The organism is Streptosporangium sp. NPDC048047 (assembly GCF_040653115.1).
In the GTDB taxonomy this organism is placed as follows: Bacteria; Actinomycetota; Actinomycetes; order Streptosporangiales; family Streptosporangiaceae; genus Streptosporangium.
On record NZ_JBEZNH010000020.1, the window covers coordinates 1 to 57,671 of the forward strand.

Consider the following 57,671-nt stretch of genomic DNA (forward strand, 5'->3'; position numbering starts at 1 on the left):
TCTCTTCGAGGCCCGACTGGGCCGGAACGTCCTTGCGCCCGGCCTGGCGAGCCGCCTCGACCCGCCCCTTCCACTTCTCGTTGCCCAGCAGCCAGTCGAACGACTCGGTCTGCAGGGCGAGAAGGTCGGGAACCTCAAGCGGTTCCTGGATGCGTGCGAACGACACACGACGGGGACCAGCGGGTACGGCGGAGGCGTTGCGCGAGGCTGCCAACAGATGTCCTTCCGAGGGCTCGCGGCGGACTGACTACACGCACGCCAGACGACCATGCATCGGAGCACCAAAAGAAGCGGGTCGTCAAAGGGCAGCGCAAAGGGGCAGTGTAGCCGAACGGCACACACCTGTCCAGTCCACTCTCGCTGCATGCTCCACGTTGGTCGCAGCATCGCCCGTCAGCGCCGAAACGTCAAGCCCGCGAGCTGACATTTCAGCCGAGGAACGGCCAAGACGCCGGGAGTTCTTCCCGTCGCGAACCACGCGTCACCATCGGCCCCAGGACGATACCCGACGACCCGCCGAGGCTAACGCTCAGTCACACGACGGCTCGAACGCTAGCCCATGCCGGGCCGACGATCGACACTACCGTGGCTCATCTACCCCGCCTGGCACCGAACTCAAACATGAATTTTGCCGACAATTGACCGACGCGCCACGCCGGTCAGGCGGGAGGAGGGGTGCCGAGCAGGGTGGACAGCTCCGCCACCAGCCAGCGCGAACCCTGCTTCACCATGCCGAACCGGGCACGGTTCTGGACGACCTGCCGCCGCGGCTCGCTCTCGCCCGACGGGGTCCTGACCGTGCCGACGTTCGTGAACAGCAGCACGTCCACCCGGCCGGCCCGCGCCGACTCCACCGCCGCGCCCGCGACCGTCACCTGCTGGACCGTGCGTTCCTGCCTGACCTGCGGGGCCAGTGACTTGGCGAGCTGACGGTAGTGCTCGGTGAGGCCGCCCGTGGTGTATCCCGCCGCCCGCGTGAAGTCCTGCTCGATCGTGCGGTAGTCGTACGAGAGCATGTCGGGGGCGGCCAGGCGCGCCGCCGCCAGCGCCTCGCGGCCGTCGGCCTCCTCCTGGCGCAGCCGGCTCAGCTCGCCGTACATGACCCAGGTCACCGCCGCGAGCACGAGCGCGACGGCGCCCAGCGTCGCGGCGACCGTCCGGGATCCACCCCTCATGAGACCTGCTCCACCTTCGACACGAGCCAGCCTCCCGAGGCCCTGGTCAGCTGCATCCGCCACCGGTAGAACTGCTCCCGGGGGGCGCTCTCGCTCCCCTCCCCCCGGACCACCGCGTCGCCGACGACCAGCGCCTCGGCCGTGTCCCCCCGCAGCGAGACGAGCCCGGAGGCGCGCAGCGCCCCGGTCCGCAGGAGCCTGTCCCCGACCGTGGTCTCCCGCAGGGCGGCGGCGTCGCGGACGTACTCCGCCCGCGCCTGCCCCGTCGAGGTGCCGAGGACGCGTCGCATGTCGGCGTCGACGTTCTGGTACCCGACCGACATCAGGGCCATGGCGTGCTCCCCCGCCGCCCTGAGCGCCGCCTCGCGGTCATCGGCCGCCGCCCGGGCCTCCCGCAGGCCCATGCCCGCCCACAGGGCGGCCCCCAGCAGCACCAGGACCAGCGCGCCCAGCACGAGGCCGACGGGCCCCGGGACGCGACGCCGGGAGGCGTCCATCGGCACCGCATCCTCCCCTCCCGGCCCGCGTGACGCGAGCCGGCGGCCGTACGGCGCGGGCCACCGGGCCGGTGAGCCCCGTCGGGCGGATCATAACCCGCCCGCGGCGACGGCCATCGGTCTTTCCCCGCTCCGGGGAGGGCGGAGAAGGCGACGGAGCGGGGGAACCGGGGGAAGCACCCGGGAGCGGAAGGCGGGACGGGCCGGGAAGGGCCGGGAAGGGCCCGGAGACACGAAAAGAGCGGGCCACCGGCACCTGGTGGACCCGCTCTTCTCGCGGTGATACTGCTTACGTGACGGTCTTACTTGACGGTCACGGTGGCGCCGGCGCCCTCAAGGGCGGCCTTGGCCTTCTCAGCCTGCTCCTTGTTGACCTTGCCGTCGAAGACGGGCTTGGGAGCGCCGTCCACGAGGTCCTTGGCCTCCTTCAGGCCCAGGCTGGTCAGGGCGCGGATCTCCTTGATGACCTGGATCTTCTTGTCGCCGGCGGCCTCGAGGATGACGTCGAACTCGTCCTGCTCCTCGGCCTCCTCGGCGGCACCGCCGGCGCCACCGGCGGCCGGGGCGGCCGCGACGGCGACCGGGGCGGCAGCCTTGACGTCGAAGGTCTCCTCGAAGAGCTTCACGAAGTCGGACAGCTCAAGGAGGGTCATCTCCTTGAAAGCGTCGAGCAGCTCGTCGGTGGTGAGCTTCGCCATGGTTTCCTCCGTATGGATCTAAGAACTTAAGAACTGGGACCGCGGTTCGTGTGCGCTAATCCCCCGGGCCGCTTGCGCGGACCTACTCGCCCGCCTCCGCGCGCTTCGCGCGCAGGGCCTCGGCCAGCTGAGCCATGTTGGTGGGCAGCGCGCTGAAGACAGCGGCCGCGTGGCCCTGCTTGGCCTTCAGAGCACCGGCCAGCTTCGCGAGGAGAACCTCACGCGACTCAAGGTCGGCAAGCTTGCTGATCTCGTCCGGCGTCATCGACTTGCCGTCGACGACACCGCCCTTGATGACCAGGAGGGGATTGGCCTTGGCGAAGTCACGCAGACTCTTGGCAGCCTCGACCACGTCGCCCTTGACGAACGCGATCGCCGACGGGCCCGCGAGCAGGCCGTCGAGCTGGTTGATCCCGGCCTCGTTGGCCGCGATCTTGGTCAGCGTGTTCTTCACCACGGCGAACTTCGCATTCTCACCGAGAGAGACGCGCAGCTCCTTGAGCTGCGCGACGGTGAGACCGCGGTACTCGGTCAGAACGGCGGCGCTCGAGCCTTCGAAGCTGCTCTTGAGCTCGGCTACGGCCGTCGCCTTCTCCGCCTTCGCCATGGGCCTCCTTCCAGATGTGCCGCCGGCAAAGGCCCGAGAAAAGAACAAGCCCCGGCGCAGGCGCACGGGGCTCACATAAGGAAGACATTTTCCCAATGGAAACTCACTAGACACCTACGCGGGCCGTCCACGACGTGGATCCTTGGGTCGCCACACCATGAGGCATGACGACGACCGGCGGTCTTCGGCACGGACAGCATACGCCCTGCCGGGGCGTGCGCCAAATCGCCGTACGAACCGTGTCCGCCCCCGGCGCCCTCCCCGGTTCTCCGGGCCCTGCCGGACGTACGGCGGCGCGCCCGGATCCGCACGGCGCCGCCGGGCCCGTACGGCGCGCACAGGCCCGCGGATCGACGCCCGCCCTCGAAGCCGTACGGCCCGTGCCCCGGACCACAGGGGTCCGGGGCACGGGCCGTACGAGAGGCCGGTCGAGCCGGGCGGGGGCGTCAGTTGCCGCCGGTGCGCCCGCGCAGCTCCTCCACCTGCTCGGCGGGGGGAGCCGCGATCTGCACGGGCTCGTTGAAGTTCTTGAAGAGCGCCGTCGCGTTGAACGTGGTGCCCTGCTCCGAGCCGCTCAGCGTGACCTTGCGGGGCAGGCTCTGAGCGTCGGCCCACAGGTCGAACTTCACGTCCTTGACCTGTGCGAGCTGGCGCTGGAGCTGCTCGCGCCTGGCCGGGTCGGCCGCCTGGGCGGCCTTGTCCACCGGGAAGGTGCCGCTGTAGTGGGTGGTCTCCACTCCGCCGACCGTCTCGGTGCCCACCGCCTTGACGTCCTCGGACGTCGTGAGCATCTTGACCGTCCCGGCCAGGTCGAACTGCTGGGCCTGGGTCATGAAGTCACGGATCTTGGCCTGCTCGCCGGATTCGAGATCGGTGAGCGAGACCTTGGCCCACGGCTTGGTCGTGTCGGCGAACTGCCGCAGGGCATCCGACTTCACGTAGACCGAGTCGCCGGTGAGGACCGCGCGCACCCCGCCGGGGACGTTCTGCCCGCCGAAGGTGATCGTGTTCAGCGTGACGTCCGCGGCGAGAGCGGGCTTGCTCTGGTACCGCACGGTGCCCTGGATCTTGCCCGCCCCGTGGTCACCGCCGGTGGTCTCGGCCACCAGATCGGCGGTGTAGGAGGTGGCCTCCTCCGCCTGCCGCGCGCTCTGCAGCACCGCGTCGGCGGCGGCCAGCTTGATGTTCCCGAGGGAGGCGGCACTCGTCCCACCGGATCCGGCGCTCTGCGCACCGCATCCCGTGATCGTGACCAGCGCGGCCGCGCCCAGTGCGACTGCGGGAGCATATCGGCGCATTAATCATCACCCCTTCGTTTCCCCCTCAACTGCCCTCGACATTACGCGGCGAACCTGTCGTCCGCGTCGTCCGGAGGAACGAAGGAAACACGAAGGGCCTCAACCGAATGGCCGATTCGGTTGAGGCCCCAGGTCCGCGTGGATCCCCGCCGCAGCGGGGATCCACGCGGGTTCGCGCGTTCGGAGAGGTGATCGCCGTCAGGCGTCGGCGTCGGCGGCCGCCACCCGCGTCACGTTCGGGTCGACGGGGATGCCGGGGCCCATGGACGTGGTGAAGGCGACCTTCTTGACGTAGCGGCCCTTGGCCGCGGACGGCTTGAGACGCAGCACCTCATCAAGGGCGGCGGCGTAGTTCTCGACGAGCTGACGCTCGGTGAACGACACCTTGCCGATGATGAAGTGCAGGTTCGAGTGCCGGTCGACCCGGAACTCGATCTTGCCGCCCTTGATGTCGGTGACGGCCTTGCCGACGGCCGGGGTGACGGTGCCGGTCTTGGGGTTCGGCATCAGGCCACGCGGGCCGAGCACGCGGCCCAGGCGGCCGACCTTGCCCATGAGGTCGGGCGTGGCGACGACCGCGTCGAAGTCGAGACGGCCCTTGGCGACCTCGTCGATCAGCTCGTCGGCGCCCACGATGTCGGCGCCCGCGGCGCGGGCCTCCTCGGCACGGTCACCGGTCGCGAAGACCAGGACCCGGGCGGTCTTACCGGTGCCGTGCGGGAGGTTGACGGTGCCGCGGACCATCTGGTCGGCCTTGCGGGGGTCGACGCCCAGCCGCAGCGCGACCTCGACGGTCGCGTCGAACTTGGAGACGCTCGTCTCCTTGGCCAGCTTGACCGCCTCGGCGGGGCTGTAGAGGTTCTCGCGGTCGATCTGGGCCGCTGCGTTGCGGTAACCCTTGCTGCGCTTCACTTGCTCACTCCTGGATCCGAGTGTCCGTGGTACGGGCCAGCGCCTGGCCCCTCCACTTGCTTCGAGATTGTGGTGCCGGCGCGACGTCGGCCGCGCCCGCCTCCGGGACTTCCGCGGGACCGCCGGACCTCCTCGGTCCGCGCCCGCTCACGCCCGGCTCGCCGTGACTAGTCGGCGATCGTGATGCCCATCGACCGGGCGGTGCCGGCGATGATCTTCTCGGCCGCCTCGATGTCGTTGGCGTTGAGGTCCTGCATCTTGGTCTGGGCGATCTCGCGCAGCTGGTCGCGGGTCAGCTTGCCGACCTTGTCCTTCTGCGGGACGGCCGAGCCCTTGGCCACACCGGCGGCCTTCTTGATCAGCTCAGGCGCCGGGGGCGTCTTCGTGACGAAGGTGAAGCTGCGGTCCTCGAAGATGGTGATCTCAACGGGGATGATGTTGCCGCGCTGGGCCTCGGTGGCAGCGTTGTACTGCTTCACGAAGTCCATGATGTTGACGCCGTGCGGACCGAGGGCGGTACCGACCGGCGGGGCGGGCGTGGCCTGGCCAGCGGGAAGCTGGACCTTGACCAGTGCCGCGATCTTCTTCTTAGGAGGCATGGTTTTCTCCGGGTCCTCTTCAGGTTGACGCGGCTCCCGCGCAGAGCGTGCGGGAGCATGTCGGCGGGCCGTGCTTCGCGGACACGGCCACCGAACGACTTAGTGTATGTGAACCGGTCAGATCTTCGAGACCTGGTTGAACGACAGCTCAACCGGGGTCTCGCGGCCGAAGATCGACACCAGCACCTTGAGCTTCTGCGACTCGACGCTGATCTCGCTGACCGTCGCGGGAAGTGTCGCGAAGGGGCCGTCCATGACCGTGACGGACTCGCCGACCTCGAAGTCGACGGTCGCGGCGGCGGCCTTGGCGGTCGTCTTCTTGGTCTCCTCGGACGGCTCGGGCGCGAGCAGCTTGGCGACCTCGTCGATGCTCAAGGGGCTCGGCTTGTTGGACAGGCCGACGAAGCCGGTCACGCCGGGGGTGTTGCGCACCGCGGACCATGACTCGTCGGTGAGCTCCATCCGGACGAGGACGTAGCCGGGCAGCACCCGCTCCTTGACGAGCTGACGCTTGCCGCTCTTGACCTCGGTCACGTGATGGGTCGGCACCTCGACCTGGAAGATGTAATCCTCCATGTTGAGGGACTGCGTGCGGGTCTCGATGTTGGACTTCACGCGGTTCTCGTAGCCGGCGTAGGAGTGGATGACGTACCACTCGCCGTACTGGCCCCGCAGCTCGCGCTTGAACTCCTCGACCGGGTCGACGTCGGGAAGGACGTCTCCGTCCTCGTCGACGGCGCCGGCCGGGGCCTCCTCGGCCTCGGTGTCGGCCTCGACGTCAGACTCGGCGGGCTCGACCGGCGAGCTCGCCTCGACGTCGACGGCCTCTTCCGGCTCGCTCACCCGCTCCTCGGGGTGCTCGCCGGCCGTCTGTGAAGACTCGGACACGGTGACTCATTCTCTTTCCGTCGATGGCTATTGACTTACCGCGGTACGACGCGGTGACGAACGCACCCGGAGGCGGATCAGGCTCCGCCGAAGATCCGCAGCACGCCCTCGGTGAGGATCGCGTCGAAACCGGCCACGATCGCGACCATGATCAGAACAAAGACCAGGACGATGACGGTGTAAGAGATGAGCTCCTTGCGCGTGGGCCAGATGACCTTGCGCAGCTCAGCGATGACCTGTCGGTAGAAAAGGGCAGGAGAAGTACGCTTGGCCTTCTTCTCACCGCTCGGCTTGTCTGCGGTTTCGCCGCGCGTGTCGATCGCCACAGTCCTCACCCGAAATCCGTCGTGTCCAACGCATGTCTGCGGCGCGCTAGACGCCCTGATGCGCGGACCGCTCCTCGCAGGGCACGAGGGACTCGAACCCCCAACCGCCGGTTTTGGAGACCGGTGCGCTACCAATTGCGCTAGTGCCCTAAGACATGAACCACCATACATCGGTTGGACCGAAGTTTGTCCGTGGCTCACGGTCTTGACCGCCGATTCACGCGGAAGGCGGTAAGACCATGCCGGAGTCTACGGGTGAATGGCCCGTACGTCGAACCGGGGGACGATCGTCCTGGTCACGCCTCCTTTCCACCCGCCGGGTCGCTCTCCGCCCCGCCCCGGGCGGAGCCGTACGATTTCAGCCCCCGCGAATCCGCCCGGTCCGGCGCGGGCCGCGTCCACATCATGGATGGGCGTCGGGAGGCGGGCCACGGTTCTGTAACCATGGAGCCATGACCCGTCCTCGCATCTCAGCGCGCATCTCCGCGATCTCCGAGTCCGCCACGCTCGCCGTGGACGCCAAGGCCAAGGCCATGAAGGCGGCGGGCCGCCCGGTCATCGGCTTCGGCGCGGGCGAGCCGGACTTCCCGACTCCCGGTTACATCGTCGAGGCGGCCGTCGAGGCGTGCCGGAACCCCCGGTTCCACAAGTACACCCCGGCCGGCGGCCTTCCCGAGCTGAAGCAGGCCGTCGCCGACAAGACGCTCCGCGACTCCGGCTACCGGGTCGAGGCGGCCCAGGTGCTGATCACGAACGGCGGCAAGCAGGCGGTCTACGAGGCGTTCGCCACGCTGCTCGACCCGGGCGACGAGGTCCTGGTCGTCGCGCCGTACTGGACGACCTACCCCGAGGCGATCAAGCTGGCGGGCGGCGTCCAGGTCGACGTCGTGACCGACGAGACCACGGGATACCTCGCGAGCGTCGAGCAGCTGGAGGCGTCCCGCACCGACCGGACCAAGGTCCTGCTGTTCGTCTCGCCGTCCAACCCGACCGGGGCCGTCCACAGCCCCGAGCAGGTCGAGGCGATCGGCCGGTGGGCCGCCGAGCACGACCTGTGGGTCGTCACCGACGAGATCTACGAGCACCTGACGTACGGCGACGCGAGCTTCGTGAGCATCGCCGCCGCCGTCCCCGAGCTCGGCGACAGGGTCGTCGTCCTGAACGGCGTCGCCAAGACCTACGCGATGACCGGCTGGCGGGTCGGCTGGCTGATCGGGCCCAAGGACGTCGTCAAGGCCGCGACAAACCTGCAGTCGCACGCCACCTCCAACGTCTCCAACGTGGCCCAGGCCGCCGCGCTGGCGGCCGTCTCCGGCGACCTGGCGGCCGTGGCGGAGATGCGCGAGGCGTTCGACCGCCGCCGCAGGACCATGGTCCGCATGCTGAACGACATCCCCGGCGTGGTCTGCCCGGAGCCCAAGGGCGCCTTCTACGCGTACCCGTCGGTCAAGGAGCTGCTGGGCCGGGACTTCGGCGGCCGGCGTCCGCAGACGTCCGCCGAGCTCGCCGAGCTGATCCTGGAGGAGGCCGAGGTCGCGCTCGTGCCCGGCGAGGCGTTCGGCACCCCGGGCTACTTCCGGCTGTCCTACGCGCTCGGCGACGACGACCTCGCCGAGGGCGTCAGCCGGATCGCCAAGTTCCTCACCCAGGCGCGCTAGCCGTACGGATCCTCGGCGGGCCGGGCCCGGCCCGCGCCGCCCCCTCACCCGGGGGCGCGCCGGCCGTACGGTGGCCGGCCCCGCCGCGGGACGCCCGGCCGGCGGCCCTGCCCGGGGCACCGGCCGTCCGGCCGCGGGGAGGCGCGTCCCCGCGGCCGGGCCGGGCTCACTCGACGGAAACGCTGACCCCCTCCTCCACGACGGCGGCGGTGTCCGGGCTCAGGACGAGGACGACATCCCCAGTGCAGTAGGGGCCGTTCCAGATGTAGGCGTAGCCGTCGCTCTGGTTGTTGACGTCGAGCGGGAAGACGTCGGAGCCGTAGCAGCCGCTGGGGTCGTAGTAGACCGCTCCGTTGACGATCAGCGCTCCCTGGGCCGCCTGGGCGGGGTGGGAGACGGTCAGCGCGAGCGCCGCGGCCGCGGCGAGGACGCCGAGTGTGGTGGTCACGCGTCTCATGGGTGCCTCCTGCGCGTGCGGGGCCGCCGTCTGCGGCCCGGCCCTCCATAACGTAAAGTAAGCATAAATAGGCGTAGAGTAACCGCATGGTGAAATCCGTCTTTCCCTGGAGCCCCAATCGTCCCTGCTGTCTCCCGTCGCGGGCCGTCCCGACGTACAGTGCGCGGGAGCGCCGCGGGTAGGGCACCATATGGAAATGGCACGTCCCCTGCGCGCACTGCCCAAGGCCCATCTCCACCTGCACTTCACCGGCTCGATGCGGCACACCACCCTGGTGGAGCTGGCCCGCGAGCAGGGCCTGCACCTGCCGGACGCGCTGGTCAGGGACTGGCCTCCGAAGCTGCGGGCGACCGACGAGCGCGGCTGGTTCCGCTTCCAGCGGCTGTACGACATCGCCCGGTCGGTCCTCCAGCGGGAGGACGACGTCTACCGGCTGCTGCGGGAGGCCGCCGAGGACGAGGCGGCGGAGGGGTCGCGCTGGCTGGAGATCCAGGTGGACCCGTCGGGATACGCCCACCGGTTCGGCGGCCTCACCCCGACCCTGGAGCTGATGCTCGACGCCGCGCGCAAGGCCGCCGGGCACGCGGGGATCGGCGTGGCCGTCGTGGTGGCCGCCAACCGCACCCGTCACCCCCTCGACGCCAAGACGCTCGCCCGGCTCGCCTCCCGTCACATGGACCAGGGCGTGGTCGGGTTCGGCCTGTCCAACGATGAGCGCCGGGGCCGGGCCCGCGACTTCGACGGGGCGTTCCGGCTCGCCAAGCGGGCCGGGCTGCTGTCCCTGCCGCACGGCGGGGAGCTGCTGGGCTCCGGCAGCGTGGCCGAGTGCGTCGACCTGCTGGGCGCCGACCGGGTCGGACACGGTGTGCGGGCGGCCGAGTCCGAGCGGCTCATGGAGCGCCTGGCGGAGCGGGGGATCACCTGCGAGGTCTGCCCGTCCTCCAACGTCGGGCTCGGCGTGGCCGAGCGGGCCGAGGACGTGCCGCTGCGGCGGCTGTTCGACGCGGGCGTGTCGATCGCGCTGGGCGCCGACGACCCCCTGCTGTTCGGCTCGCGGCTGCTGCGCCAGTACGAGCTGGCCAGGGAGGTGTACGGCTTCACCGACGCGGAGCTCGCCGAGCTGGCCCGGCAGTCCGTCAGGGCGTCGGCGGCCCCGGAGCACGTGCGCCGGGACCTCCTCGCGGAGATCGACGACTGGCTGGCGTCCCCGGCCTGAGCCGTACGGCGGGACCCGGCGGGGCGGGGCGAAGGTCCCGGGCGGGCCGCGGCGGGCCACGGCGGGCTCCGGGATCCGAGCGGATCCGGCCGGTCGGCGAGGCCCCGGGCCGGAGGGCTCGGCGGCCCCGGCGGGCTCGATGGGCTCAGTGGACCCGGCGGACCCGGCGGACCCGGCGGACCCGGCGGACTCGATGGGCTCAGCGGGCCGACCTGGCGATCTCCAGGGCCCGCCGGAGGTCCGCGACCCCCTCCAGGCGCAGGCCCGTCCGCCCCTTCTGCCAGATGAGGGTCGGGTCCGCCCGGCGGGGACGAGCGGGTGCCTCGCCGACCGCCGTGCGGGGCAGGTAGACCAGGCCGTGCGGGCCCGGGATCCACCATCCCTGCGAGGCTCCGACCGTCACCTGCTCGGGCCAGGGCGGTCCCAGTTCCTTGCGGAAGACCACCTGGAGCACCCCGTCGTACTCGTCCAGCCGGACACCCGGCCAGAGCAGCGACACCACCCGCCCGCCGTCGGCGACCCGTACGTCGGCGGGTTCCTCCAGCCCGGCGGGGACCGAGACGGGGAAGGCCGCCTGCCGCCGGGCCTCCTCCAGCGTGACCCGCCGCTCCCCCGGCAGCGGCGCGGCCACTCCGGCGGGCAGCGGACCGGGGCCGCCGACGCGCAGCTCGATCCCGGCGAACCGCAGGACCCGGGCGACCGCCGCCTGCCCCGCCGGGGTGACCCCCAGGAGGAGGGCGACGGCGACCGCGACCGCGACGGCCGCGCGCCGCCGGGTGACGCGCCCCGGCCCCCGGCCGTCGCCGCGCCGTGCCTGCGCGCGTCGCGCCCCACGGCGGGCGGGCGGCTCCGGGCGCGACCCCGCGCCGGTCGGCGCCCCGGCGGGACGGCCCTCCCCGGCGGCTTCGAGCCGGGCCCGTACGGCCGCCGCCACCTCGGCCGGGGGCGGCGCGGATGTCTCCAGGACCTCTCCCAGGGCCAGGAGCGCGGCCTCGACGCCACCGACGCCATCGGGGGCACCGGGCCTGGCGGCCCGGGAGGGACCGTCATCGGCCGGCACGCGGCCACCGGCTCCGGCGCCCTCGGGCGGGACGCCCCGCTGGGCGTCGTCAGGTGAGGTCACGGTCCACCTCCTCGCGCAGCCGGCGCAGGCCCCGGGAGGTCCGGGACTTGACGGTGCCGACCGGCAGCCCGAGCACCTGCGCGGTCTCGGCCTCGGACAGCTGCAGGAAGTACCGGCAGACGACGGCCTGACGTTCCCGTTCCGGAAGCGTGCGTACCAGGCCGAGGAGGCGGGTGCGCCGGTCGGTGGCGACGGCCGCGTCCTCGGAGCTCTGCGCCGCGCCCGGCGGGTCGAGCTCGGTGACCCGTGCGGTCAGCTCCGCGCGACGGCCCCGGGAACGGGTCAGGTCGTGGGTCTCGTTGGCCACGATCCGCAGCAGCCAGGGGCGGAACGGCGCGTCGCGCCGGAAACCGCCCAGGTGGCGGTACGCCTTGACGAACGCCTCCTGGACGACGTCCTCGGCCTCGTCGCCGGCCCCGAGCATCGCCGCCGTGCGGTGCGCGAGCGCGCTGTAGCGGGCGACCAGGACCTCGTAGGCCGCAAGGTCGCCGTCCAGGGAACGGGCGATCGCCTCGTCGTCGTCCGTCGGGGGGCTCCTTCGGGGGCGCCGCCCCGGGATCGGGGCGGGCCCCAAGATTCCACCGCATCGCGGCGTCCCCGGGAAGCCCCGGACCCGGAGAACCACCGGGACATGCGGAGTCTCCGAGTGCGGGAGAACCCCGGGTGCGGGAGAACCGGGATTCCGGCGAGCCGCTCGGAACGGACGCCGTGCCTCGAATACGGGAGAACCGGGATTCCGGCGAACGACCCGGAACGGACGCGGTGCGAACCCCCGGGCGCGTGGAAGAAGCCCGCGGGCACGCGGAGGCCCTCAGGCTCGTGGCTAATCCTCAGTGGTGAACCCTCAGCCGAGGACAGCCGAGGACATGCGCCCCGCGGACGTCCACGGGCACACGGGCACACGGGCACACGGGCACACGCCGATCGTTCCGGAGCCTCAGCCGAGGGCGTGGAGCACCGCGGAGCCGGGGTCGTCGTCGTACCCCTCGGCGAAGGCGGCGTCGTAGGCGTCGTCACCGAGGAGTTGCCGGGCCGTCCTCTCGGCGACCGTCCCGGGCTCGCACACGCTCTCCCGGCCGGATCCGCGCGCCCCGGACAGGCCGCGCATCCGCTTCTCGGCCCCCTGGAGGCGGGCCGTACGGCGGGCGTCGCCCTGGATCGAGGCGATCACCGCGAGCTGGCCCAGGGTCTCCGCCGCGCCCGCCGTGTCGCGCAGACGCCACCGGGCGGCGAGCGACCGTCCGGCCGCCCGCGCCGCCTCGTCGGCCTCGCCGAGGCCGAGCCGGGCGATGGACAGCACGTGATCGCACTGGGCGCGGGCCCAGAGCTCGCCGCGGGCCTCGCACAGCCGCCCGGCCTCCTCCAGCACGGTGACCGCCCGGGCGAACTCACCGCGCCAGGTGTCCGCGATCGCCGCGACCACCAGGGCGAGCGGCTCGCCGACGGTCATCACCCCGGCACGATGGAAATGCTCGCGGGCCCGCCGTACGGCGGGCCGTACCTCGCCGAGGGCGCCGGTGAGCAGCGCCTGGCAGGCCAGTGCCAGGCGGGCGTGCCCCGCGGCCGCGTGGTCGGACCAGTCGCGGGCGGCCGACAGCGCCGTCTCGGCCCTGCGGTGGGCGCGCTCCGAATCTCCCTGGGCGGCGGCCACGCACGCGTCGGCCCACAGGAGCCGGGGCAGGCCGGGGTCGGCCACCGGCGCGGCGGCGATCGCCCATCCCAGGTGGCGGCGGCCCTCGTTCAGCCGGCCCAGGCAGTGCCAGACGATCCACAGGGCCCCGGCGAGCTCGGCGGACAGCGGATCGGACGGTGAGCCGAGCACGCGGCGCAGGTCGGGCAGCGAGAACCGCAGGCGGGCGGCCCACTCCTCCTGCGCCGGGCCGTACCATCCGGCTTCGGCGCGACGGGCCAGGCCGAGGTGGTGGTGGCGGTGCCGCCGGACCGTGCGGTCCTCCTCCCCGAGCCGGGCCAGGCGTTCCGCGCCGTACTCCCTGACCGGTTCCGGCTGCCGGTAGCCGCCGGGGACCGGGGTGAGCAGTCCCTTGGCCGCGAGGCCGGTCAGCAGGTCCGGCACGTCGGTGAGACGTTCGTCGCCGCACACCCACCGGGCGGACTCCGGGTCGATGGGCCCGGCGAAGACAGACAGGCGGGCCCAGAGCAGCCGTTCGGCCGGGGAGCAAGACTCGTGACTCCAGTCGATCACGGCGCGCAGCCGCTGGGGTCGGAAGAAGGGCGGCTGGACGGCCGATCGGGAATCGAACCGCTCCTCCAGCCGGTCGGCGAGCCACTCCACAGGTCCCGCCGGAAGAGACGCGGTGGAAGGCGAAGCGGCCGGGCCGGTGGGAGCGGGGCCGGGAAGAGGCCGAGCGTCCGGGCCGGTGGAGCGCGGAGCCGCAGGGAGGGAGCCGGTGCGGGACGGAGTGGCCGGGCCGGTCGGACGTGGGTTCGCGGGGAGGGAGCCGATGCGAGGCGGGGCCGCCAGGAGCTGCCCGGCGGCGAGTTCCAGGGCGAGCGGGACGCCTCCGAGCAGCCGGCAGATCCGCTCGGCGGCCCCGATCTCCGCCTCGCCCGTCACCATGCCGGGCGCCACCGCCTCGGCCCGGTCGAGGAAGACCCGGAGCGCCTCGTCGGTCGCGGCCTCGGCCGGGTACGGGTCCGGGTTCCGCCGCGCCGGGGGCCACGGGTCCGAAGTCCACGGGGCGAAGGCCCACGAGGCGGGGGGTCTCGAAGCCGGGGCCCGCGGGATCGGGGGACGGAACGGTTCCACGGGAAGCACCGCCTCGTGCGGCAGTCCGAGCGGCTGCCGGGAGGTGAGCAGGAGGCGCACGCCCGGCGCCTCGGCCCGGATGCGGGCGGCGAGCCCGCGGCAGGCGGTGGCGAGCCGGTCGCAGGAGTCGAGGACCAGCAGGAGGTGTTTGCTCGCCAGGAACTCGACGAGCAGGTCGTCCTGCGGCCGGGCCGACCGCTCGGGCATGCCCATGACGGCCGCGACGGCGTGCGGGAGCAGGCCGCCGTCGCGTTCGCCTGACAGTTCCACCAGCCAGGCGCCGTCCCGGTGGAAGTCCCGGCACTCCGCCGCGGCCCTGAGGGCGATCCGCGTCTTGCCGACGCCCGCCGCGCCGGTGAGCGTGACCGATGAGGTTTCGGCCAGGAGTTTCAGCGCTTTCGTGACCTCGGCCTGGCGTCCGACGAAACCGTTCGGTTCCGCGGGCAGGTTCCCTCGCCACCATGGATGGGGTTCCACCGGTTCGCGCTCCCTCCTGCTGAACGTGCGTCGTTCAGGCATCGCATCCCGTCAGGGTCACGGACCGGGTCTCAGGCCCCTTTCCGGTGGGGGTTTCCTTCTCCTGCGGCGCAAATCTCACCGCCGCACCGAGGCCGAACTTCCCCCCACGCGTAGGGAAATTACGGAAACATCCCTTTTGCCGGACCAGGGCGACGGCCCGCCGGATCCGACGGCCCTGAACGGGGAACCCAGGGGAGGTCGGGTTCGGGGAGGCCGGCCAGGGTCGGCGAAGGTCGGCGAGGCTCGGACACGGGAAGGGTCGGGCCAGGGCCGAAAAGCACCTGGTTCGAGAGGATCGGAGCCGGGAGATCAGTCCCGGGAGGATCAGCCCCAGGAGGGTCGGCCCCGGGAGATCGGGGCCGGGAGATCAGTCCCGGAAGGATCGGAGCCGGGAGATCGGGACCGGAAGGATCGGGGCCGGGAGATCGGGACCGGAGGTCAGGCTCGGGAGGAGGCGCGTCCGGTGGGCGGGTGCACGCCGTCTCCGACCTTCCGGATCAGCGCCACGGCGGTCTCCGGGGCCGTGGCCAGCCCCCGGGCGAACGCCCGGTCGTGCGCGGCGTCCCCCGCGAGCGCCCGGGCCTTCCGCTCCGTCCGCTCCCACCCGACGGCGAAGCCTGGCGTGCCGTGGACCGGCCCGCCGTTCGCCGCGGTGCCCGAGTCCTCCCGCGCCCGCCGGGACGCCCCCAGCAGCCAGGCGGCCCGCCGCCCGTCACCGCGGCGCGCCGCCACCGCGGCGAGCTGCTCCATCGCCAGGGCGGCGCCGGTCCCGTCGCCCAGGCGCCACCTGGCGTCGAGCGCCGTCCGCGCACAGGTCTCGGCCGCGTCGGCGTCCCCCCGGCCCAGTTCGGCCAGCGAGCGCACCTGCTCGCCCTCCGCGCGCGTCCACAGCTCACCGCGCACGGCGCGGCGCGCCCGCCGGTCGAGTATCGCCACCGCCCGGTCGAACGCCCCCTGCGCGCACAGGATCCGGGCGAGCGTCACCTCGGCGAGAGCGAGACCGATGTCGTCCCGGACGTCCCGGGCGGCCCGCCCGAGCAGTTCGAACGCCGCGACCGCGAGGCGTCCGGCCTCCCCCGGGTCGCCGAGGGCGAGGGCGGCCGCCGCGGCGCACTGCAGCGCCCGCCCCGCGATGTCCGGGTCGTCCCCGGCCGTCGCGGCCTCGTACGCCTCCGCGGCTCCGGCGTGGGCGGCCGCCGCGTCGCCGGCGGTGAGGGCCGTCTGCGCCCGCGCCCACAGGGCCAGGGTCCGCGCCGGCCCCGGCCGGGTGTGACGGAGCAGCGAGCGGTCGAGGTAACGGCGGCCCGGACCGGCCAGGCCGAGGCAGCACCAGGCGAACCAGAGCGCGCCGGGCAGGTCGGGCTCGTCACCGCGGTCGAGGGCCGCCCGCAGGTTGGGCAGTTCCCTGTGGGCCCAGACGGCCCATTCCCGCTGGCGCGGGCCGTACCACTCGGCTCCGGCACGACGCGCGGCGGCGAGGTAGTGGTCGCGGTGGCGGCGGAGGAGGACGTCCTCCTCACCCAGGCGGCGCAGCCATTCCCCGCCGTAGTCGCGGGTCATGCCGAGCATCCGGTAACGGCCTCCCCTGGTCTCCAGCAGGGAGGCCTCCGCCAGCCGGGCCAGCGGCGGGTCGGCGAGCGCCTCGTCGCCGCACACCGCACGCGCGTCACCGGCGCCGAACTCTCCGGGGAACACCGACAACCGGGCCCAGAGCAGGCGCTCGATGGGGGAGCACAGTTCGTGGCTCCAGCCGACCGCGGTGCGCAGCGTCCGATGCCGCCCGAACGGCGCGGGGCCGCCGCCGGTGAGCAGCCCGAGGCGGTCGTCCAGCCGTTCGGCGACCTGCCGGGCCGACAGCGCCCGCAGCCGCCGGGCGGCGAGTTCGATGGCGAGCGGGACGCCGTCCAGCAGCCGGCAGATCCGGGTCGCCTCCGCCTCGTCGAGGGTGATGCCGGGCACCGCCGCGCGGGCCCGCTCGGTGAGCAGCCGCACCGCGTCGGAACCGGGGCCGCTCGCGTCCAGGGGCCCGACCCGCAGGACCCGCTCACCGGGCACACCGAGCGGGCGGCGACAGGTGGCGATCACCCGGACGTGCGGGGCCCGGGCCAGGACCACGTGCAGCAGCTCCGCGCAGGCGCCGGCCAGGTGGTCGCAGGTGTCCAGGACCAGCAGCATCCGCCGGTCGGCGAGGAAGTCGGCCAGCACCTCGGCCTGGGGCCGGGCCGCCTGCTCGGGCAGGCCGAGGGCCGCGGCGACCCGATGACCGACGAGTGCGCCGTTCTGCTCGGCCGACAGCTCGGCGAACCACGCCCCGCCGGGAAAGGAGCCGCCGAGCACACCGGCCGCCCTGAGCGCGAGCCTGGTCTTGCCCACCCCGGCGGCGCCGGTGAGGGTCACCAGCGGCGACCGGGCCACCAGCGCGGCGATCTCCCCGAGCTCCTCGCGCCGCCCGACGAGGCTGCTGATCTCCGCCGGGACGTTCCCCCGGCGCGTGCGCGTCTCCCCCACCGCTTCGCACCCCCCGCGTGAGGTGGCAAGCCAACCACGGAAGCGGCGGCGGAGCCGACCCGAGCCGGCGGCGACGGTTACGGATTCTTCTCCCCCAGCGCATATTCGACGGCGAAGCCCAGTTCAAAGGCCATTCCCTCGGTGAATCGGGTGTCGAATCCTGCACCGCCGAGCGCCCGGACGGCCTCCGACACGGCCCACCGGCGGATCATGGCGTCGATCGGCCGGCAGGCCGCCGGCGACTCCGGTGACTCCCGGGAGCCGCCGAGGTCGCGGACGGACCGGGCGGACCGGGCCGCTCCCAGCAGCCCGGCCGCCACGCGCCCGCCGGCGGCCTCCGCCCCCGTGTTCCCGGCCGGCACGCCCGGGTCGGCGTCTCCCGGCCGCCCGCCATCGGCGTCCGTCGCGCCCGTCGTGCCCGCCGCGTTCCCGGCCGTCCCCGGCGCTTCTCCCATCACGCCCGGCGGGGCGGTGACCGTCCAGGCGACCAGTTCGAGGCAGGCCGCCGTCAGGAGCGGGTCCCCCAGCCGCCACGCCCCGGCCAGCGCCGCCCGTGCGTGGCGCGCCGCCGTACGGCCGCGGTTCCCTGTCCGCTCGATCCAGGCCAGGGCGTACTCCGTGTGGACGCGGCCCCATTCCCCGCCGGGGTCGTCACGCGGCCGCCGGTCCCGGGCCAGGGTCTCCGCGGCCTCCGCCGTACGGCCGGCGGCCAGCAGGCTCAGGGCGGCCAGCGCGTGGCAGGCCGGTGGCCCCGGGGACATCCCGCCGGCCGCCTGCCGGTCCGCGGCCCGGCGGAACAGCCCGGCGGCACGGGTGAACTCGCGACGCGCCAGGGCGATCAGCCCCTCGGCATGGAGCGCGTGACCGGTGGCACGACCGTCGCGGTCCTCCGCGCGCAGCCGGTCGAGCAGCCGTCCGGCGGTCTCCGGTCGCCCCTGGCGCAGGGCCACCCACGCCCGGGCCCACAGGACGCGGAACCGCTCCGGGCCGGGTTCGGCGTGCGCCCGAAGCGCCGCGTCCAGGCAGTGGCGGCCCTCGTCCGGCAGGTCGCAGCAGATCCACAGGAACCACAGGGAGCCGGCCAGCGCCGCACCGGCCCGCGACCGCGCGGGATCGGCCAGGCACAGGTCGAGCGCCGCGCGGAGGTTGTGCCGCTCGGCACGCATCCGCCCGGCCCACTCGGCCTGCCCCGCGGGCCACTCCTCGGCGCAGCGCCCGGCCAGGTGAAGGTAGTGGTCACGGTGACGGCCCCCGACCTCATCGGTCTCCCCCAGCCGAAGCAGCCATTCGGCGCCGAACTCCCGGACGGTGTCCAGCATGCTCAGCCGCGTCCCGGCCGGGTGCTCCTCCCGCCGCACGAGAGACTGGTCGGCCAGCCCGGTCAGCGCGTCGAGCACCGCCCCGGCCGGGAGCGGCCCGCCCGCGCAGACCCGCTCGGCCACCTCCAGGTCGAATCCGCCTCGGAAGACGGACAGCCGAGCCCACAGCAGTCGCTCGATCGGATCGCACAGCTCGTGACTCCGGCCCACGGCCGCGTGCATCGACCGGTGCCGTACCGGGCCGTCGCCGCGGGGCGGCCCGGTGTGGCGGTCGTCCAGGGGCCGTGCGAGCAGCGCGGGCGAGAACGCGGACGACATGGCGCTCAGCCGTACGGCGGCCAGCTCGACGGCCAGCGGGATCCGGTCGAGCCGCTCGCAGAGCGCGGCCAGCCCGTCCGGGTCCGGGTCCAGGCCCGGGTTCGGGCCGGAGCGTGGGCCCGGGGCGGGACCGGTGCCGGGATCGGAGCCGGGGCCGGGAACGGGGAAGGGCGCCGGGGCGGGGCCGCCGATGGCCGCGCGGTCGCGTAGCAGGGCCACCGCGTCCTCGGTCCGCATCGGCGGGACGGGGTAGACGTGCTCGCCCGGCGGGCCCAGCGGCCGGCGGGAGGTGGCGAGCACGCGCAGGCGCGGCGCGGCCTCCAGCAGGGCGACCGCCAGGAGGGCCACCGGCTCTGCCAGGTGCTCGCAGGTGTCGAACACGAGCAGCGACCCGCGGGGGTCCAGCCGCGCGGCGAGCGCCTCCGGCCCCGGCGCGGCGAACTCGTCGGCCGGCGCGGCGGGCCCGTCGCCCGGCACGAGGCCCAAGACGGCGGCGACGGCCCGTGGCAGCTCGTACGGATAGGTCAGCGAGGACAGGTCCGCGATCCGGAAGCCGCCGGGGATCTCCGCCCCGATCAGCCCGGCCACACGGCGTGCCAGCCGGGTCTTCCCCACGCCGCCCGGCCCGGTGAGCGTGACCAGGCGGGCCCGCCGTACCAGGCGGGTCACCTGTTCCGTCTCGGCGTGACGGCCGACGAAGGTGGTTTCCGTGACTCCTCCGCTCACCGGAGGGAACGGGCTTTTCGCCTCCCTGGCCGAGGTGGACGGCGGGCAGGGCCCCCTGCCCGCCCGGGACGCAGGGAACCGTACCAGGAGCACGGTCCCGCCGCCGGGCGAACCGCGGCCGGGCCGGGTGACGAGCCGAGTGACGAGCCGGGTGACGGGCCGGGTGACGGGTGGTCGCGCGGGAACCCGGCCGGAGCCGTGCGCCCGGAGCGGGAGCCGCTCGGGGACCCGCACCCGGGGATGCGGAAGCCGGGCGGAGACGGGGGCCCGGGGATGCGGAAGCCGGGCAGGGGTGCGCGTCCGGGAGGTCGCGGCCCGTTCGCGAGGCCGCCCCGGGCGACGGCCACTAGACTCTGAGGCTGTCCATGGCCGCGTGCCCCAGACCGGTGCCGCGGCTCCTGAGTGATCGAGCTGGACGGAACCTCATGTCTGGGTATGACCGCGTAGTGCAACCCGCGGCCGGCGACGAGGCCCTGGAGAACCACCTGGGTGGGGACGAGGCCAGGAACTACCGGCAGTACGAGTTCGACATGGTCGCCCCGCACGTGGGCCGGTCCATGCTGGAGATCGGTTCCGGCCTCGGGCACTTCGCCGAGCAGTTCCTGCCCCGGCTCGACCGCCTGGTGGTCAGCGACTTCGACCCCTACTGCGTGGAGCAGCTCAAGAAGCGCTTCGCCGGCCGCGACGACATCGACGTGCTGAAGTTCGGCCTGCCGACCGACATCCCGATCGGTGAGAAGGTCGACACCGTCGTGATGATGAACGTCCTGGAGCACATCGAGGAGGACGTCGAGGCGCTCCGCTCCCTGGCCGCGGTGACCGCCCCCGGCGGGCGGATCGTCATCTGGGTCCCGGGTTACATGCAGCTCTACGGAGACTTCGACCGCAAGGTCGGCCACGTCACCCGCTACACCCCCTCCACCCTGCGCAGCACGGTCTCCCGGGCGGGCCTGGACATCGACGTGCTCAAGCCGATCAATTTCCTCGGCGGCATCGCCTGGTGGGCCGCGGTCCGCCGCGGCGGCGTGGGCTACCCCGACCCCCGGCTGGTGAAGATCTACGACCGCACGGTGGTGCCCACCACCCGCTTCATCGAGCGCTTCATCCGCCCGCCCTTCGGGCAGACGGTCTTCTGCGTCGCCCGCGTGCCGCGGTAGGACGACCCGGCCGGGCCCGCCACAGGGTGACCTGGTCTTTCTCCGCTCTGTTACCGGGGCGTAACCTCGAAGCATCCGCGTCCGAGGAGGTCAGCATGACCGATTACGCCAAGGCACGTGAGGTGGCCGAGCAGGCCCGGGAGAAGGAGTGGACCCGGCCCAGCTTCGGCAGGCAGCTCTTCCTGGGCGACTTCCGCCTCGATCTGGTCCATCCGGCGCCGGTCCCGCCGGAGGCCGAGTCCGAGAAGGGCGAGCGGTTCCTGCACGCCCTGCGGCGTTTCCTAGAGACACGGGTGGATCCGGCGCTGATCGAGCGGACCGCCCGGATACCCGACGAGGTGATCAAGGATCTCGCGCAGCTCGGCGCGTTCGGGATCACCATCGAGGAACGGTACGGCGGGCTCGGGCTGAGCCACCTCGACTACGGCCGGGCGCTGATGCTCGCCGGGTCCTGCAACCCGGCACTCGGCACGCTGCTGTCGGCGCACCAGTCGATCGGGGTGCCCAAGCCGCTCAAGCAGTTCGGCACCGAGGAGCAGAAGCGGGCCTTCCTGCCCCGCTGCGCGAAGGGCGAGGTGTCGGCGTTCCTGCTGACCGAGCCCGACGTCGGCTCCGATCCGGCGCGGCTCGCCACCACGGCCGAGCGGGACGGCGACGACTACGTGCTGGACGGCGTGAAGCTGTGGACGACCAACGGGGTCGTCGCGAGCCTGCTGGTCGTGATGGCCCGCACCGAGCGGGGGATCTCCGCGTTCGTCGTCGAGGCCGACACCCCCGGGATCACGGTCGAGCGGCGCAACGCCTTCATGGGCCTGCGAGGCATCGAGAACGGTGTGACCAGGTTCCACCGGGTACGCGTCCCGGCGGCCAACCTTATCGGCCGGGAGGGCCAGGGCCTGAAGATCGCGCTGACCACGCTCAACACCGGGCGGCTCTCCCTGCCCGCCGTCTGCGCCGGGATCGCCAAGTGGGCGGTCAAGATCTCCAGGGAGTGGAGCGAGGCGCGGGTGCAGTGGGGCCGGCCGATCGGCGGGCACGAGGCGGTCGCCACCAAGATCGGCTTCATCGCGGCCACGGCCTACGCCCTGGAGGCGGTGACGAACCTGTCGTGCCGGCTGGCCGACGACGCGCGCAACGACATCCGGATCGAGGCGGCGCTGGCCAAGCTGTACGCCTCGGAGATGGCCTGGCGGGTGGCCGACGAGCTGGTCCAGATCCGCGGCGGACGCGGCTACGAGACGGCCGAGTCGCTGGCCGCGCGGGGCGAGCGCGGCGTCCCGGCCGAGCAGCTGCTCCGCGACCTGCGGATCAACCGGATCTTCGAGGGCTCCACCGAGATCATGCACCTGCTGATCGCCCGCGAGGCGGTGGACGCCCACCTGTCGGCCGCCGGCGGGCTGATCGATCCGTCCCTGGACACGGCGGCGCGGCTCCGCGCCGCGGCGAAGGCGGGCGGGTTCTACGCGCGGTGGCTGCCGACGCTGGTCACGGGTCCGGGCAGCGTCCCCGGCTCCTACGCGGAGTTCGGGCCGCTGGCCGCGCACCTGCGCTACGTGGAGCGGACGAGCCGCCGGCTGGCCCGGTCCACCTTCTACGGCATGTCCCGCTGGCAGGGGAGGCTGGAGCACCGGCAGGGCTTCCTGGGCCGGATCGTGGACATCGGCGCCGAGCTGTTCGCGATCACCGCGACGTGCGTCCGGGCCCGGGAGGACGCCGCCGACCTGGGCGTCAGGGCCGTCGAGCTCGCCGACGCCTTCTGCCACCAGGCGCGGCTCCGCGCCGACGCGCTGTTCGACCGGCTGTGGGACAACACCGACTCCCGTGACGCGCGGCTGGCCGCGCGGGTGCTGGAGGACCGCTACACGTTCCTGGAGGAGGGGATCCTCGACCCCTCGATCGAGGGCCCGTGGATCGCGTCCGCCGAGCCGGGCCCGTCGTCCGCGGAGAACCTGCACCGGCCGATCCGCTGAAGGCCACCGGGAGCACCGGCCGCCGGGGATCACCGGGGACGTCGGACCGCGGAGGCCGGAGGAGATCAGGGGAGATCGGAGCCGTTCCCCGGACCGGCCCGGGGGACGGCGTCCCGGCCCCGGACCGGTCCCGGGCCGTCGCATCCCGGGCCGCCGCGATAAATGGATTGCACCGTACGGCGGGCCCGCCGTACGGTGGCCGTATGTGGATCAACTCCTAGAAGCCGGCGTCGACCAGCGATGACTGGTCCGCCCGCGCTCAGCTCTCTGGCCCGTTCGTCCGACGCGGCGGCTGAGTCTCCGGCACGGCCTTCGGCCGCGTCTCAATGATCTTCGAGGAGTGACACATGCGAATTCGTTTCAGCCATCAGGCCCAGGACCCCGACCGGCCCGCCGAGGACGGCGCGCCCGAGGGCTCGCCCCGCGCCTCACTGCCCGGACGAGGGCTTCCGGCCGCGCCCCGGCGCGTGTCGATGCCCCGTACGCCGGTCAGGCCCACCCGTCAGCCGCGCCGGATCCCCGGCAAGGGCGGCCGCTGACGGTCGGAAGGCCGCCCCCGGCCCGGAATGTCTGGCAGGGGCGGCCTTCCGCCTCGCACGCGCCCTCGGGAGACCCTCCGGGAGCCTCTCGCGGGTCAGACCCGCTCGATGACGGTGACGTTCGCCTGGCCGCCGCCCTCGCACATCGTCTGCAGGCCGTACCGGCCGCCGGTGCGCTCCAGCTCGTGGACCAGCTTGGTCATCAGGATCGCGCCGGTGCCGCCCAGCGGGTGGCCCAGGGCGATGGCGCCGCCGTTGGGGTTGACCTTGGCGGGGTCGGCGTCCAGCTCCCTGATCCACGCCAGCGGGACCGGGGCGAACGCCTCGTTGATCTCGGTGACGTCGATGTCGCCGATGGAGAGCCCGGACCTCTGCAGGGCCTTGCGGGTCGCCGGGATCGGCGCGGTCAGCATGTAGACCGGGTCGTCGCCGGTGAGCGCCAGCGTGACGATCCTGGCCCTGGGGACCAGGCCGTGGTCGCGGATCGCCTTCTCGGAGGCGATCAGCAGTGCGCCGGAGCCGTCGGAGATCTGTGAGGAGGTCGCCGCGGTGATCCGTCCGCCCTCGCGGAGGGTCTTGAGCGACGCCATCTTCTCCAGCGTGGTGTCCGGCCGCGGCCCCTCGTCGTCCTCGACGCCGTTGACGGGGGCGATCTGGTCCCGGAAGTGGCCGTTGGCGATGGCCTTGGCCGCCCGCTGGTGGCTCTCGTAGGCGTACCGCTCCAGCTCCTCGCGTTCGAGGCCCCACTTCTCGCACATCAGCTCGGCGCCGCGGAACTGGGAGATCTCCTGCTTGCCGTACCGCTCGACCCAGCCCTCGCCGAACGGGAAGGGCATGCCCTTCTCCAGGGCGGCGGTGATCGACGAGCCCATCGGCACGACGCTCATCGACTCCACGCCGGCGGCCACCACGAGGTCCTGGGTGCCGGAGAGCACGCCCTGGGCGGCGAAGTGGACCGCCTGCTGGGAGGAGCCACACTGGCGGTCGATGGTGACGCCCGCGACGTTTTCCGGAAGGCCCGCCGACAGCCAGGCGTTGCGCGCGATGTCCATGCTCTGCGGGCCGAACTGCATGACGCAGCCCATGATGACGTCCTCCACCGCGGCCGGGTCCACGCCGGTGCGGTCGATGAGCGCCCTGAGCGTGTGCGCGGCCAGGTCGGTGGGGTGGACGGTGGACAGCCCGCCCTTCTTCTTGCCGACCGGGGTGCGGACGGCTCCGACGATGTACGCCTCTGCCACAGTGCCTCCTGCTCATGGAACCGAGCAATGTTCGGTTACTAGCAGGTTACAGGAGAAGCCTTCCCGCTGTCGTGCTCAGGAGGGACGGTTCAGGACGATGTATCCGTCGCGGTCATAGACCTTGCGGTAGCCGTTCGCCAGGGCCTCGTCCACCCGGCGCCGCTGCGCGTCGAAGTCGCCGAACGGGTAGCTCCACCGCGCCACGTCCGCCACCACCCAGGGCGCGCCGTAGCTCTGCGGGCCCCACAGCAGTACGGTCGTCCGCGCGGTGAGCGCGGGGCCGACGTTGTTGACCGCCTCGACGACCACGCCGTCCGGGACCGCGGCGACCGCCTCGCGGGCCGCGGCGACGTGCGGCTCGCCCTCGTAGAAGGACGACTCGACGAGGTCGCCCATGGCGAACTTCGGGACGAGCGTGAGGCCGATCACGAGGATCGCGACCGCCCAGTACGGGACCGGATCCCACCGGCCCGGACGGCCCGCCGGACCGTCCGCGGACCTGTTCCCCACGGGCGTCTCTTCTGTGGGCGTGTCCTTCCCGGACGGACCGGCCTCCGTTCGCCCGGCGTCCTTTCGCCCGGTTCCGGGACGCCCGGCGGCCGTTCGCCCGGCTTCCGCCCGTTCGGCCGCCTCCTCATCGCCCCGCCCCGCCTCCTGGCCGGCCCGCCTCTCCGGACGGTCGACCCACCTCTCCGGACGGTCGGCCCGCCTCTCCGGACGGTCGGCGAACCGGCGCCGCAGCCGGTGGACGCCGTCCGCCCCGGCGCAGAACAGGATCCCGACGACGAAGGCGTTGTACTGGAAGTCCGTCCCCCACCACTGCGGCCGGTCCGACAGGAACCGCTCCACCACGAGCGGGACCGCCACCAGGGTCAGCGGCGAGGCCAGCGCGGTCAGCAGCACCGGCCACAGCAGGAAGGCCAGGGTGTCGACCTTGACCTCGGGGCTGACCATCTGCCACAGCGCCCCTGCCGGGTCGCGCGCGACGGCCAGCACGACCTCCCCCAGGCTCGCGCCCCAGGCGCCGTAGGCCCAGTGGAACCCCGACGGGGGCGACCCGGCCATCGGCATCAGCACACCGCGGATCATCACCAGCGCGCCCAGCGAGAAGAAGACGAACGCGGCTCCTTGGAGCCGCCGCCGGGTGAGGAAGAGGTACACCCCGAACCCCGCGACGAGCAGCCCCATGTCCTCCTTGACCAGCAGCAGGCCGAGGGCGGCCACCACGCCCCAGGCCGGGCGGCCGGCGTCGAACCGCTCGATCATGATCGCGCTGAGCAGCGGGACGAAGGCCACCTCGTGGAAGTCGAACCCGGCGGCCTGCGCGACCGGCCACGACACCAGGTAGGCGGCGGCCACCAGGTGCGCCGGGACCGGCCCCAGACGGCGCTCGGCGTAACGATGGATCGGGATCGCGGCCAGCGCGAGCAGCACCGCCTGGGCGACCAGGAGCGTCCGCGGGTCGTCGTACAGCCAGTACAGCGGCGCCAGGACCGCGAGGATCGGCGAGAAGTGGTCGCCGAGCTGGAGGAAGTCCATGCCCAGGCCGTAGGTCATGCCGACCGACGGCGTGGCGGGCGGCCCGAAGTGCGCGTAGCCGCGCACCGCCTGGTCGAAGATGACCAGGTCGAAGATGCTCACCTTGAAGGTGGCGAACTTGACCAGGCTCAGCACCGAGTAGGCCGTCGTCGCCAGGGCCACCAGCGCGGTCAGGATCAGCCCGTGCCGCCGCCCGCGGGCGAAGTCCGCGACGGACCCCCCGGCGGCCTTGACGGTGGCCTTCGCGTCCGCGGTCTTCGCGTCTGAGATCTTCCCGTCCACGGCCTTCGCGTCCGCGGTCCTCGCGACGGCGCCGGGCCTCGGCGCTCCGGAGGACCGGGTGAGGGCGAGCGGGTGCGGGGGCCGCCGGGCGGCCGGGGAGACGGTGCTCATTTCCGCCGCGTTCCCGTCATCGTCGCGTAGACGATGACGTTGTCCGTGTAGTGGCCGGTGGTGCGGTCGTAGGTGCCGCCGCAGGTGATCAGGTGGAGCTGGGCGTCACGTGACCGCCCGTACACCCGTTGGGTCGGGAACACCGATTTCTCCGCCTGTTCGAGCCCGCCCACGGTGAACATCGCGATCACGCCGTCCTTGCGGTGCACCTCGATGAGGTCGCCGTTGCGGATCTCGTCGAGGCGGCTGAAGACCGCGCTGCCGGACCGGGTGTCCTTGTGGCCCAGCATGATCGCCGGTCCCGCCTCCCCCGCGGTGGGCCCGGAGCGGTACCAGCCGACGAGGTTCGGCCTGCCGATCGGCGGCACCTCGATCGCGCCCTGCCCGTCCAGCCCGACGGACCTGATCGGCGCGCTGACGCCGAGCTTCGGGATGACCAGGCGGACCGGCGTCGAGGGCTGCATCGGGGGCGCGGGCGGCAGGGCCGGCGTGGGCGGCGGCGCGGTCGGGGCCGCCTGGAAGTAGGGGCCGGAGCTCGCGTTCACCTGGCTGCGCGGCGGCAGCGCGGTGCGCCGGTCGGCCAGGCCGTACTCCTCGGGTTCGGCCAGCATGAGCAGCAGGCCCACCAGCACGGTGACCACTCCGGCGATCCCCGCCAGGATGAGCACCGACCGGAGCATCCTCCCGCCGTCGTCGGGCCGCCCGCCGTACGGCGGGCCGTACCCGTCGTGCGGCGGGTACGGCGGGCCGCCCGGTCGGCCCGGGTACGGCGGCACCGGCCCGCGGGGGCGCATCGGCGGGCGGCCTGGCGGCGTCGGGAGCGTCACCGGGTCATCCGGGTCAGCCTCTGGTCGCCGTGCGGCGGCGCAGTACCAGGCCGCCCGCGGCGGCGCCCGCCACCATCAGCACGCCGCCGAGCATGACCACCCGGGCGTCCGGCCCCGCGTCGCCGCCGCCTCCGGTGGAGGCGCCGCCGCCGGGGGTCTTCTCGATCTGCCCGTCCTCGTCCCCGGCGGTACGGGTGCTGGTGACGGTGACCACCGGGTCCGCGGTCTCGGCGCCCGTGTCGGTGGGAGTCGGGGTGGGGGTGGGCGTCGGGGTGGGGGTCGCGGTGGGCGTGCCGGTGCCGGTGCTCGTCGCCTGGACGGTCACCAGGGCCGCGGCGGCGGCGGCAGCGGCCGGGTCGACGACGCAGTCGTACAGCTCGTTCTCGGCGCCGGTCCCGGTGCCCGTGCCGGTCCCGCCCGCCGGGATGTAGAGGGTGAAGGCGCCGGGGTGGACCGCGAAGACGCCGGTCGCGGTCGGCATCACCGTGAACAGCACGGTCGGGAACGACGTGATCGACCCGCCGGAGGGCACCGCCCCGGAGGTGGTCGTGGCCTCGGCCGACGGGGTCGCCACGGGGGTCGGCAGCGGTGAGCCGCTGACGACCACGTCGGCGTCGACGGCGATCCGGTCGCCCGCGCCGATCGCCGTGGGAGCGGCCAGGGCCGGTGCCGGTGAGCCGATCTTCAGGGTGATCACGGCGGCGGAGTTGGGTGTGGGCGCGGTGACCGGGCCGGCCAGCTCCACCTGGAAGGTGTGGGCGGCGCCGCCGGTCCCGCCCGCGACCGGTGTGCAGGTGTAGACGACCGCTTTCGGCGTGGCGAGCAGGGAGGCGACGGCGGGGACGGCGCCGAAGAGGACGCCCGCGCCCGCCATCGCGATCGCGGTCGTCTTGGCCGCGACGCGACGCCGCGTCCTGGACTCCAGCACGGTGCTCTCCGTTCTCTCCACGTGGCCGGTCGGCCGCCCGGGGCGGTCGTCCACGATTCCAAACCATGGTCACGGTTCGGCATAGATCCTATGAACGGTGGCCTAGAGATGCACGCAACTCCACAAAACGGGCACAAATTCCTTCCAGCCCCGTCGCGGCCACCTTCCCCTTGGCCGCGGGGAGGGCTCGGCCCCACCGTGGCACCGGGAGGAGAGCGCACCCTCCCGGTGCCGCGTTGGACCGCTCCCACGGCTCCGCCGGGCCGCCGAGCCGCTGAGCGCCGGCCCCCGGGTCAGCCGCCCGACGACGCCGCCGGACCGCCGGGCGGCTGAGCGCCGGCCGCCGGGTCAGCCGCTCCCGGCGCCGCGGGCGGCCGCTCCGGAGTCCCGCCGGCTCGCGAGGAACAGTGCCAGCAGGAGGTACGGCACGGCGGAGAGTGCGAAGATCATCCCGTGCCCGGCCACCGCCGAGGCGGCGGCGTAGACCCCGTACACCCCGAGGCAGGCCACATCCGTGGCCAGGCCGGCCACCGACGTCACGGTGGCCCGCGCCGGACCAGCGATGGTGTTCTGCAGCCGCACGTCGACCAGCACGGTCGACGTCTGGAAGACGCAGAAGGCCGCCGCTATGGCGAAGAACCCGAGCGCGTTCCCGGCGGCCGCGCCCGCGCCGAGCGCCACCGCCCCCGCGGCGAGGAGCACGGCGAGCCCCCGGAGGGTCAGACGGCTCCCGGCCGCCACGAGGAAGCCGCCGGCCGCGACCCCCGCGGAGATCAGGAGCACCAGGAGCGGCACGGTCTCCGTGGCCACCCCGACGTCGGCCGCGAGGAGCGGGACGTACTCCTCCAGCGATCCCCACAGGGCCGCCACCGCGGGCACCAGCAGCAGGGCGCGCCGTACGGCCCGGTCGCCGCGCGCCTCCCGCAGTCCCGCGCGCAGCATGCCGAGGTAGGCGCGCGGCGACGACGCCTCCGCGTCCTCACCGGGATCGTCGTCCCGGTCCTCCGTGAGGTCCCCGCCCGGACCGCCTGTCCCTCGGCGCGTACGGCGAGGACGGTGCGTGCGGTGTTCGGGGAAGGCGGCCGCGACGGCGGCGCAGACGATGCAGACCAGGACGCTGGCCACGCCGACCAGCGAATAGCCGCCCGCGGCGAACAGCGGTACGGCCAGCGCGGTGGCCGCCATCACGACGCCGGTGCCGAGCGCGCGGGCCCTGCCCATGATCCCGGCGTAGCGGCCGGCGGCGTCCTCGCGTTCCAGCTCGGTGTAGACCAGCGCCTCCAGCGATCCCGACTGCAACGCCCCCGAGGTGCCCCAGAGCACGAAGCCCACGGCGAAGGCGCCGTAGGAGGGCAGCAGGAACCACAGGGCGTAGCCGGCCCCGGCGAGCAGCGGCGCCAGGACGAGGAGCAGCCGCCGGGAGACCGTGTCGGCCCACGCCCCGGACGGGATCTCCATCACCAGGGAGGTGAGCGACCAGATGGCGAGCAGCGAGGAGATCTCGGCGGTCGACAGGCCGGTGTCGGCGAACAGCAGGGCGTAGAGCGGGTAGAGCAGGGTGAAGTCGTCGAGGAACGTGTACGCGTAAAGAGTGGCGGCCAGCCGCCGCACGCGTGCGTCCGAGGCACGCGGCAGAGTGATGCTCATGAGGTCCTTCTCACGGGGATGCTTCGCGGACGGGATGCTCGGCATCCCCGGCGGTCCGCGGCAGCGTGCCCCGCTCGGGCCTCAGGTCGTGGATCAATGTCGCCAGGTCATGCCGGGATGATATCCGCCCGTCTTCGGAGCGATCCATCCCTTTCCACCGGATCCTCGGCGGCCCGCCCGGACCGCGGGGTCCCCGCGGCCCCCGTCCCGGTGACCCCCGTCCCGATGATCCTCATCCCCATGTCCCGCGTCATGACGGTCGCGGCGGCCAGAGCGGTCCCGGCGGCCCGCGTCGCGCCGCTGCCGGCGCCGGGCGGCCCGATGGCCGCCGGGCGCGACGTCCTGGCCGGATCCAGCCCGGCGCGGGCGACCCCCGGGTCGTCGGCGAAGATCCCGTCCACCCCGAGCCGGCACAGCCGTCCCAGCCAGCCGGCCGCGTCGCCCGGCAGACTCCGGTAGCGCGGGTCCCGGCGGTCGCCCCGGCGGTACTCGGCCGGGAGCCTGCCGTTCTGCGCGCGGACCGTCGACACGTGCACCAGCAGCCCCGCGGCGTGGGCGTCCGCGACGAGCGAGGTGGGCGGCAGCGACATGCCGTGCGGCCCGCGGGGGACGACCCGCCGGGTGACCACCCCGACGCCGTCGGCGTACCGGGCGATCTCCCGCAGGCCAGCCGGGGTGACCATGTCGTCGTAGGTGCGCGGGTCCCCGGCGGCCACCAGGTCGTACGGCGCGCCGGCGTCGGCGACGAACTGGACCAGCCGCAGCCGGGTCATGGTGCGGAGTCTCCTGAGGTTGCCGGTCTCGAAGGACTGGACGAACACCGGGTCGGTCGCGTCGTCCCAGCCGTACCGGGCGAGGGTGGCCAGCAGGGGCTCCTCCAGCGGCAGCCCGATCGAGGCGAAGTAGGAAGGGATCTTGGTCTCGATGTGCAGCCCGGCGCCGCGTCGCTGCGCGAGCCGGACGATCTCGTCCAGGGTCGGGATCCGGTCGAGCCCGTCGTAGGCGGCGCTGCCGGGCCGGAGGCCGGGGCAGCGTTCCCGGGCGCGCAGGGTGCGCAGCTCGGCGAGGGTGAAGTCCTCGGTGAACCAGCCGGTCCTCGGGTGGCCGTTGATCACCTTGGTGGTCCGCCGCGCGGCGAACTCCGGGTGCCGGGCGACGTCGGTGGTCTGCGACAGCTCGTTCTCGTGCCGGGCCACCAGCACGTGGTCCCTGGTCGAGACCAGGTCGCACTCGATGTAGTCGGCGCCGGTCCCGATGGCGAGGTCGTAGGCGAGGAGGGTGTGCTCGGGCCGCAGCGCGCTGGCGCCGCGGTGCGCGATGACGATCGGCTCCCCGTCCGGGCACGCGCTCCGCCCCGGTCCCGGTACGGGCGCCGGGGCGGAGACGGGTGGCCGGTCGGCCGCCGGGAGCCCGCCGTACAGGGCCGCGAGCGCGGTTCCGCCCGCGAGCACGGCCAGCAGGCCGCCGCGCGTCCTGCTCGGCATCCGGCACCCCCACTCAACGGCGGGGGACATTGATATATCCCTATATACCCGGACTGGCCTGGCGAATAACGGACAGATCGCTCCCCGGCGGCTACACGCGCGAGAACAGGCGGTCCCGTGCGACGCGGGCGACGCCCGGATCGTCGGCGAAGACCCCGTCCACCTTGAGGCCGTACAGCCGGTCCAGCCAGCCCGCCACGTCGCCGGCGGCGCCCCGGTATCCCCTGACGGCGGGGTCTCCCCGGCGGTAGTCGGCGGGGAGCCTGCCGTTCTGCGCGCGGACCGTCGACACGTGCACCAGCAGCCCGGCGGCGTGGGCGTCGTCGACGAGCGAGGTCGGCGGTCCCAGCCTCCCGTCGGGGCCGCGCGGCACGATCCGCCGGGTGTTCACGCCGATGCCGTCGGCGTACCGGGCGATCTCCCGCAGGCCCTCCGGGGTGACCATGTCGTCGTAGGTGCGCGTGTCACCGGCCGCCACCAGGTCGAACGGCGCCCTTCTGCCGCCGATGAACTGGATCAGCCGCAGATGCGTCATGGTGCTGAGCTTCTTCAGGTTGCCGGTCTCGAAGGACTCGACGAACACCGGGTCGGTCGCGTCGTCCCAGCCGTACCGGCTGAAGGTGGCCAGCATCGGCTCCTCCAGCGGCAACCCGATCGAGGCGAAGTAACTCGGGAACTTGGTCTCGGCGTAGACGCCGACGCCGCGCCGCTGCGCGAGCCGGACGATCTCGTCCAGGGTCGGGATCGTCGCCCTGTCTCCGTAACCGGCGTCGCCGCGCCGCCCGGGGTGCCGGTCCCGGGCACGCAGGGTGCGCAGCTCAGCGAGGGTGAAGTCCTCGGTGAACCAGCCGGTACGGCGGACACCGTTGATCACCTTGGTGGTCCGCCGGGCGGCGAACTCCGGGTGCCGGGCGACGTCGGTGGTCTGCGACAGCTCGTTCTCGTGCCGGGCCACCAGCACGTGGTCCTTGGTCGAGACCAGATCCGGCTCTATGTAGTCGGCCCCCGAGCGGACGGCGAGGTTGTAGGCGAGGAGGGTGTGCTCGGGCCGCAGCGCGCTGGCGCCACGGTGCGCGATGACGATCGGCATCGTGCCGTGACGCCCGGTCTGAGCGGTCGCGCCGTCCTGCCGCCCGGCCAGGACGGCCGCGCCGCCGTGGCTCCCGGCCAGGACCGCCGCGCCGCCGTCGCGTCCGGTCCGGTGCACAGCGTCGCCCCGGCGGTCGGCCCGGTACGCCACCGGGCTCATGGTCCGGCCGTCCAGCGGGCCCAGGCGCGGGTCCCCGGCGGAGCTCACCCGGTGCTCGCTCGTCGACCTCGTGCTGCTCTCGCCGCCCGAGTCCCGGTACTCGTCGGCGTCGGAGTCCTGGTACGTCGCGGGACGGCCCACGCCCGGCCGGGTGTGGCGGCCGGCCTCCTGCGCCCGCCGTACGGTCCCCTGCCGCGGGTGCCAGCCCGTCCTCGACCTCGTGCGCCAGCCGCCCGGTGACTTGCCGTGCCTGTCGAACAGCGATCTCACGTGGTGCCGGTCGTCACCCGGCCTGCCGTGCCGTCCACCCGCGTTCTGGTGGTTCAGTGCTCCGATCGCCGCCATCGCGATGAGAAGGGCCGCCGCTCCGGCCCGGACAGTGCTCACAGCGTCACTCCCGCCGCTCGTTCTCACGGGGGGAGACTGATGTCGATCTACCCGTTCCGGCCGGACCGCTAACGGACCCGCACCGGCGCCGCGCCGCTACATCAGGGGGCTGCGGCCGGGGCGGAGGCGGTCGACCAGGCCCCGCGCGTAGAAGGTCTCCCAGGGCTCCGACGGGTCGGCCGTCGCGTACTCCGCGTCCAGTCTGACCAGCTCGTAGACGAGCCGGCTGCGGAGCGGCTTGGTGCCCAGCGCCTCCGGCAGCTCCGAGAGGTTGACCAGCCAGTCGGCGTACCAGTACGGCCAGTCGTCGTCGACGCCGTCGGTGATCCGGTAGACCCGGTGATGCGTCTCGGCCGCCTCGTGCAGGATCCCGCGGACCTGTTCCACCCGCCCGTCCATGCGCGACACCCCCTTCGGCCCCGCCGCGGCCCTCGGCCCCGGCTCCCCGCCCGCGGCACGCGCCGCGGGCGGATACCGCCCCGTTCCCTCCAGGGTAGCGATCGGCCCCCTGACCAGCGGAGACGCCGTACGGCACCGCCGCGCCGCCACCGCCGTACGGCACCGCCGCATCGCGCCGCGACCGCCGTACGACGGCACCGCCGTACGGCGTGCGGACGGCGCGGACCGCGACCCGGACGCTTGCGGGGGCCGTACAGGGCCCCCGCAGGGCTCGTGCGGAGCCCGTCAGGTCACGAGGCTGATCCCGGGCATGGGGCAGAGCATCTTGTCCTCGGCGTCGAACTTCTTCTTGGCGCTCCAGGGGACCGTCTTGCCGGCGGGCACCTTCACCCGGGTCCGGGCGTAGTCCAGGGTCGTCGCCTTGGTGGTGGTGAAGTACACGACGATCCGGTAGGTGACCGGTTTCTTCTCCGGGTTCGTCGCCGTTCCCGCGGCGCCCCAGCCGCCCGGTACGGCCGCGCACTTCGTCTGGACGATGTTGCTGCGGACATTCGGATCGTTGTGGATCTTCTTTGGAAGCGGGTTCGCCCCGACGGGCCCCGCGACCGGCGTCGCGGCGGGCGCCGCGGCCGGCGCCTTCTTCGTGGCCGCCGAGGCGTCGCCCGTGGCGGTCTCCCCCGAGGCGCATCCGGCGGCCAGCACGGCGGCCAGCATCACCAGCGCAGGGACTTTCACCGCCGAGGGCGGCGCATTTCTCGTATTCATTGAACGACTCCCGCAGTGTCGGTTCGTCTCCGCCGATATCCGTTTTCCCGGCCGGTGCGGCGTCGCCGTCGCGATTCGGGGCGTCCGCCGGAAGCGCCGGGTGTCCGTGGCATATCCGCACGTCACGCTTGAGCCTCACGCATCGGAGGGCCACCGGGATATTCGGTTCACGATTTCCATGAGGCGATGGATGTCATATCGCTCACGATTCTATGACCGCCCTGCGGGGGCGACATTCCGCATTGTCCGCCGCTGACCCTGATTTGAGGGGATGTTATCACTCACCGATTACACATCTCCCTATATTCCTTGTATGACGGATAGGGGTGGCCTTTCGGCCACCCCTATCCTTTATCGCCATCTATCCTTTGTCGTCATCCGCCGTGCCGGTGCGACTTCCCGTGGAGACGGCGGGCGGGCATCGTGCCCTGGCGGCGGTGGTGCCGCCGGTGCGGCGGGTCCGCGATCCGCCCTCCGGAGTCCGGGTGGAAGAGGTGGCCGTCGTGGCGCCGGTCGTGAGCCCGGCACCGCCGCGACGCGTGACTCCGTCCGGAGCAGCCGTCCATATCACCGATGACCTTGGTCCTGTTCCGGCTCACCGAGGTGATGTCCTGGGTGTCGCGGGCGTAGCCGGCCTCCTCGCCGGAGGACGACCTGTCGTGCGCCCGCGAACGCACCAGCTCGGGCCGCGGCCGGGGCCTCGGGGCGACGGCGATGACCGTCACGGTAGAGCTGTTGGATGTGACGGCCGGGCCCGACGGCGGGGTGCCCGAGGCGGTCGCCGTGTTCGTGATCGAACCGGCGATGAGGTCCGCCGCGGTCACCCGGTAGGTGCCGGTGCAGGTCAACGACGCCCCCGGCGCCAGCGGCGTCGCCGGACAGGTGATCACCGGAGGCGTCCCCGACCCGGAGAACGCCGTGTCCGTCGCGCTCACCCTCCGCAGTGTGACGTTTCCGGTGTTGGTCACCAGGTAGGAGTACGTCACCGTCTGACCCGCTGCCGTCACCCTCGTCGGCGAGGCCGACTTGGCGAGCGTCAGCGCGGCGTTCGCCGTGGCCGTCACCGTCGCGTTCGACGGTTCCGACGTCACCGCCGGGCCCTCCGGCGGGGTGCCCGAGGCGGTCGCCGTGTTGGTGATCGTCCCGGCGTCGATGTCGGCCTGCGTCGTCACGTACGTGCCCGTACAGGTCGCCGACGCCCCCGGCGCCAGCGGCGTCGCCGGACAGGTGATCACCGGAGGCGTCCCCGTACCGGAGAACGCCGTGTCCGTCGCGCTCAGCCTTCGCAATGTGACGTTGCCGGTGTTGGTCACCAGATACGAGTACGTCACCGTCTGGTTCGCCGCCGTCACCGTCGCCGGCGACGCCGACTTGGCGAGTGCCAGCGACGCGGTGGGCGTGGCCGTCACCGTCGCCGTCGAGGGGTTGGAGAGGGTGACCCCGCCCAGCGGCTGGGTGCCCGAGGCGGTCCCCGTGTTCCTGATCGACCCGGCGTCGATGTCGGCCTGCGTCGTCACGTACGTGCCCGTACAGGTCGCCGACGCCCCCGGCGCCAGCGGCGTGTCCGGACAGGTGATCACCGGAGGCGTCCCCGTACCGGAGAACGCCGTGTCCGAGGCGCTCAGGTTGCGGAGCTCGACGTTGCCGGTGTTGGTCACCAGGAAGGAGTACGTCACCGTCTGGTTCGCCGCCGTCACCGTCGTCGGCGATGCCGACTTGACGAGTACCAGCGACGAGTCGACCGCCGCCGTGACCGTCGCGTTCGACGGTTCGGAGAAGACCGGCGCGCCCTCCGGCGGGACGGCCCTGGCCACCGCCGTGTTCGTGATCGATCCGGCGTCGAGGTCGGCCTGGGTCACCGCGTACGTGCCCGTGCAGGTCGCCGACACCGTCGGCGCCAGCCTCACGTCCGGGCAGGTGATCACCGGAGGCGTCCCCGAGCCCGAGAACGCGGTGTCCTCCACGCTGATGTTCCGCAGCGTGAGGTTACCGGTGTTGGTGACCAGGAAGGAGTAGGTCACCGTTTGGTCCGGCGCCGACACCGTCGCCGGCGAGGCCGACTTCAGCAGCGATACCGCCGGCATCTCGTCGTCGGGCACCACCAGGGTCGACGGCTCCGACGTCACCGGCGGGCCCGTCGGCGGGGTGCCCGTGGCGACCGCCGTGTCGGTGATCGAGCCCGTGTCGATGTCGTCCTGCGTCGTCACGTACGTGCCGGTGCAGGTCGTGGAGGCTCCCGGCTCCAGGGTCGTCACCGGGCAGGTGATGACCGGCGGCGTTCCGGTGCCCGTGAACACGATGTCCTCCACGCTCACGTCCGTCAGCGTCCGGTTGCCGATGTTGGTGACCAGGTAGGAGTAGGTCAGCGTCTCACCCGCCCTGAGCACGAACGTCGGCGAGGACGACTTCAGCACCGACAGGCCGGGCGCCGACTCGGCGGTCACCGTCGCGGTCGACGGGCCCGAGGTGATCGGCTCGCCCTCCGGCGGGGTGCCCGTGGCGACCGCCGTGTTCACGACCGACCCCGCGTTCAGGTCCGCCTGCGTCACCGCGTACGTCCCCGTGCAGGTCGTCGTCGCGCCGGGAGCCAGCGTCGTCACCGGACACGTGATCACCGGCGGCGTCCCCGAACCGGAGAACGCCGTGTCCCGCGCGCTCACGTTCGTCAGCGTCCGGTTGCTGTCGTTGACGAGCGCGTAGGAGTACGTGACCGTCTGGCCGGCCGTCGTCACCACGCTCGGCGTCGCCGACTTCAGCAGCGACAGGCCCAGGACCGGCGGGATGGTCACCGTCGCCGTCGACGGGTCCGACACCACCCGCGGGCCCTCCGGCGGGGCGCCCGACGCGGTCGCCGTGTTCACGATCGAACCGGCGTCCACGTCCGCCTGCGTCGTCACGTACGTGCCCGTGCAGATCGTGGACGCACCCGGAGCCAGCGTCGTCACCGGACACGTGATCACCGGCGGCGTCCCGGTGCCCGAGAACGCCGTGTCGGTCGCGCTGACGTCCGTCAGCGGCACGTTCCCGGTGTTGACGACGTCGTACGAGTAGGCGACCGTCACCCCGGCCGCCAGCACCGTGCTCGGGAAGGCCGTCTTATCCAGCGACAGCCCGGGGCGCGACGGAATCGTCACCGTCGCGGTGGACGGGCCGGACGTCACCGCCGGACCGGTGGGCGGCGTGCCGGAGGCGACCGCGGTGTTCACGATCGACCCCGCGTTGACGTCGGCCTGCGTCGTCACGTACGTCCCCGTGCAGGTCGTGGACGCGCCCGGCGCCAGCGTCGTCACCGGACACGTGATCACCGGAGGCGGGCCCGAACCCGAGAACGCCGTGTCGGTCGCGTTCACGTCCGTCAGCGTCGCGTTGCCGGTGTTGGTGATCGCGTACGAGTAGCTCACCGTCAGCCCGGCGGCCAGCACCGTGCTCGGGAAGGCCGTCTTCTGCAGCGACAGCCTGGGCAGCGACGCGACGGTCACCCCCGCGGTCGACGGGCCGGAGGTGATCGGCTCGCCCCCCGGCGGGGTGCCCGAGGCGGTCGCCGTGTTGATGATCGACCCGGCGTCGATGTCCGCCTGCGTCACCGTGTACGTGCCCGTACAGGTCACGGCCGCACCCGGCGGCAGCGTCGTCACCGGACACGTGATCACCGGAGGCGTCCCCGTGCCCGAGAACGCGATGTCCTCCGCCTTCACATCGGTCAGCGTCCGGTTGCCGGGATTGACGATCCCGTAGAAGTACGTGACCGTCTGGCCCGCCGCCGACACCGTGACCGGCGCCGCCGTCTTCAGCAGCACGATGCCCGGGGCCGACTGGACGATGACCGTCGCCGACGACGGACCGGAGACGACCGGCGGGCCCTCCGGCGGGGTGCCCGAGGCCACCGCCGTGTTCACGATCGACCCCGCGTCGATGTCCGCCTGCGTCACCGTGTACGTGCCCGTGCACGTCACGGCCGCACCCGGCGGCAGCGTCGTCACCGGACACGTGATCACCGGAGGCGTCCCCGTGCCCGAGAACACGATGTCCTCCGCCTTCACGTCGGTCAGCGTCCGGTTGCCGTCGTTGACGATCGCGTACGAGTAGGTGACCGTACGGCCCGCCACCCCCACCGAGGTCGGGAAGACCGTCTTCAGCAGCCTCAGGTTCGAGATCGGCGGAATGGTCACCGTCGCCGTGGACGGGCCGGACGTCACCGCCGGACCGGTGGGCGGGGTGCCCGAGGCGGCCGCCGTGTTCACGATCGACCCCGCGTTCACGTCCGCCTGCGTCGTCACGTACGTGCCCGTACAGGTGGTCGATTCCTGCGGCGCCAGGGTCGTCACCGGGCAGGTGATCACCGGTGGCGTCCCCGTCCCGGAGAACGCCGTGTCCTGCGCGCTCACGTCCGTCAGCGTCGTGTTCCCGGTGTTGGTGATCGCGTACGAGTAGCTCACCGTCAGCCCGGCAGCCAGCACCGTGCTCGGGAAGGCCGTCTTCTGCAGCGACAGGGTGGACCGCGACTGGGCGGTCACCGTCGCGGTCGACGGGCCGGAGGTGACCGGCTCGCCCGTGGGCGGGGTGCCCGACGCGGTCGCCGTGTTCACGATCGACCCCGCGTCGATGTCCGCCTGCGTCACCGTGTACGGGCCGACGCAGGTCGTTGAGGCTCCCGGAGCCAGCGTCGTCACCGGGCACGTGATCACCGGAGGCGTCCCCGTACCCGAGAACGCCGTGTCCTGCGCGGTCACACCCGTCAGCGTCCGGTTGCCGGTGTTGGTGACCGTGTACAGGTACGTCACCGTCTGGCCCGCCGCCGACACCGTGCCCGGGGAGGCCGACTTCTGCAGCGCGATGTCGGGAGCCGACCGGACGTCGACCGTCACCGTCGACGGATCCGAGGTGATCGGCTCGCCCTCCGGCGGGGTGCCCGACGCCACCGCGGTGTTCACGATCGAACCGGCGTCGATGTCGGCCTGCGTCACCGTGTACGTGCCGACGCAGGTCGTGGACGCGCCCGGCGTCAGCGTCACCAGCGGGCAGATGATCACCGGCGGCGTCCCCGACCCGGAGAACGCGATGTCCTCCGCCTTCACGTCGGTCAGTGTCCGGTTCCCGGTGTTGACGATCACGTACGAGTAGGTGACCGTACGGCCCGCGGTCCCCACCGAGGTCGGGGAGGCCGACTTCGACAGCTCCAGGTTGAGGACCGGCGGGATGTTCACCGTCGCGGTCGACGGGTCGGACGTGACCGGCCCGCCCACGGGCGGGGTGCCCGAGGCGAGGGCGGTGTTCACGATCACCCCGGCGTCCACGTCCGCCTGCGTCGTCACGTATGTGCCGGTGCAGGTGGTGGACTCGTTCGGCGCGAGCGTCGTCACCGGGCAGGTGATCACCGGAGGCGTCCCCGTACCGGAGAACGCCGTATCGACCGCGTTCACGTCCGTCAGCGTCGTGTTACCGGTGTTGGTGACCGCGTACGAGTACGTCACCGTCACCCCGGCCGCCAGCACCGTGCTCGGGAAGGCCGTCTTCAGCAGCGCCAGGCGCGCCAGCGACTCGACCGTGACCGGTGCGCTCGACGGGTCGGAGACGATCGGCGGGCCCTCCGGCGGAGTGCCCGACGCGAGCGCCGTGTTCGTGATCGTCCCGGCGTCGATGTCCGCCTGCGTCACCGTGTAGGTGCCGGTGCAGGTGGTGGTCGCGCCCGGCGCGAGCGTCGTCACCGGACAGGTGATCACCGGCGGCGTCCCGGTGCCCGAGAACGCGGTGTCCTGCGCGCCCACGCTCGTCAGCGTCGTGTTACCGGTGTTGGTGATCGCAAACGAGTACGTCACCGTCTGGCCGGCCTCCGACACGATCGACGGGGACACCGTCTTCAGCAGCGCGATGTCCGGGGCCGACCGGACATCGACCGTCACCGTCGACGGATCCGAGGTGATCGCCGGACCCGTCGGCGGGGTGCCCGACGCCACCGCGGTGTCGGTGATCGACCCGGCGTCGATGTCGGCCTGGGTCACCGTGTAGGTGCCGGTGCAGGTCGTGGACTCACTCGGCGCGAGCGTCGTCACCGGACAGGTGATCATCGGAGGCGTCCCCGTACCGGAGAACGCCGTGTCGACCGCGTTCACATCGGTCAGCGTCACGTTTCCGGTGTTGACGACCTGATACGAGTAGGTGACCGTACGGCCTGCCTGTCCCACCGAGGTCGGGAAGGCCGTCTTCAGCAGTTCGATGTGCGGGCCCGGCTGCCCGGTGACCGTCGCGGTCGACGGGTCGGACGTGATCGTGCCGCCCCCGGGCGGCGTGCCCGACGCGGTCGCCGTGTTCACGATCGAACCGGCGTCGATGTCCGCCTGTGTCACCGTGTAGGGACCCGTGCAGGTGGTGGACGCGCCCGGCGCGAGCGTCGTCACCGGACACGTGATCACCGGCGGCGTACCGGTGCCCGAGAACGCGATGTCCTCGGCGGTCACACCCGTCAGCGTCCGGTTGCCGATGTTGGTCACCCGGTAGGAGTACGTCACGATCGAGCCCGCCTCCGTCACGGCCGACGGGAAGGCGGTCTTCAGCAGCGCCAGTTCCGGGGCGAACGGGATCGTCAGCGTCGCCGTCGACGGGTCGGACGTCACCGCGGGACCCGTCGGCGGGGTGCCCGACGCGGTCGCCGTGTTCACCACCGACCCCGCGTCCACGTCCGCCGGCGTCACCGTGTACGTGCCCGTACAGGTGGTCGACGCCTGCGGCGCGAGCGTCGTCACCGGACAGGTGATCACCGGCGGCGTCCCCGTCCCGGAGAACACCGTGTCCTCCGCGCCGATGCTCGTCAGCGTCGTGTTACCGGTGTTGGTGATCGCGTACGAGTAGGTCACCGTACGGCCCGCTCCGCCGACCGTGTCCGGGGACACCGTCTTCAGCAGCGCCAGCCGCGCGATCGACTCGACGGTCACCGTCGCGGTCGACGGGCCGGAGGTCACCGGCGGACCCGACGGCGGGGTGCCCGTCGCGAGTCCCGTGTTCACGATCGAGCCGGCGTCGATGTCGGCCTGCGTCACCGTGTAGGGGCCCGTGCAGGTGGTGGACGCGCCCGGCGCGAGCGTCGTCACCGGACAGGTGATCACCGGAGGCGTCCCCGTCCCGGAGAACGACGTGTCGGTCGCGGTCACACCCGTCAGCGTCCGGTTACCGGTGTTGGTCACCGCGAACGAGTACGTCACCGTCTGGCCCGCCGCCGACACCGTGCCCGGGGTCGCCGTCTTCAGCAGCTCCAGTTCCGGCACCGACGGGAAGGTCACCGTCGCGGTCGAAGGGTTGGAGGTGATCGGCGGGCCCGTCGGCGGGGTGCCCGCCGCCACCGCCGTGTTCACCACCGCTCCCGAGTCCACATCCGTCTGCGTCGTCACGTACGTTCCAGTGCAGGTGGTGGACGTGTTCGGTGCGAGCGTCGTCACCGGACAGGTGATCACCGGCGGCGGACCCGACCCCGAGAACGACGTGTCGGCCGCGGTCACGCCCGTCAGCGTCCGGTTACCGGTGTTGGTCACCGCGAACGAGTACGTGATCGTCCGGCCCGCCACCGTCACCGACGACGGGAACGCGGTCTTCAGCAGCGACAGGGACGGGGAGGACGGGATCGTCAGCGTCGCGGTCGACGGGTTGGACGTCACCGGGGGACCCGCCGGCGGGGTGCCCGAGGCGACCGCCGTGTCGACCACCGACCCCGCGTTCGCGTCCGCCTGCGTCGTCACGTACGTTCCAGTGCAGGTCGTGGACGCACCCGGAGCGAGCGTCGTCACCGGACACGTGATCACCGGAGGCGTCCCCGACCCGGAGAACGCCGTGTCGGTCACACCCACACCCGTCAGCGTCCGGTTACCGGTGTTGGTCACCGCGAACGAGTACGTCACCGACACCGTGCCCGGGGAGGCGGTCTTCAGCAGGGACAGGGACGGCGCCGACGGGATGGTCACCGTCGCGGTCGAAGGGTTGGAGTTGATCGGCGGACCCGACGGCGGGGTGCCCGAGGCGAGCCCGGTGTTCACGATCGCCCCGGCGTTGACGTCGGCCTGCGTCGTCACGTACGTGCCCGTGCACGTCGTGGACGCGCCCGGCGCCAAGGTCGTCACCGGACACGTGATCACCGGCGGCGGACCCGACCCCGAGAACGACGTGTCGACCGCGTTCACGCCCGTCAGCGTCCGGTTACCGGTGTTGGTCACCGCGAACGAGTACGTGATCGTCCGGCCTGCCACCGTCACCGACGACGGGAACGCGGTCTTCAGCAGCGACAGGGACGGGGCGAACGGGAAGGTCAGCGTCGCGGTCGACGGGTTGGACGTCACCGGGGGACCCGTCGGCGGGGTGCCCGAGGCGACCGCCGTGTTCACCACCGACCCCGCGTCCGCGTCCGCCTGCGTCGTCACATACGTCCCCGTGCAGGTCGTGGACGCCCCCGGAGCCAGCGTCGTCACCGGACATGTGATCACCGGCCGCGGACCCGAACCCGAGAACGCCGTGTCGGTCGCGCCCACGCCCGTCAGCGTCCGGTTACCGGTGTTGGTGATCGCATACGAGTACGTCACCGTACGGCCGGCCCCGCCGGCCGTGTTCGGGGACACCGTCTTCTGCAGCGACAGGCCGGTCAGCGACTGGACGTTGACGGTCGCGGTCGACGGGTTGGAGGTGACCACCGGGCCCGTCGGCGGAGTGCCCGACGCGGTCGCCGTGTTGATGATCGAACCGGCGTCGATGTCGGCCTGCGTCACCGTGTAGGTGCCCGTGCAGGTGGTGGACGCGCCCGGTGCGAGCGTCGTCACCGGACAGGTGATCACCGGCGGCGGTCCCGAACCCGAGAACGCCGTGTCCCGGGCGCTCACGCCCGTCAGCGTCCGGTTACCGGTGTTGGTCACCGCGAACGAGTACGTCACCGTCTGGCCCGCCGCCGACACCGTGCCCGGGGAGGCGGTCTTCAGCAGGGACAGGGACGGCGTCGACGGGATGGTCACCGTCGCGGTCGAAGGAGCGGAGGTGACCCGCGGACCCGTCGGCGGAGTGCCCGACGCGGTCGCCGTGTTCACGATCGCCCCTGCGTCCACGTCCGCCTGCGTCGTCACGTACGTGCCCGTACAGGTGGTCGACGCGCCCGGAGCCAGCGTCGTCACCGGACACGTGATCACCGGCGGCGGTCCCGAACCCGAGAACGACGTGTCGGTCGCGGTCACACCCGTCAGCGTCCGGTTGCCGGTGTTGGTCACCTGGTAGGAGTACGTGATCGTCCGCCCGGCGATCGTCACCGAACTCGGCGAGGCCGTCTTCAGCAGCGCGATGCTCGGCGCCGACGGGATGGTCACCGTCGCGGTCGAAGGAGCGGAGGTGACCTGCGGACCCGTCGGCGGAGTGCCCGACGCGGTCGCCGTGTTCACGATCGCCCCTGCGTCCACGTCCGCCTGCGTCGTCACATAGGTACCCGTACAGGTCGTGGACGCGCCCGGAGCCAGCGTCGTCACCGGACACGTGATCACCGGCGGCGGTCCCGAACCCGAGAACGACGTGTCCTGAGCGGTCACGCCCGTCAGCGTGGTGTCGCCGGTGTTGGTGACCAGGAAGGAGTAGGTGATCGTCCGCCCGGCCACCGTCACCGAGCTCGGCGAGGCCGTCTTCAGCAGCGACAGCGACGAGATCTGCACGGGGACCACCACCGAGGCGCTCGCGTCGGCCTCCCCCTGCTGGGTGGGCGTGTCGGAGCTGGCGTAGGTGACGGTCGCGGTGTCGGTGACCGTCGTGCCGGGCGAGTCGGGACCGAGCGTGACCCGGAACGTCACCGAGGTGGACTGCCCGGGGGCCAGCGTGCCGCCCGCGAAGGGCGTCGCGCCGGTTCCCAGCTGGACCTGGACCTGGTTGCCGACGAACTCGCACTGGTCGTCGCCCACGGCGTCCGTCTTCGGCCCGGCGTTCGGGCCCGAGGCGATGACGATGGTCTCCGGATCGTAGGTGGTGTTGCCCGGGATCGGGTCGGTCAGCACCACGTTGATCGCGTTGTCGTCCCCCGTGTTGGTCGCGGTGATGGTGTACTCGATGACGGAGCCGGGTGCGGGCTCCCCGCCGCCCACGACCGTGGCGGTCTTGCTCAGCCGGATGTTCGCCTGGCGGAGGTCGGTCTGCGTGAAGAACACCTGCGGCCAGTAGGCGTCTCCCACGGTGCTGAAGGTGAACTGGGCCGAGGTGTCGTTGTTCCGGAACGCCGAGGACGCGTCGACGATGTTGGAGTCGTACCCGAGCGTGTTGGTGTAGGTCGGGTTCCGGTCGGTCACCTGGTTGCCGAGCGTGGCGATGGTGGAGTTGAAGAAGTTGTTCGCCGGATGGAGGGCGTCGCTGAGCACGGTCAGCGGCCCGTTGGTGGTCTTGACGCTCAGGGAGTCGCCGACGATCGCGTTGTCACCGTCGAGGGCGACCTGCCCGAGGTTGACGTGCACCGCTCCGAGGGTCGGGGTCTGGAATCCGGACAGGGTGATCGTGGTGTCCGGAGCGCCGTTCTGCTGGAACAGGAAACCGTCGAACAGCGAGATGTTCCGCAGCGGCAGGGTCGGGTCCCGGTAGGCGACCACCAGCGTCCAGCCGCCGAACGCGCCGAGACCGTCGGAGCCCCGGGCGGCCTGCACGTTCCCCACCGCGTAGGTGCCGGCGCCGGCCGCCGTCACCAGGGCGGTGACGTCGGCGGACGCGCCGTAGACGATTCCGGCGGCGGTGACGTTGTCGGGGGTGTCGCCGATCGTGCTGTCGGTGGTGACCGTCCGGTAGGCGGAGTCACCCGGCGCCTTGATCAGCACCTGGCCGCGCTGGGCGATGGCGGGAGCGAAGCGGTTGCCGGCCGGCAGGCCCGGCGTGTCGGTCGTGGTCTGGCTCCGCCCGCCCCAGTACAGCCGCGCGTACGCCACCTGCGCACCGGGCGACACTGTGAGGTCCGCGGTGCTGGAGTTGAACGTCGAGGCGTCGCTGTCCACGTCGATGAAGGTGGCGGCGACGTTGTTGTTGCCCGTGCCGTTCCGGCGGGTGACGCAGTCCGCCACCGCGGGCGGGTAGCAGGTCACGACCGCGTTGGCCGCCCGGGTGATCGCACCGCGGAAGTTGTCGCCGTAACGCAGGGAGAAGGGGATCGGCGCCCGGCGCGCCGCCACTCGGGCGTCGCCCTTCGCGCCGGGCTTCGCCCGCGCCCCCGCGCGCTTCCCGGCCTTCGCCTTCGCGCGCTTCCCGGCCTTCGTCTTGGCGCGGCCTCCGGCTTTCGCTCTCGCGCGGTTCTCCGCGTTCGCCTCGGCGCCGCCGTTTCTCCCGCTCGCCCCGGCCTCGGCGCCGGCCTCGGTGTTTCGAGCCGTACCGGTCTTCGCGTCCGGCAGCGCCGGCCCGGCAGCGGCGTCCGGCGTCTTCCCGTCACCGGTCGCGGCGGCGTCCGACGCCTTCCCGTCACCGGCCGGCGTGGCGGCCGTATCGCCCGCGTCCTCCTCCGTCGCCGTCACCGGGGAGGCGGCGCCGGACGACCGCGCCTGCTCCCCGGCCTGCGCGGTGTCCCCGGAGGAGGTCGTCGTGCCCCGGCAGGTCCGCCCCGCGTCCCCGTCCACCGTGGAGATGGACATCCGCCCGGCGGACGCCGGAACCGGTACGGCGTAGCTGATCGTGGCGCTGTCACCGGCGGCCAGGTCGCCCGTCCACCTGAGCCTGGGCTTGGCATAGGCCAGCTTTCCCGTGGTGGCCCGTGCGTCGACCACGGCCCGGTCGCCGGGGATCCCCGAGAGGTCCTCGGCGAAGCCCGCCCCCTTCGCCGCGACCCGGCCGGTGTTGGTGACGCGCAGTGTGACGGCCGCGCGGCCGCCCTCGGCCCGCACCTCCCGCGTCAACCGCAACGCCGGCCCGGTACGGCCCGGCCCGGCCCACAGTCGATCACGAACGGCCGGACGCCTCTACCGTCCGGAGACGCGGTGGAGGAGGCGGGCGCCGTCGATCCCATGCCGACCGCGCACGCCAGAAATCCCGACAGGGCGCTGCCGAGGAATCCCCGGCGCGTGTGGACCCAGAACAACAGAACCGACCTCCCGCAGGCGAGACGGCGAATGACGCCGAATCATCGAACGGGGGGACGTGCCTTCTGCCGCGCCAGAATCCTGGTCGTGACCCTGGAAGAGTAACCCATCGATAGCCGAAACATCGGTCTAACACGGCGTTGAAGGCCCCGCGTGCCATATGGCGCTCGGCAGAGCATTTCTGGCTGCAAATCGGTTTTACCGGACGCCGAAAACGGCGTTTCCCCGCGAATCATCCGTGACGCCGACTGCGTGCCGATGATTTTCCCTAGGGATAGAGAGCTTTATCAGCTTCACGCCATCTTTATCGGGCTAAAGACCGGTTTACCCCAAGATCCAGGGTCCAGGAGACGATCCGCGCGATGGCAGGCCCCCGCGTGGGGGACCCGTGAACTCCATCGGCGAGCGCGGACCGTTCGCACCGGGAACCACCGGCGCGGGGACACGGACGGCACCCGGGTGCCGGTACCCGGAGGACCCGGGGCAGCGGACCCGGGGCAGCGGACCCGGATCAGCGGCGGACGACCTTGGAGAGGGTGGCGTAGACGATGATGTTGTCGGTGTAGTGACCGATCCTGGGGTTGTAGACGCCGCCGCAGGTGATCAGGCGCAGGGTGGCCTCGCCCGTGTTGCCGTAGACCCGCTTGGACGGGAACGCCTTCTTACTGACCTGCTCCACACCGTCGACGGTGAACTCCACCACGGCCTTGTCCGACCGCGACACCCTGATCGTGTCGCCGCGCTTGATCTCCTTCAGGCGGCTGAACACGGCGGGACCGCTCTTGGTGTTCACGTGGCCGAGGATCACCGAGGGACCCTGCTGGCCGGGGACGGGCCCGTACCTGTACCAGCCCGCCAGCTTCGGCTTGCTCAGCGGCGGGGTCTGGACCTCCTTCTTGGCGTCCACCCCGACCTGCGTCAGGGGCGCCAGCAGCCCGATCTTCCCGACGGAGAGCTTGTTCGGCCGCACACCGGCGACGGTCTTGAGCGGCTCCGGCGGCTGGACCACGGGCAACGGCGGCGGCGCCGTCGGGGCCGCCGCCGTCAGCGGCCCGTCCAGCCCGCCCGGCCCGACGGCCGCCGAGAGCGTCAGCGCGGGGTTCTCCTCCCCCACCGGCGGTGGCGGCGGATTCTGCGCCCCCGTACCGGTCGCCGACTGCGACTCCGCGGCCCGGTAGTACTCCTCCTCGCCACCCGGGGACAGGTAGGTGAGCAGCCCTACCATGATCGCCCCGACCCCGCCGAGGGACCCGGCCACGAGCAGCGCGGGCAGCAGCAGCCTCCGCGCGCTCCTGGGCGGGCGGCCCGCGCCGTACGGGTCACGGGGATCGTGTCCGTAGGGTCCGGGGCCGCCGTGCGAGGGCCCTGAGTACATCCGGCGCCTCCTTACCTAGCTCCGGCCGCGGAAGTGCGCCGCGCGCCGCCGTACGAGCACCACGCCGCCCATCCCGCTGCCGGCGAGCATGGCGCCGCCGGCGCCGACCAGCATGAGGGCCGAGGTGCCGCCCTCCTGCTCGGGCGCCTCACCGGTCTGGGCGCCGCCCGTGGGAGTGATCACCACCTGCGGGGTGGTGGGGGCGGTCCTGGTCGGGGTGACGGTCGCCGTCACGGTCAGCGTCGGCTTCGGGGTCGACGTGTTGCCGTTGGCGCTGTTGCTCTGGGTGGGCGTGGGGGGCGGCGTGGTCTGCGGGGGGGTCGTCGTCGGCGAGCACGAGACGGTGGGGGTCGGTGTGGGGGTCGGCGTGGCCGTCGAGGTGGGCGTGGGGGTGATGGTCACGCACGGCGACGGGGAACCCGAATTCGAGTTCGTGGGGGTGTGCGAGGGAGTCGTCGGGGGGGTGCTCGGCGAGCACGTCGGGGTCGGCGTCGCCGGCGGCGTCGTCGTCGGGGCGATCGGCATCCGCTCCGTCGGCGACTCGGTCGGCGCGGGCGTCTCCGGCGGGGTGGGGGTCCTCGCGGCCTTGTCGAAGCCCTCCGGGGCCACGTTCGGATCGTCCGTGTCAGCGGGGTCGTTCTCCGTGAGGTCCGGAGTCGCCGTGAGGTCCGGGGTCGCCGTCGGCGTGCCCGTCGGGGTGACGGTGGGGGCGGGCGTAGGCGGGCCGGTGGGAGCGAGCGCCGGGGGCGGGGTCGTCGGGAGGCACGTCGGCGTGTTGGTCGGGTCTTCCGTCGGACCCGGAGAGGTCGGCGGGGTGGTGTTCGGCGGCGGGGTGGTCGACGAGGGGTCCGAGATGACGACGTTCACCGACACCGGGTTGCTGACGAGGGTACAGGTGGCCCGGTGCGCCTTCGGCGGGGCGGACAGCTCCTTGGTGATCACCCGGAACGCGTCGAGCTGCCCCCACTTGCCCTGCTCGTCGTTGACGACCTTGATGGTGTGCTTGCCGTAGTTCAGTCCGCGGAAGCGCCACAGGGTCAGCCCGCCCTTGCCGGCGTCGGTGGACGGGGTGCCGTCGGCCTTCTTGGAGGCGTCGACATAGGCGGGGGTGGCGACCTGATCGTCGATGTAGAAGCGGACCCTCCCGGCCCGATAGTCGCGCTGGGCGACGTACTCGATGCCGGTGCCGGTGAACGTGAAGGAGGCGTAATCCTCCTTCTCCACGGTGCGGTGCAGGTCGCGCTGGTAGTCGTTGTGCTCGACCGGCTGGTTGTTCCGGTCCTTCCAGCCACCTCCGAAGTACTTCACCCGAGAGTAGTCGTCGTCGTTGACCATGACCTCGCCGGCCGGGGGCGCGAAGTCCACCACGATGTTCCGCGGCGTGACCTTGAGCGTTCCGGCCTTGTCGGTGTGCGCGAAGTCGGAGATCGTCTCGGGGAGCTTCAGGACGGTGCCCGGCTGGAGTTGCCGGGGCTGCTCCACCGCGCCCACCGGCTTCAGCGCACCGCTCCAGACACCCGACAACGCCACCGTGCCGGTGGCGGTGACCGTGGCGCCGGGCGCGAAGTAACCGGGCGAGCCGAACCTGGCGATGTCGAGGTAGCCGAGCTTCCAGCCGATGTTGAGCGGCTCGCCCACGGTCAGCGTCGTCGGGACCGACACATGGGTCCGCAGGCGTACCGGGCCGCTCCGCACGATGCTGTCCGGTCCCCCGGTGCACTGGTAGTCGACCACCAGCTCGGCGGCGTTGGCGCTCGCCTGCCCCGAGGGGAGCACGACCAGTGCCCCTCCCAGCAGACCCAGCATCGAGACCGCGACAGGCTTACTCAGCCTGGATCGCCACCGAACCACCACAACACTCCGATCGCCGGGGCCGCCGACTCGGCGCCACCTATAGCAAACCAAGGGTAGATCGTACGGTTTTCGACCTCTTTGGCGCAGCGGGATCAGGGAATCCACAGGGGACCGTGGCGCAGTTGTGACCCGCTGTCCCCCGGGGATCACCCGGCGGGAGCGGCCCGTTCCCGCCGGTCGGGGCCCGGACGGGGGCCGTGCGGGCGTCGCCGGCCGTACTGTACCGAGACGGCAACAGAATCGTATTCTGTTGCGCGGGACCGTAGGGACCGTAGAACCACCCCGGGAGGATCCGCCGATGCAGCGAGACCTGTTCGAGGAGGAGCACCTGCTCTTCCGGGAGACCGTACGCGAGTTCCTGGCCCGCGAGGTCGTCCCGCACCACGCCCGGTGGGAGAAGGACGGCATCGTCCCCCGCGAGGTGTGGAAGAAGGCCGGCGAGGTCGGCATGTTCGGCTTCGCGGTGCCCGAGGAGTACGGCGGAGCCGGCATCACCGACTTCCGCTACAACGCCGTGATCGTCGAGGAGGTCGTCGCGGCCGGCGCGTCCGGCCTGGGCTTCTCCCTGCACAACGACGTGATGGCCCCCTACCTCCTGAACCTGACGGACGACGGGCAGAAGGCCCGCTGGCTGCCCGGCTTCGTCAGCGGCGAGCTGATCACCGCCATCGCGATGACCGAGCCCGGCGCGGGCAGCGACCTGCAGGGCGTACGGACGACCGCCGTGCGGGAGGACGACCACTACGTCGTCAACGGCTCCAAGACCTTCATCACCAACGGCATCAACGCCGACCTCGTCGTCGTGGTCGCCAGGACCGACCCGGACGCGGGCGCCCGGGGCATCTCGCTGCTCGTCGCCGAGCGGGGCATGGAGGGCTTCACCCGGGGCCGCAACCTGGAGAAGATCGGCATGCACGCCCAGGACACGGCGGAGCTGTCCTTCGACGACGTGCGGGTCCCCGCCGCAAACCTGCTGGGCGGACAGGAGGGACAGGGCTTCTACCAGCTCATGGCCAACCTCCCGCAGGAGCGGCTGTCGATCGCGGTGGCCGCGGTGGCCGCCGCCGAGACCGTTCTGCGGACGACCATCGAGTACTGCAGGAACCGCACGGCCTTCGGCCGCAACATCGGCAGTTTCCAGAACACCCGGTTCGTGCTGGCCGAGCTGGACACCGAGGTCGACATCGCCCGCCACTACGTGGACAGGTGCGTCCGGGCCCTCAACGCCGGGGAACTGAGCGTCGTGGACGCGGCCAAGGCCAAGTGGTGGACCACCGAGCTGCAGAACCGGGTCATCGACCGCTGCCTCCAGCTCCACGGCGGCTACGGCTACATGCTGGAGTACCCGGTCGCCAGAGCCTGGATCGACAGCCGCGTGCAGACCATCTACGGCGGCACCACCGAGATCATGAAGGAGATCATCGGCCGGTCCTTCGGCTTCTGAGCGGCCGGCGCCCCGCCGGGCCGCCGATCCCCGGCTCCCGATCGCCCGTCCCGGCGGGCGCCGCTCCGGGATGAACGGGCCCTCCCCGGCGCCCCGCCGGTCACTCCGGGACGATCTCCTCGATCCGCATGGCGAAGCCGTCCTTGACGGTGACCTTGGCGTAGAGGGACGTCCCCGCCTTGAGCGCCTTGCGGAGCTGGTCGGTGGTGCACCGATGCGGGAGCGATCCCTTCGTGCAGATGCCGCCCTGCACGTCGAGCACCTCGGTGAACGGCATGAGCTTGGCCCGCCGCGCGGCCTCGCCCTCGGGAGCCACCGTGATCGCGCCGCTTCCATCGAGCTGCACGTCCCCCACCAGGTCCTCGTCCAGACCCCGCATGCCGGAGACGCTCGGCGTCGCGGCGGGCGAGGCGGTGAGCGTGGCCGTGACGGTGGGCACGGAGGAGGTGGGCGGGGCGGTCACGGGCGGCTCCGAGGCCGTCCCGGTCGCCGCGGACGTCTCGGTCACCGTGACGGTGGGTGCCGGCGCGGCTGAGTTGCCGTCACCGTCGCCGGAGCAGGCGGTCAGGCCCGCCGCGAGACCCGCGGTGAGGACGACGGCCGTCAGGACGCGCGATGTCTTCGGGGAAGCGTTCATGAGGCGCAACGATCTCATGTGAGCGCGTCCGGCCGTTACCCACCGCGTGATCGGCTCCGCCGACGCATACTGGTCTGCGTGGACTCCCTGAGGCGGTGGCGATGGACAGCGGGCTGATTCTGCTGATCTTCCTGGCGTTCCTGTTCGCCTGGGGTCTCAACCGGGTACGGCGGGCGCTGCGGCTCGGTCCCGTCGGCTACGCCGGCATCGTGATCGTGTTCGTCCTGGTGGCCCTCGCCCTGTGGGCGCAGACGTTCCGCTGACCCCGCCCGGACGCTCCAGGCGGGTGGCCGGCCGTGTCCTTCCGTACCTGGTCAGCGGGTGTTTCCGATGCCCCGTCGCGCCGCCGGGGCGGACGGGCCACATGCCACGGATCACGCCGGCGGCCGGCCCCGCGCCGAATGGGCGGGCCCGTCGGGGGAAGTGAGCCCGTGGGAAGGGCCATCGCGGCACGCGGGAACCCGGCCGGCCGAGACACGGTGCGTCTCACCGGGCCGCTCGCGGTGGGGTGCGGGGACATGGGAGACGGCATTCGGCAGGGCGTGGCATGGCAGGCGCTGACGGCGGGGGCGGTCGTGACCGGCCTGACGCTGGGAGCCACCGGGGACTACGGCGACGCGGAACGGTCGCCGTCGGCGATCGTCCCTCCCAGCCGTGCCTTCGGCATCTGGGGGCCGATCTACGCGGGTTCGCTGGCCTACGCCGTCTACCAGGCGATGCCGCGGCGGCGCGGTGACCACGTCCTCGGCCGCCTCGCCCTGCCCGCCGCGCTGGGCTACCTCGGCGCGGGCCTGCAGAGCCGCGCGCAGGGCACCCGGGCGTTCCTGCCCCTGGTGGGCGTCACCTGGGTGTCGGCGGTGACGGCCTACGCCCTCACCGGCCGGGACACCCCCGAGGACGGTTCCCACAGGGATCACGGAAACCACGAGGACCGCGGGCGGGACGGGTGGCGCTGGGCGGTGCGCGAGCCGCTGGCCGGGTTCGCGGGCTGGCTCACCCTGGCGTCGGCCATCTCGGTGCTCGACGGCGCCGTCGACGGCCCCGCGGCGGCCGACCCGCAGCGCCCCTGGGCGGTTCCGGCGCTGGCCGTGACCGGGGCCGTAGCCACGGCCGTGATCGCCGCCGGTCCCCGCTCGATCTCCTACCCCGCCACGCTGGTCTGGGGCCTGGCCGGCACCGCCGTGCAGCAGCGCCGCCACACCGCGACGGCGGTGACGGCGGGCGCGCTGGCCGCCGTGGTCGCGGGGGTGGCGGCGCTGCGCAACCGCCGCCGCACCCGGTAGCGCGGGAAGGCTCCGGCATCCGGGCCGGCCGGGCGGTAACGCCCGGCCGCGCCGTACACTGGGCAGGCGTCACACCGGACAGGCGTCACACCGGACAGACATCGCGAGCCCGGCCGCTTGCCGTACGCCCCGGCGCGGGTTCAGCGGGAGGAGCCCTCCAGGAGGACGCGGGCGACCAGGCCGGGGTCGTCGCTCATCGGCAGGTGCCCGCATCCCCGCAGCAGCCGTACCCGCTGTCCCGACCACCGGGCCGCCCGTACGGCCTGGCGCCGGGGCAGCAGCCGGTCGTGCTCGCCCCAGGCGATGGTGATCGGCGACTTCGGCGGGGCGGGCGGCATCGTCCACAGGAACGCGTCGAGGGTGTCGTCGAACCCCGGGGCGCCGGCGATCGCCTCGGCGGCGGCCGTCACCGCCTCGGCGGACAGCCGGTCCGGGTGGGCCGTCATCAGGCCCATCGTCAGCGTCCGGCCGATCCGGTGCTCGGCGAGGAGGCGGGCGCGTCCGGCCGGCAGTTCGCGCGCCAGCGACCTGATCGCCCGGAGCACCGCGCGGGCGTAGGCCAGCTCGGTACGGTTCCAGAACCCGGCCGGGGAGAGGGCGGTGGCGGTGCGGACCACCCCGCGGGCGGCGAGCTCCAGCGCGACGTAGCCGCCCAGGGAGCTGCCCGCGACGTGCGGCTCACGCAGGCCGAGCACCGCGCAGAACGCCTCGACCGCGTCGGCGAGCGCCTCGGGGGTGTACGGCGTGCCCGGCGGCAGCGGCGGCGAGACACCGAAGCCCGGGAAGTCCACGGCGACGACGTCCCGCTCGGCGGCGAGACGGTCGAGCACCGGCAGCCATCCCTGCCAGTGGTGCCCGATTCCGTGCAGGAGGATCAGGGGCGGACCCACCCCGCGCCGTTCGAAGGCCAGTTCCATGCCCACGAGTCAAGCACCTCGCGCGGAGACCGGCCAGCCGCCCGCGCCGTACCCCGATCCCGGCGAAGGACGCGGCCGGACGCCGCCGGGAGGTTCGGCGGCGGGACGGCGCCTCGGCGGGACCCGGCGGACCGGGACCTCGGCGGACCGTGATCTCAACGGATCGCAGACCACGGCGGACCGTGATCTCAACGGATCGCGGACCACAGCGGACCGGGTCCTCGGCGGCCCACGGACCTCGGCGGACCGCAGGACCCCGGTGGACCGGGGGCCTCAGCGGGTCTTGGTGGGGATCTCGAACCAGACGGCCTTGCCCTCCTTGGTGGGGCGTGACCCCCAGCGCCTGGCGAGCTGGTCGACGAGGTACAGGCCCCGTCCGCCCTCGTCGTTCTCCCCGGCGCTGCGGATCCGGGGAAGCCGCAGGTCCTGGTCGAAGACCTCCACCCAGACCGAGTCGCGGCCCCGGCGCAGCCGGAGCGTGAACTCCTTCTCGGCGGTGACCTCGTCGTCGAAGTCGGGCCCGTCGCCCCAGGTCTCGTCGAACGACAGGGACGACAGCGAGGGGCCGTCCATAGGCAGCTCCCGCCGGGGGACGGTGGCGGTGGCGGCGTGCAGCACGACGTTGGTCACCACCTCGGAGACCAGCAGGCAGGCGAGTTCGGCGCGTTCCTCGGGGACGTTCCAGCCCGTGAACGCGTCCGACGCCATCCGGCGGGCCTCACCGACCATGATCGGCTGGGCCGGGAACGTCCGCTCCTCGACGTCGAGGTCGTCGGAGGCGGACCTGACCACGAGGATCGCCATGTCGTCGTCGATCTCGCCCGGCACCGCGAACGTCGCCACCTCGGCGAGGTGCTCCACCGACGCGCCGGCCTCCTCGGCGAGCCGCCGGCGGAGGATGTCGAAGGTCTCCTCCTCGGTGGGTGCCCGGCCGTCGGCGTCGCGCACCGGGCGGCGGTCCACGAGGCCGTCGGTGTAGAGGACGAGCGCGGCGCCCGGGGGCAGCGTCCGGGTCTCCTCCTTGTAGACCAGGTCGGCGTGCATGCCCTTGGCGCGGACGCCGAGGGGCTGGCCCACCTCCTCGATCTGCAGTTCCCGGCAGACCCCGCCGTGCAGCAGCAGCGGCGGGGCGTGGCCGGCGTTGGCGAAGGAGAGCTGCCGCGACCAGGCGTCGTAGACGAGGTACTGACAGGTGACGATGGGCGGGACGCTGACGTCGGTGCCGCTGTCGTCGCGCTCGGGGGTGGCGATGATGCGGGTCCACTCGTCGAGCTTGGCGAGGATCTCCGCGGGCGGCTTGTCGTCCTGGGCGAAGGCGCGCAGCGCGGCGCGCAGCTGGCCCATGACGGCGGCGGCCTTGGCTCCGCGGCCCTCGACGTCGCCGATGACGATGCCGACCCGGCCCGCCGACAGCGGGATGACGTCGTACCAGTCGCCGCCCACCTGGGTCTGGATGCCCTGGCCGTGGCTGGCGAGCGGGGCCGCCGGGTAGTAGCGGACCGCGATCTCCAGCCCGTCGAGCTCGGGCAGCGGCGCGGGGGGCAGCAGGTACTTCTGGAAGGACTCGGCGGTGTGCCGCTCCTCCTCGAACAGCAGCGCGTTGTCCACGGCCACGGCCACGCGGGTGGCGATGGCCCCGACGAAGTCGCGGTCGAAGGCGTCGTAGTGCGGGCTGCGCCGGTCGGTGAGGTTGGACAGCCCGAGGTACATCAGCCCGAGGGTCTCGCCGCGCACGCACAGGGGCGCCACGATGGCCGAGGTCAGGCCGATCTCGGCGGCCAGGCGGGTGTTGGCCTCGCCGGGGCTCGGGTAGTTGGTCTGCGCGAAGTCCTCGACCAGGACGGTCTCCTGACGGCGCAGCGCGATGTCGGCGTAGTGGCCCGGGGGATAGCGGATCTCCGCCCCGAGCGGCGCCCACGTGTCCGGCGGCGGGCTCCAGCCCTGGACGTGGGTGGAGACCCTGCGGGTCAGCCGGTCGCCCTCCATCAGCTCGATGAAGCAGTGGTCGGCGAACTGCGGGACGAGCATCTCGGAGACCCGCTTGAGCGTCTCCTCGACGTAGAGGGATCCGGCGAGCCGCTCGCCGATCCGCTCCAGCAGCCCGAAGCGGTCCTTCTCCCGCTCGTTGCTGCGCATCGCCTCGCGGGCGGTGATGACGATGCCGCTGACCGATCCGGACGGGTGCCGCAGCGGTACGGCCTGCGCCCGGACGTAGATCATCGTCCCGTCGCCGCGGCGGACGTCGAACGTGCCCTCCCAGACCCCGCCCTTGAGGACGTGCTTGGCGAGCTCACCGGCGAGCGGATGGTCCTTCTCCATGACGCCGAGGGAGAAGGACTGTTCCCGGGAGGCCGCGGCCGCGGGGCGGCCGAAGAGCCTGTCGGCGAACGGGTTCCGGTAGAGGATGTTGCTGAATCTGTCGGTGACGACCACCGCCATCTCGGCGTGGTCGAGAACGGAACCGGCCGTCAGGTGATCGGCGGTGTCCGGTGAGAGGTCCCCCCACCGCTTCATCCGGTGACCACCCCTTGAGGACGGGTGTGCGCAAAGCGAACCACGGTTGCTCCAGCTGCAGTCTCGGCCTGGGAGTGGAAGCGGAGGGGCTCCCCAGGGGGATCCAACCAAGCAGAGGGGCCCTGGTCAGCGAGTGGAGACGAAGACGTGCGCGGCGATCTCCCGCGGAAGCTCCGCAAGATTGTTCTCCGCCTCGTCGTCACCTGTCACCCGCACACCGTCGTCGCTCGCCGCGAGCGTTACCTCGCGTCCGGGTTGTATCCCAACTTGCTTGAGTTTAAGCATCACAGCCGGATCGCTTTGCACTTGTTCGCTAATTCGGCGGACGACGACGGGTATATCTCTGGGTCCGGCCAGAGCGGCCATCGACGGCAGCGACTCCCAGTCGCTCCCGGCGCCCTCGACGCCCAGCTCGTCGAGGCCGGGGATGGGGTTGCCGTGGGGGTCCTCGGTCGGGTTGTTGAGCAGGGAGACCAGCCGGGCCTCCACCGACTCCGACATGACGTGCTCCCAGCGGCACGCCTCGATGTGCACCTCCTCCCAGGGCAGCCCGATCACCTGGGTGAGCAGGCATTCTGCGAGGCGGTGCTTGCGCATGACGCGCGTCGCCAGGGTGCGGCCGAGGTCGGTCATGGCCAGGTGGCGGTCGCCCTCCACGCGGACGAGGCCGTCGCGCTCCATGCGGGCGACCGTCTGGCTGACGGTGGGGCCGCTCTGCTGCAGCCGCTCGGCGATCCGGGCCCGCAGCGGGACGATCCCCTCTTCCTCCAGCTCGAAGATGGTGCGGAGGTACATCTCCGTGGTGTCGATCAGGCCGTGTGCGGTCAAGGCTCCTCCGTCCTATCTCGATGCCTCCTCGTCCATCACGCGACGTTCCGCGAAGGGCGGTGCGGGACGGAAGAAGTCTCAGACCCCGACCCTATTGGGAGTATCGGGTCCGCGGTGGCAAAGGACGGCAACACCGGAGCGCGCCCGATGCTTCCCGGACGCCTCCCGGACGCCTCCCGGACCGGTCAGACCTCGCGTGTGCCCGCACGGTAACCCCTGAACGAGGGCACCGCCAGCCCCACCGCGAGTACGGCGAGCGCGCACGCGATCCCGCCGCCCACCCAGGCCCCGGTGGCGCCGAACCACGTGGCGGTGGCCCCGGCGCGCAGGTCCCCGAGGCGGGGCCCGCCGGCCACCACGACCATGAACACCCCCTGCATCCGCCCGCGCATGTCGTCGGGCGCGTGCGTCTGGAGGATCGTCTGCCGCCACACCGAGGAGACGAGGTCGGCGGCCCCTCCGAAGGCGAGCAGCGCGACCATCGCCCACAGCGCGCCCACCAGCCCGGACGCGGCGACGCTGAGCCCCCAGGCGGCGATCACGAAGGTGAGCGCCAGGCCCTGCCGCCGGACCCGGCCCACCCAGCCCGACATCAGCCCGCCGGCGACCGAGCCGATCGCCATGCTCGCCGAC

Annotated in this window: 41 protein-coding genes and 1 tRNA gene (1 of these 42 running past the window's edge); 8 read left to right on the forward strand and 34 right to left on the reverse strand. The window is 72.7% G+C overall.

Annotation, left to right across the window (positions count from 1 at the left end; translation table 11 throughout):
• The 11 genes from AB0D67_RS18955 to AB0D67_RS19005 form a co-directional block, all read right to left on the reverse strand.
• Positions 1 to 214: hypothetical protein (locus tag AB0D67_RS18955; RefSeq protein WP_362936761.1), on the reverse strand; the 214-nt coding region annotated here is incomplete at its 3' end.
• A 445-nt stretch (positions 215 to 659) separates the two neighbouring features.
• Positions 660 to 1,175, reverse strand: a complete 516-nt coding sequence (locus AB0D67_RS18960; protein WP_362936764.1) for a hypothetical protein — start codon at positions 1,173 to 1,175, stop codon at positions 660 to 662.
• The gene (locus AB0D67_RS18965) at positions 1,172 to 1,672 is read right to left on the reverse strand and encodes a hypothetical protein (RefSeq protein WP_362937115.1); all 501 of its coding nucleotides are present in this window, start codon (positions 1,670 to 1,672) and stop codon (positions 1,172 to 1,174) included. Before AB0D67_RS18965 ends, AB0D67_RS18960 begins: the two co-directional genes overlap by 4 nt.
• A gap of 302 nt (positions 1,673 to 1,974) precedes the next feature.
• A complete protein-coding gene (gene rplL, locus AB0D67_RS18970) occupies positions 1,975 to 2,370 on the reverse strand; it encodes a 50S ribosomal protein L7/L12 (protein ID WP_362936767.1) in 396 nt (131 codons plus the stop codon).
• Positions 2,371 to 2,452: 82 nt separating this feature from the next.
• Positions 2,453 to 2,977 (reverse strand): 50S ribosomal protein L10, encoded by a 525-nt coding sequence (gene rplJ, locus AB0D67_RS18975; protein ID WP_362936770.1) that lies wholly within the window; start codon positions 2,975 to 2,977, stop codon positions 2,453 to 2,455.
• A 446-nt stretch (positions 2,978 to 3,423) separates the two neighbouring features.
• Positions 3,424 to 4,275 carry a DUF1396 domain-containing protein gene (locus tag AB0D67_RS18980; protein ID WP_362936773.1) on the reverse strand — a complete coding sequence of 284 codons (852 nt, stop codon included), beginning with the start codon at positions 4,273 to 4,275 and terminating at the stop codon, positions 3,424 to 3,426.
• Positions 4,276 to 4,473: 198 nt separating this feature from the next.
• Positions 4,474 to 5,187, reverse strand: a complete 714-nt coding sequence (gene rplA, locus AB0D67_RS18985) for a 50S ribosomal protein L1 (RefSeq protein ID WP_362936776.1) — start codon at positions 5,185 to 5,187, stop codon at positions 4,474 to 4,476.
• Positions 5,188 to 5,354: 167 nt separating this feature from the next.
• Complete coding sequence (rplK, locus tag AB0D67_RS18990) at positions 5,355 to 5,786, reverse strand: 50S ribosomal protein L11 (protein ID WP_362936779.1); 432 nt, start codon at positions 5,784 to 5,786, stop codon at positions 5,355 to 5,357.
• A 117-nt stretch (positions 5,787 to 5,903) separates the two neighbouring features.
• Positions 5,904 to 6,674, reverse strand: a complete 771-nt coding sequence (nusG, locus tag AB0D67_RS18995) for a transcription termination/antitermination protein NusG (protein WP_362936782.1) — start codon at positions 6,672 to 6,674, stop codon at positions 5,904 to 5,906.
• A gap of 77 nt (positions 6,675 to 6,751) precedes the next feature.
• A complete protein-coding gene (gene secE / locus AB0D67_RS19000; protein ID WP_362936785.1) occupies positions 6,752 to 7,000 on the reverse strand; it encodes a preprotein translocase subunit SecE in 249 nt (82 codons plus the stop codon).
• A gap of 77 nt (positions 7,001 to 7,077) precedes the next feature.
• Positions 7,078 to 7,150 (reverse strand) — tRNA-Trp (locus AB0D67_RS19005).
• A gap of 302 nt (positions 7,151 to 7,452) precedes the next feature.
• Here AB0D67_RS19005 and AB0D67_RS19010 point away from each other — a divergent pair.
• Positions 7,453 to 8,658, forward strand: a complete 1,206-nt coding sequence (locus tag AB0D67_RS19010; protein WP_362936788.1) for a pyridoxal phosphate-dependent aminotransferase — start codon at positions 7,453 to 7,455, stop codon at positions 8,656 to 8,658.
• Between the two features lie 166 nt (positions 8,659 to 8,824).
• Here AB0D67_RS19010 and AB0D67_RS19015 read toward each other — a convergent pair whose 3' ends face one another.
• Entirely contained in the window at positions 8,825 to 9,115 is a 291-nt protein-coding gene (locus AB0D67_RS19015) for a hypothetical protein (RefSeq protein ID WP_362936791.1), read from the reverse strand.
• A gap of 196 nt (positions 9,116 to 9,311) precedes the next feature.
• Here AB0D67_RS19015 and AB0D67_RS19020 point away from each other — a divergent pair, with 196 nt between their 5' ends.
• Positions 9,312 to 10,331, forward strand: coding sequence for an adenosine deaminase (locus AB0D67_RS19020; RefSeq protein ID WP_362936794.1), 1,020 nt, complete (start codon positions 9,312 to 9,314; stop codon positions 10,329 to 10,331).
• A 199-nt stretch (positions 10,332 to 10,530) separates the two neighbouring features.
• Here AB0D67_RS19020 and AB0D67_RS19025 read toward each other — a convergent pair whose 3' ends face one another.
• The 5 genes from AB0D67_RS19025 to AB0D67_RS19045 all read right to left on the reverse strand — a co-directional run bounded on the left by AB0D67_RS19025 (position 10,531) and on the right by AB0D67_RS19045 (position 19,611).
• Entirely contained in the window at positions 10,531 to 11,454 is a 924-nt protein-coding gene (locus AB0D67_RS19025) for a hypothetical protein (protein WP_362936797.1), read from the reverse strand.
• Positions 11,441 to 12,028 (reverse strand): RNA polymerase sigma factor, encoded by a 588-nt coding sequence (locus AB0D67_RS19030; RefSeq protein WP_362936800.1) that lies wholly within the window; start codon positions 12,026 to 12,028, stop codon positions 11,441 to 11,443. Before AB0D67_RS19030 ends, AB0D67_RS19025 begins: the two co-directional genes overlap by 14 nt.
• A 363-nt stretch (positions 12,029 to 12,391) precedes the next feature.
• Positions 12,392 to 14,698 carry a hypothetical protein gene (locus tag AB0D67_RS19035; RefSeq protein WP_362936803.1) on the reverse strand — a complete coding sequence of 769 codons (2,307 nt, stop codon included), beginning with the start codon at positions 14,696 to 14,698 and terminating at the stop codon, positions 12,392 to 12,394.
• Positions 14,699 to 15,178: 480 nt separating this feature from the next.
• Positions 15,179 to 17,248, reverse strand: a complete 2,070-nt coding sequence (locus tag AB0D67_RS19040; protein ID WP_362936806.1) for a LuxR family transcriptional regulator — start codon at positions 17,246 to 17,248, stop codon at positions 15,179 to 15,181.
• A 77-nt stretch (positions 17,249 to 17,325) separates the two neighbouring features.
• Positions 17,326 to 19,611: an AAA family ATPase gene (locus tag AB0D67_RS19045; protein ID WP_362936809.1), complete on the reverse strand. Its 2,286-nt coding sequence runs from the start codon at positions 19,609 to 19,611 to the stop codon at positions 17,326 to 17,328.
• A gap of 446 nt (positions 19,612 to 20,057) precedes the next feature.
• On the opposite strand from AB0D67_RS19045, the gene AB0D67_RS19050 reads away from it, so the two are divergent.
• The 3 genes from AB0D67_RS19050 (at position 20,058) to AB0D67_RS19060 (ending at position 23,277) form a co-directional block, all read left to right on the forward strand.
• Positions 20,058 to 20,768, forward strand: coding sequence for a methyltransferase (locus AB0D67_RS19050; RefSeq protein WP_362936812.1), 711 nt, complete (start codon positions 20,058 to 20,060; stop codon positions 20,766 to 20,768).
• A gap of 95 nt (positions 20,769 to 20,863) precedes the next feature.
• Positions 20,864 to 22,738: an acyl-CoA dehydrogenase family protein gene (locus AB0D67_RS19055; RefSeq protein ID WP_362936815.1), complete on the forward strand. Its 1,875-nt coding sequence runs from the start codon at positions 20,864 to 20,866 to the stop codon at positions 22,736 to 22,738.
• 347 nt (positions 22,739 to 23,085) lie between these two features.
• Positions 23,086 to 23,277 (forward strand): hypothetical protein, encoded by a 192-nt coding sequence (locus AB0D67_RS19060; protein WP_362936818.1) that lies wholly within the window; start codon positions 23,086 to 23,088, stop codon positions 23,275 to 23,277.
• A gap of 95 nt (positions 23,278 to 23,372) precedes the next feature.
• On the opposite strand, the gene AB0D67_RS19065 is transcribed toward AB0D67_RS19060, so the two are convergent.
• From AB0D67_RS19065 to AB0D67_RS19120, 12 genes are all read right to left on the reverse strand, one after another.
• On the reverse strand, positions 23,373 to 24,518 hold the full coding sequence (locus tag AB0D67_RS19065) for an acetyl-CoA C-acetyltransferase (protein ID WP_362936821.1): 1,146 nt from the start codon (positions 24,516 to 24,518) through the stop codon (positions 23,373 to 23,375).
• A 75-nt stretch (positions 24,519 to 24,593) separates the two neighbouring features.
• Positions 24,594 to 26,450: a DUF2079 domain-containing protein gene (locus AB0D67_RS19070; protein WP_362936824.1), complete on the reverse strand. Its 1,857-nt coding sequence runs from the start codon at positions 26,448 to 26,450 to the stop codon at positions 24,594 to 24,596.
• A complete protein-coding gene (locus AB0D67_RS19075; RefSeq protein ID WP_362936827.1) occupies positions 26,447 to 27,277 on the reverse strand; it encodes a class F sortase in 831 nt (276 codons plus the stop codon). The genes AB0D67_RS19070 and AB0D67_RS19075 overlap by 4 nt, the downstream gene beginning before the upstream one ends.
• Before the next feature lie 13 nt (positions 27,278 to 27,290).
• Positions 27,291 to 28,259, reverse strand: a complete 969-nt coding sequence (locus tag AB0D67_RS19080) for a hypothetical protein (RefSeq protein ID WP_362936830.1) — start codon at positions 28,257 to 28,259, stop codon at positions 27,291 to 27,293.
• 294 nt (positions 28,260 to 28,553) lie between these two features.
• Positions 28,554 to 29,852, reverse strand: a complete 1,299-nt coding sequence (locus AB0D67_RS19085; protein WP_362936833.1) for an MFS transporter — start codon at positions 29,850 to 29,852, stop codon at positions 28,554 to 28,556.
• A gap of 107 nt (positions 29,853 to 29,959) precedes the next feature.
• Entirely contained in the window at positions 29,960 to 31,366 is a 1,407-nt protein-coding gene (locus AB0D67_RS19090; RefSeq protein WP_362936836.1) for a glycerophosphodiester phosphodiesterase family protein, read from the reverse strand.
• 61 nt (positions 31,367 to 31,427) lie between these two features.
• Positions 31,428 to 32,972 carry a glycerophosphodiester phosphodiesterase gene (locus AB0D67_RS19095; protein ID WP_362936839.1) on the reverse strand — a complete coding sequence of 515 codons (1,545 nt, stop codon included), beginning with the start codon at positions 32,970 to 32,972 and terminating at the stop codon, positions 31,428 to 31,430.
• Between the two features lie 96 nt (positions 32,973 to 33,068).
• On the reverse strand, positions 33,069 to 33,371 hold the full coding sequence (locus tag AB0D67_RS19100) for a hypothetical protein (RefSeq protein WP_362936842.1): 303 nt from the start codon (positions 33,369 to 33,371) through the stop codon (positions 33,069 to 33,071).
• 285 nt (positions 33,372 to 33,656) lie between these two features.
• Positions 33,657 to 34,136: a hypothetical protein gene (locus AB0D67_RS19105; RefSeq protein ID WP_362936845.1), complete on the reverse strand. Its 480-nt coding sequence runs from the start codon at positions 34,134 to 34,136 to the stop codon at positions 33,657 to 33,659.
• Between the two features lie 374 nt (positions 34,137 to 34,510).
• Positions 34,511 to 46,009: a hypothetical protein gene (locus tag AB0D67_RS19110; RefSeq protein ID WP_362936848.1), complete on the reverse strand. Its 11,499-nt coding sequence runs from the start codon at positions 46,007 to 46,009 to the stop codon at positions 34,511 to 34,513.
• 688 nt (positions 46,010 to 46,697) lie between these two features.
• On the reverse strand, positions 46,698 to 47,561 hold the full coding sequence (locus AB0D67_RS19115) for a class F sortase (protein ID WP_362936852.1): 864 nt from the start codon (positions 47,559 to 47,561) through the stop codon (positions 46,698 to 46,700).
• Positions 47,562 to 47,576: 15 nt separating this feature from the next.
• A complete protein-coding gene (locus AB0D67_RS19120) occupies positions 47,577 to 49,367 on the reverse strand; it encodes a hypothetical protein (protein ID WP_362936855.1) in 1,791 nt (596 codons plus the stop codon).
• 346 nt (positions 49,368 to 49,713) lie between these two features.
• On the opposite strand from AB0D67_RS19120, the gene AB0D67_RS19125 reads away from it, so the two are divergent.
• The gene (locus AB0D67_RS19125) at positions 49,714 to 50,859 is read left to right on the forward strand and encodes an acyl-CoA dehydrogenase family protein (RefSeq protein ID WP_362936858.1); all 1,146 of its coding nucleotides are present in this window, start codon (positions 49,714 to 49,716) and stop codon (positions 50,857 to 50,859) included.
• Positions 50,860 to 50,959: 100 nt separating this feature from the next.
• Here AB0D67_RS19125 and AB0D67_RS19130 read toward each other — a convergent pair whose 3' ends face one another.
• Positions 50,960 to 51,496, reverse strand: a complete 537-nt coding sequence (locus tag AB0D67_RS19130) for a hypothetical protein (RefSeq protein WP_362936861.1) — start codon at positions 51,494 to 51,496, stop codon at positions 50,960 to 50,962.
• Between the two features lie 101 nt (positions 51,497 to 51,597).
• Between AB0D67_RS19130 and AB0D67_RS19135 the strand changes: the two genes are divergently transcribed.
• On the forward strand, positions 51,598 to 51,759 hold the full coding sequence (locus AB0D67_RS19135) for a hypothetical protein (RefSeq protein WP_362936864.1): 162 nt from the start codon (positions 51,598 to 51,600) through the stop codon (positions 51,757 to 51,759).
• A gap of 255 nt (positions 51,760 to 52,014) precedes the next feature.
• Positions 52,015 to 52,779 carry a hypothetical protein gene (locus AB0D67_RS19140; protein ID WP_362936867.1) on the forward strand — a complete coding sequence of 255 codons (765 nt, stop codon included), beginning with the start codon at positions 52,015 to 52,017 and terminating at the stop codon, positions 52,777 to 52,779.
• Positions 52,780 to 52,919: 140 nt separating this feature from the next.
• Here the strand turns inward: AB0D67_RS19140 and AB0D67_RS19145 are convergent, their stop codons facing one another.
• From AB0D67_RS19145 to AB0D67_RS19160, 4 genes are all read right to left on the reverse strand, one after another.
• Positions 52,920 to 53,696 carry an alpha/beta fold hydrolase gene (locus AB0D67_RS19145; protein ID WP_362937118.1) on the reverse strand — a complete coding sequence of 259 codons (777 nt, stop codon included), beginning with the start codon at positions 53,694 to 53,696 and terminating at the stop codon, positions 52,920 to 52,922.
• 273 nt (positions 53,697 to 53,969) lie between these two features.
• Positions 53,970 to 56,210 (reverse strand): SpoIIE family protein phosphatase, encoded by a 2,241-nt coding sequence (locus AB0D67_RS19150; RefSeq protein WP_362936870.1) that lies wholly within the window; start codon positions 56,208 to 56,210, stop codon positions 53,970 to 53,972.
• A gap of 126 nt (positions 56,211 to 56,336) precedes the next feature.
• The gene (locus AB0D67_RS19155) at positions 56,337 to 57,038 is read right to left on the reverse strand and encodes a metal-dependent transcriptional regulator (protein WP_362936873.1); all 702 of its coding nucleotides are present in this window, start codon (positions 57,036 to 57,038) and stop codon (positions 56,337 to 56,339) included.
• Between the two features lie 185 nt (positions 57,039 to 57,223).
• A protein-coding gene (locus AB0D67_RS19160; protein WP_362936876.1) for an MFS transporter crosses the window boundary here: on the reverse strand, positions 57,224 to 57,671 show its end. It continues 800 nt past the right edge of the window; the window shows 448 of its 1,248 coding nt (coding positions 801–1,248); its start codon lies beyond the right edge, outside the window — the gene reads right to left on this strand; the stop codon is at positions 57,224 to 57,226.

Bases quoted from the DNA above. Each gene is read 5' to 3' on its own strand.
- AB0D67_RS19055 (WP_362936815.1), top strand. From the start codon at position 20,864: ATGACCGATTACGCCAAGGCACGTGAGGTGGCCGAGCAGGCCCGGGAG.
- AB0D67_RS19105 (WP_362936845.1), bottom strand. From the start codon at position 34,136: ATGAATACGAGAAATGCGCCGCCCTCGGCGGTGAAAGTCCCTGCGCTG.
- AB0D67_RS19120 (WP_362936855.1), bottom strand. From the start codon at position 49,367: ATGCTGGGTCTGCTGGGAGGGGCACTGGTCGTGCTCCCCTCGGGGCAG.
- rplL (WP_362936767.1), bottom strand. From the start codon at position 2,370: ATGGCGAAGCTCACCACCGACGAGCTGCTCGACGCTTTCAAGGAGATG.
- rplJ (WP_362936770.1), bottom strand. From the start codon at position 2,977: ATGGCGAAGGCGGAGAAGGCGACGGCCGTAGCCGAGCTCAAGAGCAGC.
- AB0D67_RS19090 (WP_362936836.1), bottom strand. From the start codon at position 31,366: ATGTCCCCCGCCGTTGAGTGGGGGTGCCGGATGCCGAGCAGGACGCGC.
- AB0D67_RS19115 (WP_362936852.1), bottom strand. From the start codon at position 47,561: ATGTACTCAGGGCCCTCGCACGGCGGCCCCGGACCCTACGGACACGAT.
- AB0D67_RS19020 (WP_362936794.1), top strand. From the start codon at position 9,312: ATGGCACGTCCCCTGCGCGCACTGCCCAAGGCCCATCTCCACCTGCAC.
- AB0D67_RS19070 (WP_362936824.1), bottom strand. From the start codon at position 26,450: ATGAGCACCGTCTCCCCGGCCGCCCGGCGGCCCCCGCACCCGCTCGCC.
- AB0D67_RS18980 (WP_362936773.1), bottom strand. From the start codon at position 4,275: ATGCGCCGATATGCTCCCGCAGTCGCACTGGGCGCGGCCGCGCTGGTC.
- AB0D67_RS19140 (WP_362936867.1), top strand. From the start codon at position 52,015: ATGGGAGACGGCATTCGGCAGGGCGTGGCATGGCAGGCGCTGACGGCG.
- AB0D67_RS19150 (WP_362936870.1), bottom strand. From the start codon at position 56,210: ATGAAGCGGTGGGGGGACCTCTCACCGGACACCGCCGATCACCTGACG.
- AB0D67_RS19060 (WP_362936818.1), top strand. From the start codon at position 23,086: ATGCGAATTCGTTTCAGCCATCAGGCCCAGGACCCCGACCGGCCCGCC.
- AB0D67_RS19125 (WP_362936858.1), top strand. From the start codon at position 49,714: ATGCAGCGAGACCTGTTCGAGGAGGAGCACCTGCTCTTCCGGGAGACC.
- AB0D67_RS19145 (WP_362937118.1), bottom strand. From the start codon at position 53,696: ATGGAACTGGCCTTCGAACGGCGCGGGGTGGGTCCGCCCCTGATCCTC.
- rplK (WP_362936779.1), bottom strand. From the start codon at position 5,786: ATGCCTCCTAAGAAGAAGATCGCGGCACTGGTCAAGGTCCAGCTTCCC.
- AB0D67_RS19135 (WP_362936864.1), top strand. From the start codon at position 51,598: ATGGACAGCGGGCTGATTCTGCTGATCTTCCTGGCGTTCCTGTTCGCC.
- AB0D67_RS19015 (WP_362936791.1), bottom strand. From the start codon at position 9,115: ATGAGACGCGTGACCACCACACTCGGCGTCCTCGCCGCGGCCGCGGCG.
- AB0D67_RS18965 (WP_362937115.1), bottom strand. From the start codon at position 1,672: ATGGACGCCTCCCGGCGTCGCGTCCCGGGGCCCGTCGGCCTCGTGCTG.
- AB0D67_RS18960 (WP_362936764.1), bottom strand. From the start codon at position 1,175: ATGAGGGGTGGATCCCGGACGGTCGCCGCGACGCTGGGCGCCGTCGCG.
- AB0D67_RS19100 (WP_362936842.1), bottom strand. From the start codon at position 33,371: ATGGACGGGCGGGTGGAACAGGTCCGCGGGATCCTGCACGAGGCGGCC.
- AB0D67_RS19085 (WP_362936833.1), bottom strand. From the start codon at position 29,852: ATGAGCATCACTCTGCCGCGTGCCTCGGACGCACGCGTGCGGCGGCTG.
- AB0D67_RS19130 (WP_362936861.1), bottom strand. From the start codon at position 51,496: ATGAACGCTTCCCCGAAGACATCGCGCGTCCTGACGGCCGTCGTCCTC.
- AB0D67_RS19010 (WP_362936788.1), top strand. From the start codon at position 7,453: ATGACCCGTCCTCGCATCTCAGCGCGCATCTCCGCGATCTCCGAGTCC.